We start from the raw sequence: 57671 nt of genomic DNA on the forward strand, positions 1-57671 counted from the left end.
TTTGACGGAGGCGGAAGTGGCAGATCAGCGAGTCGGCATCACGTCGCTCACATCGCCGATGAACCGCAGCGCAGATCGCTTGCTGGCCGGCCGCGCCAATGACCGGGCGATGTCGTCGCGCGAGGCGGTTTGGTCTTCCTCACATGAGGAGTTTGGCGTCAACAGCTATCTAGGAAATAACCGGCGGCAAATCGGCAGAATCCAATTGCATAATGGCTCCGATTGCCGCCGATGGCGCCCGCCCCATTGGACCAATCGGCTGAGCGAGTAAATCGAGAACATCTCGACACGCGTGGAATCGATGTCCGATCGGACGATTGGGGCGTTCCTCGCGCTTGCGGATCAGATCAGGATGTTGCGGTTTCCCAATCGAAGACACCTGAACCAGAGCGACGCAGGCGACGGTCGATGGGGCTATTCAAAGAGAATGAGGCTTGCCGGAGTTGGCGGCATCGCCGCCACCGTGACGCCGGCAAGCCCGGCCAGTCCTGCCATCTCAGTCAGCTCACTTTGCGTATAAGCCTGACCCGCCGGCGTGCTGGCGAGCATCTCCCAAGAGAACGACGCAGGAAAAGGCGGCGACACGCCATTTTCGTTCGGTACGAAATCCACCGCGACGATCCGACCATCCTTTGCAAGGCTCGCGACGATCTTTCGTAACAGTTTGGCGCACGTCGGCAGATCGAAATGGTGCAGAAAATTCGGAAGAAGGACAAGATCATAACCGGTGCCCCATTCAACATCGAAAGCACTGCCGGCAATTGTCTGGTACCGGTCAGACACGCCGGCATTTACCGCATTCTGCCTCGAAAGCTCCAACACGGCGGTCCAGTCGACGGCGACGATCTCCGCCGATGGAAGGCCCTTTGCAATTTCGATCCCGAAAAAGCCTGGACCTGCAGCAATGTCCAAAACTTTCTTGGGGTGCCTGGCCCAGCCGCAGATTTCGTCGGCCAGTATTTTGGCGCTGAGCCCCGTAAAGGAGCCCATGCCGCGTGCAAACTTCAACCAGACGGGGTTGTCCGCAGAAATGTTTGCAAGCCCAACCGAACCGCCGTTTCGCACGACCGCAGCCGGATCGCGCAGAAAATTATCGAGTATTTCGGGTGCAGCGACGAACTCGACGGCAGAGCCCATATAGGCTGGCGAATTGCGATCGAGGAACATTTTGGTCGAGGGCGTCACTCGGTACTGTCCGCTCTCCTTGGTCAGGAAACCGTGGACCACAAGGTAATCGCACAGGATGCGTATCCCACGCTCCGAGGCGCCTGTTATCGACGCCAGCAATGCTGCCGTTTTGCCCTCGCCGATATGAGTAAAGAGATCAAGCTCGATGGCCGCCCTGATCGCCGCCGTCTTGCGGCATGCAAACAGCGCATCGATCACGAGTTCGGGCGACACGACGCCAGCATGGGCGTCCTCGACGATTGTTTGCATGGGATCCCCCAGAGCCCTCGGTCGATCTTGCCTGGCAGCGCCAGCCGCAGAAATTATGCGTATATCCACATATTCTACAATACTTACCGCGCTAACCTTATCGGGTGCCACGCCCTCATGGGCGAGCTGTCCTGCGGCCGGCGCGCCGTTCATGCCGACCAAGATGGCTGCGTTGTCGTGCCTGCACCAGTTTCCCCATAGTTGCCGGACGATACGCTTTTCCCATCTCGATCGCTGTCAGCACCCGTCCGTCTCGGATGCATGCTCGAGACGATGTCGCGGAGCCAGAAAACAGATTTGATGCAACGTCGAGCTGCGGCGCGAGCAAGGTCAGGCCGATCGCTGGATTGAGTCGCCGCAAGATGCTCATGTGCGCGCGGCCGTGCACCGGGATGTTCAAGTCCCTCGGCGACAACAGCTTCGTTCGATCGAAGGGATACGGGGGTCGAGATCGACGAGCAATGAGGGGTCAATCTAACCCTCTCGCTCACAGTCAGTGTTCGGGCAACCCCGCTTGCCGCAGGCCCTCGGCCATTTGATCTGCCCATTGCGGTGAGGCTCGAAACACAGGCCGTGTCATATAGCGCTGGATCGTAAAGCCCGGCTCGGCTGCCAGCAGCTTTTTCGCCGCCCATCGAGCTGTGTCCTCGTCACCACTCATTGCCGACCAGGCAGACATCATCCGGTATGGCCACGTCACCTCCGGGTGTTTGTTAACTACCTCCCGGGCAATGGAGATCGCCTCGGAAAGTTTGCCTGCCAGGGCCAAGGAAAGGGCCAAGCCCATTCTCATATTGAAGGCGAGTGGATCCGCCGGACTAAGCGTCATCGCCCGCTCGAAACGCTCTCGCGCGCAATCAGGCTGGCCTCTGTAGCTCGCGACCCATCCATATCTCGCCCATCCCCAGGCATTGTTTGGATCGAGCGCCAGTGCTCTTTCGAGATAGGCCGACGCCCCCTCCTGATCGCCGCAGTGGCTCAACGCTCCCCCGGTAGCGGTCAAGGCAGTCGGATCATCGTCAATCGAGGCCGCTGCAACCTCGATGGCGCGTAATGCGCATTCGAGGTCCTTCTCTGGTTCGTCAGTCCAGATGTAGCCGAGGTTCTGGGCGTGGCACCAGGCTAGGAAAGCATGGGCTCGGCCGTACGCAGGATCGATCTCGATTGCGTCCTGAAGGAGCGGGATTGCCCGCTTGATAGCATCCTTATTCTGACCCCAGAGGTACGGGTAAGCCCGCATGACGAGGTCGTAGGCGCGCAGACTGCTGGGCGGTTTGCGCATCGCGAGCTCGATTTCCGCGCTGCGAATGGCTGGATGGACTGCGCCAGCGACCTGCGCCGCGATCCTGTCCTGGAACTCGAAGATGTCCTGGGTCGCGCCCTCATAGCGCTCGGACCAAAGCTGGGTCCGCATCTCGGCTTCAACAAGTTGGACCGAAATACGCAACCGGTCCCCTCCCCGTCGGACGGTACCTTCGACCACGTAGGTCACGCCAAGTTCCCTGCCGACACTACGCACGTCGACGAAGCGACCCTTGTACGTGAACGCTGACTGGCGCGCGATCACGAAGAAATTTCGTACTCGGGAGAGAGCGGCGGTGATTTCCTCCACGACGCCGTCCACGAAATATTCATCGCTCTGGCCGCTGAGATTGTCGAAGGGCATCACCACGATCGATGGTTGGTCCTTACCAAAGCGGGCCGAAAACGATCGCACCGACCCTGCCTCATTCCCTTCACCGTTCTCTTCGGGCCAATCCACTCGAAAGACAGAAACTGGCTTGGGGATATTTTTCAGGACGCGCTCTCCAAGGCTGGTGAGTGTGAACAGCACCTTGCCGTCGAGATGCTCCCGCACCGACCCGGAAATACATATGCCTGAGGGAGCGGCCATCTCCTGCAGGCGCGCCGCGATGTTCACGCCGTCGCCAAGAAGATCATCGCCAGACACGATCACGTCGCCAAGATTAATACCGATGCGAAATTCCAGGCGGCGATCCTGTGGAAAGTCGTTTGAGCGGCTGAGAAGGCTGCGCTGCATTTCGACCGAGCACCGGACGGCCTGAACCGCACTTGGAAACTCCGCGACAAGGCCGTCACCCGCGCTGCCGAAGATACGACCGCCATGCTCGAGCACCAGTGCCGCTATCTGATCGTGGCAAAGGGTGAGTTCACGAACGGTGGTCTCCTCATCAAGCGCCGTAAGGCGGCTGAAGCCCACGACGTCAGTGGAGAGAATGGCTGCAAGCTTTCGATTCACAGCGGTCACCGCTCCATCTGGTGGCTGTCTATCCGCACTGAGTGCACTGCCTCAACCTTACATCTGACAAAGGTCAAATTCCACCGCGAGACCTGAATGGCGCCAACAATTCCGGCCGCCGCCTTGACGAAGACGCTTGACGGCCGCATCGGGCTGTCGCTTATCACTAGTTGAGATTGACTCGACTTTGAGTAGTGCGCGTGCGCAAGTCAAGTGTTCAGATCCGAACGCAAGGCTTTCATGAAAGAGGTTCAGCCGGTTCTACAGAACCCCTTCGAAACCTTCAATCCGCTGATCCGGGTCGATCGTTATCTCTTCGAGACGGCCCGCAATTTAACATGGTCGGTCTTTTCACCTAGATCGAGACTGGTATTTGCGTTGCGTAATTCGCAGCCTTTAGCGGCTGCCTGCGAAATTATGGCGCCTAAAGCAACACTTCTTTGACGCTGCTTTGACGGTAGGGCGCTACGACCGGTTTGCGAAGTTACGCAGAGGGATTTCAGCCGGTTATGCTTCAGTTTGATTATCGCAAAAGCATCGATCTTCCTTTCGGAATCCCGATTTCCCTTCCCGGTTGCTTGCCAGGCGCCGCAGGTATGGCAGACTGGTCTCTGGATGCCAGGTCTTCGACCTGCCAAACGAGCGCATCGGAGGCAACGGGGGCGGGGCCGGTGGATCGCATGAACAAGGGGCACGATCCGTTTCGGATGTTCCTGCTCGGGCCTTTTGCCCTTGTGGATGCTGAAGGGCGGTCGGTTACTCCGAAATCCAAAAAAGCCCAGGCTCTTCTGGCGATGCTTGCACTGTCCGCCCGGGGCTCGCGCTCGAGAATCTGGCTTCGGGACAAGTTGTGGAGTGATCGCTCCGACGACCAGGCGGCAGCCAGTCTGCGCCAGGCCCTTTTGGACATTCATAAGACTCTCGGGCCTGCACGTGATCTCTTGATTGCGGATAAGAATACCGTTTGGCTGGATATGGACCGACTGGTGCTTGATACCGAACTGGTGGTTCGGACAAACCGGTCCGCGGATCAAATCACCGACGAGTTGCTCGAAGGTATAGACATCCGCGATCCGGAATTCGAGGACTGGTTAACGCTTGAACGGCAAAACTGGTATAGCCGGCTCAATGTCGGACAGGTCCACGACGTCTTCGAGCCGCGACAGCAGCCGAGCCGCGATATCGCCAAACATTCCGCCCTGCTACCTCTGACGGGTGCCCCGGATGTGCCAAGACAAGGCAAACCCGTGGAAATCGCCGGCAGCAACCCATATCGGCGGCCGGCAGACGGTGACTGGCAATGGGTCATGGTCCTTCAGTCCCCGATCGTGGTGGGTGTTGGAGAGGGCGGACAAATTGCTGCGACCCGGTTCCAGAATCTCATTGCAAAAGCCATCACCGATGGGCTGGCCATTGGCGTCAGCGACCTCTCCTTCGCTTTGCCGGATATTGAAGAGAGCGAACAGCGGATCAGCCTTCCGATATGCCTACAGCTTCGCCTCACCTTTGACGGTGACATGGTGATGATCGAACTGGTGATGAAGCACCTGATCAACAACCGTATTCATTGGCTGAGCAGTCAGGCAATCAACCGCACGCAGTTCGAGCGGGGCGAGTTCGGCACCGCCGCTGCGCTGATCAGCCAGGCCGTCGATCAACTGGCCTATTTCCTGGAGACCCAGGCAAACGACCGTCGATTGTCGCAAGACGGCCTCCTGATCGACGCCGTCAATGCGATCTTTCGGCTGTCGCGCAGCGATCTGGATAATGCAGAGCGGCGCCTGGAAGAACAGATCCAGTATCAGCCGCGGTCATCGACTTTTGCCTGGCTGTCATTCATCCGGACTTTCCAGGTTGGCCAACGTTTCAACGCGCTTGACGCGCATCTGATCGAGGAAGCTCAGGCATATGCGCGCAAAGCGCTGGAACTCGACCCGCAGAATTCCGTGTCGCTCGCGCTCGTCGGCCACGTCCATTCGTTCCTGTTCGGCGAATACGACTATGCGGCCAACCTGTTCGAAAAATCGATCCGCCTGAATCCGGCCCTGCCGCTCAGTTGGGACCTCTACGCGATGCTGCACTGCTATGCAGGCCAGCCCGACAAGGCGGTGGCCATGGCGCGTTGGGTACAAGAGCTCGGCGTCTACAGTCCGCATAAATATTATTTTGATACGACCAAATGCATTGCAGCAGCGCTTGCGGGCGATCATGCCGCAGCCATAGCTGCAGGCGAAGAAGCCCTGCGGGCCCGGCCGAACTTCAACAGTCTGCTGCGCTATCTTGCCTCCAGTCACGCCCATTCCAACAATCTCGGCGGCGCGCGGCATTACCTGCAGCGTCTTGAGGCGGTCGAGGGCGGCTTCTCCATCAACGCCTTCCGCGGCAGCGGCTATCCGCTGCTCGACACAGGCGGCGGCCAGATCTTGATCGACGGCCTGCTCAAGGCCGGCGCCAAGCTGCGCTGAACTCCGGACAAATCTTCACATCATCGCGCAAGGAGGCTCCAATGGAAGCGGATACTACTGAGGAATCGCAATCGAAAATTGTTTCATTTCTAAACAGTTATAAATTCAGGATTGAGCCGGATACGGTCCTTCCATGCGAACCCAGTGACAATGCAGGTGCTGATCCTCTCGCCGGTGCATCGCCGGCTGCACCTGATGAAGCCCCCGAAGCTGTGCTTTTCCTCGGCACGGATGACGATGGATCGCCCCTGCCCGGACCTATGATGGCGACGATGGCCGTGGCCTCGGTCCTCAACAAGAGCGTCGCAAACAAGTCGGTGCTCAACAAGGCGTCGCTGAACAAAAACAAGAACAAAAATAAGAATAAGAACAAGAACAAGTCGACGATGGACGGCGGCAGCCTCGGCGTGTCGCAGCTTATTCCCTCCTTCGAGCTGCGCAGGCTTCACCAGCAGCCGTCACGCAACGCCTATACCGCGGCGCGGCGCTTCACCTGGGAAATGCTGGATATACTTCCGCCGCCCGGCCCGGATTATACCCGCCTCGAAACGACGGTGCTGCTCTCTATGCAACGCCGCGACCGCGAACGCGTGCGACGCCTGCCCGACATCCAAATCGAGTCGACGATCTCCGTGGGCGAATTCACCCGCGCATTGCATATCGAGGATCTCGGGGGTTTCGAGCAGACGGAAGGCCTTTTCCAGGCGATCCTGACGGCCTGCGAATATGTCGGACTGATCTACAAGAGCCAGTTCAACCGGCTGCGGCCAAACCAGTTCGAGCCGATGCTGCGGCCGTTGCTGGCCGTGCCGGTCCACGAGTCCTATCCCAGCAACCATTCGTTCCAGTGCTTTTCGATCGCCTTTGCGTTCTCGACGATCCTGCCGGAACATCCGGCCACCGACGAGCTTGCCCGCATCGCCCAGAACGTCGCCGAAAATCGCGAATGGGCCGGCCTGCACTATCCGAGCGATACGCAGGCAGGGCGAGATCTCGCCCGGCGTTTCGCTCCCTACCTCCACGACGCGTTCGGTCCGCTGTTCCAGGCCGTACACGACGAATGGGTCTGAAATCGCCAGTTGCACAACAGGGATCATGAACATGACGGATCAAACACAAATGCCTGAGCCCGCACCGATCAACTATTATTATCTCTGGCACCTGACTGCCCTTGGCGTGGTCGACGCGGAATACGGATCGGCTCCGCCTGCTCCGCCAGCGCTCGATGCGAGCGCTGTACGCGCGCTCCCCGATCCCCTCATCACCGGCACGGTCTGGGATGCCATCGCTTCCGCCGGCCCGTTGCGACCCGCGCGGGTCGCGCTGATCGATGTCGGCGTATCTCCGGATCATCCCAATCTGGCAACCCGGCTTGACCGGGAGGCGTCAATCGATTTGACGACCCATCGTTACGGCGCGCGCGTGCTCGAAATACTCGATACGACGACGTCGTTTGACCGCGAAGAAAGACATGCCTTCTTTACCGGGCTCGACATCGCTCCGCTCGGCAATATCGGCCTTTCGAACGACGACCGAGACTATCTCAGTGACCTGGTTGCCGAATATGCCACGTCGGAGGGTGTTCTCCGGCGGCTCTACAATCCGGAATCGCTGTTTGCGTCGCATGGTACCTGCTGTGCAGGGCTGATCGTCGGCGAACCCGCCGTTGTTGCGGAAGAAGGTACGCCAAGCCTTCCGCCGGAAGGAGCCTTCTACGGTGATAGTGAAGAGCTGCGCACCAGCGGCAATCGCAATGTCATCCCCTATTTCGGCGTTGATCCTTTCTCAAGGCTCATCTCGATCAGAACGTCCTTCGAAGACGATGTCAGGCAGTTCATCGCGGCCTTCCTTTATGCCTATCTTCAGAAAGCAGATGTGATCGTCTTGCCGCGCGGTCTGCCTGACCCGAAACGCAGCATCGTCGATCCGAAGAACGAGCTGAAGGCCGACCTGGAATTATGGAAAAACCAGGATGCCGCCAATCTCTTCGCGCGCATTGCCCTTGCTGATCAAGGTGGACCTGAACTGGAGCCGAAGGCTGCGCAGAAAGGCTCCAATCCGGATCGTCCGTGGCATGTCCTCAGGCAACTCATCCTCGCCATCAGCCGGCACATCCCGATCGTCTGCGCCGCAGGAAACAGTGGCGAGAGCCAGCTGATCTATCCGGCAAGTCTTGCCGCCGACAACAACGGCGTCATTGCAGTTGGGGCCGTTACCGTCGAAGGTTTCCGTTCGGGCTACAGCAATTACGGCGAAGGATTGACGTTAGTCTCCCCCTCCGACGACGGGGAGGTCTTCAACAGGCATCAGTTGCGCCTCGACCGGCTTTCTCCATTTGCCGCGCAGCACGACTACAGCGCTTTTCGAACACGGGAATACTACTATTCGCACTTCTCGCTGCTGACGACGGACCTGTCGGGGATTTTCGGCTATAATCAGGGCTCCGATCCGTGGTCGGCCATCGTGCCGTTCGGAACCAATCCGGGCATTGGAGGCGGATACTACACTCCCTTCGGGGGCACATCAGGCGCGTCGGCGCAGGTGGGCGGGTTATGCGCGCTGATACAGCGGGCTTACAAAAGCCGCCACAATGCCGGTGACCGCCTCTCGGGGCCTCAAGTGAAATCCATTCTGAAAGCTGCGTCCCGCCTGGACACCATTGTCGCGCCCGGAACGAGGAAATTGACGGCGGATTGTATGAACGCCGAGAGCGAGGACGCCGTCGAGATGGCCTATTTCTTCGGGTCGGGCCTGCCGAATGCGCGGGCAGCGGTGCAGGCGGCTCTGGCGATCTGACCCCGCGGCTGCGTTATCCAGAATTCCAAGCCTCCTCGATCGAGGAGGCTTTTTCTTTGTTTACGTCATTTTTACGGATTTTTAACGCGGAACTGGCGGGCGAATGACGCCCTTGGGGAATAGTGCCTCTCAACAGACGACGCACAACGTTCCGATGACGGACGACGTCGTCTCGAACTCCGGCATTTTTGCCCGAGATGCAATCTTGATCTGCCCGAAGACAAACTCACGGAGGCTGCCGATGTCCGCGTCCCGCATACAACAATTGGCAGATGAGGCGCGCCTCCTGCTCAAGCGCAATCCCCTGATGGCAACTACCGTCTCCCTGCAGCGCGTAGCAACACGCAACCTTTTGAAGCGACGCTTCCAATATGGCCGCACGCTTGCGGCGGCTTCGAAGCTCGCCGGTTGTTCGGCTGGGGTAGAGGCATTGTCAGGTTATTTCCCCGACCTTGCAGATGGCGGATACACGCGCCTGCCGGAGCTTCCGCCAGCGGTTGCCGGACCGGTCGGCGCCGACCCTTACCGTTCATCCGTACTTGCAGCCTGGATGGGTGCACTTGCGCGCAGTCTGGAATGGCAGGCAGCCCGCCCCGATGTGCAGGTCGTCGGCCGCTATCTGCAGCCGGATCTGATCGCATCGGATCTTGAACTCGAACGTCAGCCAGCGTGCCGGCTCTCTTGCGGCATCGGCCTTGTGCACATCGAAAGTCCGGCGCGAAGCCGTATCATGCAAGCCCTCCTGCGCCAATGCATGCCGGACTATCCCCGGCCCGGCTACCCGATCACCGACGACGCGGAACTGGATCGCATCGCCGACCATCTGGAGAAGGCCTTCGCATTAATCGCGGACTTGGACGAGTACGGCCATCAGCGTCTGATCGCCGGCCTGCACACGCTTTACGTTGGCGTGCGGCGCGAACCGCAGTGCTCCTTTTCGAGCTCGAACGAATTGCCGGGCAGCGCGCTCATCGTCCTTTCCAGAGAGAGATTGCGCGCCGGCGATCATGCCGCGACAGCGGCCCAATTGCTTCATGAGGCGGGGAATATCCTGCTCGGGTTTTATACGACCTCGGCGGCAGCATCCCTGCCTGGCGAGTTCCAATATGTTTCCCCATACAAGAAGGACCTACAGACGCTCGAGAGCATCCTGCATACGGCCTACACCATTCCCTGGGAATGCGCCTTGCGCATGGCATGCCTATCCACCGAGACGGATCCTGAGCGCCGCGCCTGGAAGACGGCATTCATAATTGCCTATGCCGCGCGGCAAGTCCCGCTCATCGACATCGCTCGGAAAGGTATCGAACGTCTCGGCGGCGATGTCCTCCTCGACCTCCCAGACATCGCCGCCATTCCTTCCTGGAGCAGTCGGATCTTGTTCCTCGTGAGCCAGTTGCTTGCCGAAGAACCCATTGCGCACCGGCAGGCGCATCTGGCCGAGTGCCAGCGAGTTCTCGATCGCCAAGCCTGGGATATCGGACAGATGCTGCTGCGCGGCAAGGAGCCGATCGATCCTCGGATGGGCCGGCGGGAGATCGATGACAGCGGCGACAATGTCAGCCTCTGGTACGACGGCAAATTCCACGTGATTGCGAAGACCCCCGACCATGCGATGGGCGAGGATTACGGTCACTACGCCGCGACGATCCGCGGAGTTGCGCCCAGCGAGATGGAGGCGATCTGATGGTCAATTATCGGTCCCAACGACTACCGGCGGCTGCTAGCGCGCCCGTCGATTTCCCGAACTCCTTCGCCCACAGCCTGGGGTGGGGTGGCAGCGGGGCTCTGTTCACCGGCAATAGTGTCGATCTTGCCGAGGAACGGAGCCCCAATGTTACCAGGCCTGCGTTCGGCGTCTCGTTGGAGCGTTCCAATGTGCCGGATGAGGACGAATATGTCTCCGCCGCAATGGATCACGACGACGCCTTCCTGACGCCTCTTTGCCATCGGCAACGCGACTTCGCAGGTTTTCGCGAAATCGACTTCGTCATTATCGGATGCGGCGGCTTGGGCTCGCAGATTGCCATCCAGCTTGCGGCCCACGGCGCGCGCCATTTCTTTCTCGCGGATGCGGATCGTATCGACGAGAACAACTTGAACCATGTGCCATGGGCGAGCAAAGCTGATCTCGGCCGGCTGAAGACGGACAAGCTGGCGACCTGTCTGGCCGCGTGTTTCTCGGCCAATGCCTTCGCGCTGCCGGAATTTGCGGAAGGGGCCGCAGCGCTCCGACTAATCGCAGATTACGCCCACAATCCGTTCGTCGTTCTTGCCGGCGACGATTCTCATCCGGCCCAGGAGTTCCTGACGGCCTGCCACGCATCGAAAGCCGGCCTGCCGCCCTATCTGCATGTCGGCCGCTCCCAGGCTCATGGCATGGCAGGTCCCTCGGTCGCAGTGCATGAGGACGCATGTCCCGTCTCCCATTGCACCGCCCAGGTCGCAACCGACCACGGCTTTCTCGCTCCACCGGCCGCCGCCGAGAACGCATTTATCGCCGGCCTTGCCGTGTCGCGGATTGCCCAAAAATGCCTTTCGAGACACTCGGCCGCACGGGGACGCCGATGGATATTGGACCTCAAAGGCAATCAGGCCGAGCTGCGTTCTCTCTGCGAACACCCCGAATGCAAGGTATGTCCATGAGCACGCTATTTTCGTCGGGATATTGTTGCTCCGTTGGCGCAACTACCGGAAAGAACGATGAGCTGACGATATCCGAAGCTCTTTGCGATCCACTGATCGCCATGGTGATGCGCGCCGATGGCGTGACCATCGAAGAATTCAAGCGACTCCTTGAGGCGGCGGCCCGTGCGCTAAAAGCCAATCTGGCTAGCTGATGGTTGACGAGCACGTGTGGCCAATCTCGGTGCGATACCATCGCCCGGCATTGGTACTGGTCGCCAGGAGGAGTTTTCAGGCACAATGAGGTTCGATATGTCGAGAAACTTCCCAACGATAATTCTTGTTTTTGACGAAGGGAAAGATCGCAAGGTGATCGGCACCGCTCGCGAGGCTGCCCAGCTGTTGCTGAAGGAATGGCCCATTGACGATGGTGAAGAATTCTTCACGGCGGTGAGAACCTGTTTGGAGGTCCTTACCGGAGATACCGACCCCGAGAAATTGCATGAGGCGATCGTCCGCGCCGCATATGAAGCGGGTGTTGCTGCGATCACGACTGATAACAGCCTTGGTATTCTCAGGATCTATCCAGTCAGCCAGGTCAGATAATTGACAGCCGCTCACGCGCTCAGCCCAATCCCGCTCCCATCGAGCCGCTGCGGCTATCGCCGTCGGCTCTACGAAGCTCTTACTGCGGAGCGAGCCGAAGAAGCTCTTTGGATCCGACAGGCGATCGGTTCAGTAAAGTTTCAATTGACCGTTTCCGATGGCGAGGCGACACTCGCAGCCTGCAGCGAGGCAGGAGGAGAAACGATGGACGACCTAGACCGCTGGCGCGACATGGCAAGTGCACCGAGAGACGGCAGCCGGATCCTCGTCACGATTCGCCAGTCCGAACAGGGACCGGCAGAAGTTGACCTTGCCTATTGGTCGAATGGCGATCAGTTCGGTGCAGAAGGCTGGCGCGCCTCTGATTCCTCGCCCGGGCACATCATCGAATATGCCGAGCCGGAATTGAAGTGTTGGATGCCGATGCCCTCGGCCAACCTCAATCGCACCTCGATGCCCTCCCCTTGGGAAGGCGACGATGACCAGGAGCTCTACGGGTCAGGGATTTAAGAAACCCGGCCGAATAAAAATGGTTCCTGCCGCCGCGAGAGGTCCAGATTGCCGTCCGCCACGACTGCGGCGCGCCACGAAGCCCCTGCTCTGGAACGGCACGCCAAATTGAGGTTCAACCTTAGCCAAGGCGCCTACGCTGCGCGCACCCTGTCCCGGCCGCTTAACTTGGCAGCATAGAGTGCTTGATCAGCGCGTCGATAAAGGTCCGACGCGCTCTCAGACGGGACACAAGTGGCGATGCCAGCAGAACAGGTGTAGCTGAAGTCGGGTGATTCAGGCAGAGGCCGGGAGAAGCGGATCACCGTCAGCATGCACTCGACCATGGCAATGGCATCTTCCGGCCCGGTTGCCGGCATCACGAGAAGGAACTCTTCTCCGCCGACCCGCCCAAAACAATCGTTGCGGCGAACATTCTGATGAATGCGATGAGCAAAATCGCGCAGGACGACATCCCCAGCATGGTGACCAAGCCGATCATTGATGTGTTTGAAATTGTCGATGTCGAAGACGGCAAGACATCCGTTGTCTCCGTGCTGGGCGGTTGCCAGCATGTCGTCGACGCGGGCCATCACAAAGCGGCGGTTGGCGACACCGGTGAGTTCGTCAGTGTAAGACGCCTTGATCGCCTGATCGCGATCTTGCCTGACAGTTCTGCCATGCGCTCGCAAACTGGTGATGTCGCTCGCAATGCACAACATCCAACCGTTCTTCTGGACCGCCTCGGTCATCCAAAACCATCGGCCATCACACAGGTCCGTCTCGAAAGCTCGATAGCCGATCTTGCCACGGCGCGACTGTGTCGACCGTAGCCATTCGTCGAAATTGCTCGTTTGAATGACCGTGCCTCGCCGCAGCTCAAAATTGCGCCGCATGAGATCCGGCCAGAGTGGAGTTTCATCCGGCTCGATGAAATAAACCGAACGAAAGGCGCTGTTGGCGTATCGCAGCCGGTCATGACCATCGTAGACGGCAATCAGCGTTTCGGTGCGTGCGGAAAGGTGCAGAAGCTGTTCGAATATCTCGTCCATACCGAACCCTGTCTGGTTGCCTTGGTATGAGATGGCGCAGGAACCCTATGAGAAAAGAGCCCGTCAGCAAGCAGAAGGCGCCTCTAGTGATTACGGAAGCGTCAACGAGATGCCGTTTTCAATCGTGATTGGACATCTGCTGAGACCTGAGCGACGCTATTTTTGGGAGGCGGACCATCTATTTTTCCGGAGATAGGAGGCCGAGATGGAACAGTACGCACTCGATCAGTTGAAAACCATTGCAAAGGTCAGCACGACCTGCAAGCGCCTCGAAATGACGCGGCGCGAACGGCTTGAACGCTGGGCCGAAAGTCTCGAATGCAGCCCCAGACCGTTTCTTAAGACGCTTCACGAAACCGAATATCAGCCGATGGCCGATCGGCTTGCTCTCAGGGATGACGGCACCCCGATCTCCGTTGCATTCGCTGATCCCATTCTGCGGGCGGCAGGAATGGAAAATGACAGCTATGGAGAAGCCAAACGGTTCTTCGACCTCGGCGATGAACAATTGCATGATCTTGTCTGCTTCTGCCATTTCGGTGAACGCGTCAGCGCGGCAGTCGTCGCTCGCCGTTTGCGGAAGATGTCAGGCTCCAAACCAAGTGGGTTTTTCGCTCAGCTTCGTGCGTTGTTTGCCTGATTGAGGCGAAAGGTCACCATCTGACGTGCTGGTCGGGGACGCATCGATCCCCGTCGCGGGCGGCACGCGCGACGACCGAGGCCAGATCGGTCGGGTCGTGGCTCCTCGGCGTCGACTGCCGCGGACATTTTGAGGGGCAGATTTCTGAAGCAGTTGGTTCCTGCTGGTCAACTGGCGGGTCCAGGTCTTTTGCGCTGGCCGACCACCACGCCCCCGAGGGATTTGGGTCAAGGCGTTCACCAGCAGCACCCACTATGTCAGCGTGCTGGGGAAAGATGCCTCGCCGCGCGACTATCCAGTCAGGTAGACGCTTGAAGAGGCCGTATCGCTACTTACCGCCAGCTAACCACGCGCTTGCCATTGTAGGTGATTTAACGGAAAATCCTCGGCGTGGCCCTTGAGGCCTGGGCAGCCTGCCATGATCGGAGAACGCCGTGCCTCTGAAAAACATTTTGGCCGCAGCAGCAATCGTCTTCATGACACTCTCAGGATGCGCAACTAGTGGATCGTACAACACAACCTACGCACAGCCGCAGGGGATAGGCCCGGTTCGCGGGGAAATGGGCGGTTACTAGCCCATCCAAGGTGTTTCGACCGCTTTAGAAACACAGCCTGGCTGTTTACGACGAACCAACCTCGGTGCTCGATCCGATGACATGGTCGCTGTCCGCGGAAGAACGCATGACGGTGATGGTGGTGACCCACGAAATGGGCTTTGCCCGCAAGGGCGCGCAACGCGTGGTGTTCATGGATGCCGGCGCCATTGTCGAGAGCGGCGCGCCGGATGAATTCTTCGTCCACCCGAAAACGGACCGGTCGGGTCGTTGCTCCTGCGGCATCGACTATCGCTGACAGGCTGCTTCCTTGGGTCGAAGCCAACCGCGAGATCAATTGCCGGATCCTCCAGACGTGACCGGAGAAGGCCTCGTCTTTAGTCTCGAAGCCGTGCGACAGAAGGGCTTTAAGCCTCAATATTGTCGAGCATCGAATTCTTCAATCGTTTCGGGGTCCTGCTTATATTCCCATTGCACACCGTTCAGCCGGCGCCAGATTTGTCCCGATGGGTTTCGGGCGGCGCCGTCGACGAGTGGCACCGGAAAGAGTGTCTCGTGCTTGTGCCAGAGTGTGACGTCAGCGACGTTGGCCTGCTTGGGCTTCCGGAACAGGTTGAAAAGGAGTGCGAAGTCCATTGGCCGATTTTTCTCCAATGGACTCAACTATATGCACATTTTGGGTACTTTCAAGTACTATAATTTTGCGAACCCGACCCGCGGAAAATAAAGAACGAGGATCACCGATGGGTGAGCGGCATCAGGTCAAGACTGGTGAGAATTTCTGGCCAGCTTTCGGCAGGTAGGCCGTCGATGGCGACAACGCCGAAGAAACGTGACGAACCGGATGCGCGCCCGATTGCAGGGCTTCCCGGACGACTCAAAGTGAAACGCTCCTGATCGCTAGACCGCTCTTTCGGGCGATAGTAGATTGCACATATTAGAGATTGAAGATGAGCTGCGTGGGGACGCGTCATGGATCGGAAGCTTGCGGCGATATGTCCGCAGACGTTGTCGGTTACAGCCGGCTGACGGCTCTGGATGAAGAGGGAACGATACGCGCGCTCGACAGAAGCCGCGAGCGGATCGGCAAGCTCGTCGCGCAATACGGCGGCCGCATCTTCGGTCTTGCTGGAGACGGCGTCATGGCCGAGTTCTCAAGCGCGGTTCAGGCCGTTCGCTGCGCGGTTCAGATCCAGCGTGACCTCACGGCAGACGAGGGCGAATCCGATGGCAGCTTGAAGTTTCGCATCGGCATCAACCTGGGAGACGTTGTTATCGCGGGCGACGATCTGCTTGGCGACGGCGTCAATGTCGCTGCGCGGCTGCAGTCCATTGCTGGATCGTCTGCGATATGTATATCCGGTCCGGTTCGCGACCAGCTCGGCGCGAAAACGGAATTCAGGGTTCGCAGCATGGGCAAGCGGGTCCTGAAAAATATCCCGACCGCCATCCCCGTTTTCCAGGTCGATTGGTCGACAGGTCCTGGAGCGACGAAGAGCGCTCGTTCGCCCTCGCCCGCTCCATCGGAAGATCCTTCCGGTCCTCCGGTCATCGCCATCCTTCCCTTCGCAAATCTGGCGACGGACGAGCTCTGGGAAAGGTTCGCTGTCGGGCTTGCAGCAGACATCATCGCCGATCTTGCGCGCTATCCCGACCTGGCCGTGATCTCCCGTCAGACGATGATCGCCTACAAGGGTTGCGAGAACGACGTCGTGTCGATCGGCAGGGAGTTGAAGGCCGACTACGTGGTGGAAGGAAATTTGCAGGCGACCGGAGATCGGGTGAGGATTTCCGTCCAACTCGTGGATGCTTCCAGCGGAGCCAGCCTGTGGAGTGCCCGGTACGACGAAACGGCCGGCAACGTCTTCGAACTGCAGGACGCCGTCACCGCGAGCGTGGTCAACGTCCTCGGGAATTGCTGCGGAAAGCTTCTAAGCTTCCGGCGCGACGTCCTCCGGCGCAAGAAGCCTGCGAGCCTGCAGGCCTACGACTGCTACCTCCTCGGCGAGGAGCACCTCGACCTTTTCACGCGAACCTCCAATGCAGAAGCTATCCGGTTCCTTTCGCGCGCGGTCCAGCTTGATCCAAAGCTCGCAAGAGCATGGACCGGCCTCGGCCTTGCTTACTCCACCGACGTCTGCAACGGATTTTCTGAAGACCCTGTTTCCTCGGTTCGACGCTTCGAAGACTGTATCGAGAAAGCTCTGGAGCTCGATCCGCAGGATCTGGTTGCACGGCTTTGTATCGCTGGGTTCAGAGCTTTACGGGGTGACTTCGAGGGCGCTTCGCGCGATCATGAGATGGTCCTCAAAGCTGCTCCCCACGATGCCGATACCATCGCAATGCTGGCCGGCAACGTGGCGTTGGTCGCCGGCGAACCAGTGCATGGCTACGAGCTGGCCGCGCGGGCCATCCGACTCAACCCTAACATCCCTTGGTACTATGGCATGCTGGGCCGCTGCTGCTTCGTAGCCGGCCTTTATGAGGAGTGCATCGCGGCCCTCAATCAGGCTCCGCCCCGATCGCCGGCGACGCTCCTGTTCATGGCGATGGCGGCCGGGATGCTCAACCGGGAAGAAGAGGCGGCTCGGTTCGTCTCTCGTCTGGAGGAGCCGTTCCCCGGATTCTCGGCGGAAGCGTTCATACAGGGGTATCCGGTCACGAATCCGAAGGCGCTCGCGGCAATCCGTGCTGGTGCCGACCAACTACGCTCGTGGCCACGAGCGGGGATTTGACTTTCATCCGCTGAACGGCGCCTCGTCGCCCGGAATCGCGCCTTCCTCGACCGCGCCACGTCACCTTTCGCAGAGCCGTCGGCCGCCGGAATATGGCTGATAGGTACAATCGGACGGCCGGAAGGAGCGGTAACTGCGCGAGCAGGCGGTGATATTGCAGGACTGTGTTGCGCCTTGACCATCGCTTGCCGCTCCTGTCGATAGCATTCCATTCGGCGTAGGTTCGGCCGTCGCTTGGCGCATGAAGTCCCGCCAAATATGCGCTGGCAGCGCGCCGCCCGTCACCCCCTTCATCGGCGTGTCGTCATCATTGCCAACCCAGACTCCGACGACCAGCGATCCCGTGAAGCCGACGAACCAGGCATCGCGATTGTTCTGGCTGGTGCCGGTCTTGCCGGCTGCAAACGAGCCGGGGTCTGCTCCACGCCCAGTGCCGCGCTCGACAACCAACTGCAGGAGCCCGACGAGATCGGACTGGTAAGGCGAAAGATCGACATTCGGCTTTGATTGTGAGCCAACTCGAAACACGTTGGGCTGCCCTGCCGCTTGAAACTCGATGATGCCCCAGGGTTTAACAGGTGCCCTGCCGAGTTGGACAGACGCATAGGCGCTGGTGAGGTTGAGCAGATTTACTTCGGACGTCCCGAGCGCCAACGACGGCGTGCTGGCGAGGGGTGCATCGATGCCGAGTTCACGCGCTGCGGCAATCACATTGTCCAAGCCAACCTCTTCGGCAAGCGCCACCGAAGCGGCATTGAGTGATCGCGCGAACGCCTCGGCAAGCGTAACCCAACCGCGATAGTTGCCACCGGAGTTTTCTGGCGACCAACCGTCTATGTCAATTGGCGCGTCCAGAACCCGGTCGGACAAAGTGAGTCCAGCTTTCAATGCTGCGTAATAGACGAATAGCTTGAAGGTGGAACCCGGCTGGCGCATCGCAGTGACAGCGCGATTGAACTGGCTCGCCTTGTAGTCGCGCCCGCCAACCATGGCGACGACCGCGCCGTCCGGTGTCATCGCAACCAACGCGGCCTGCGATGCTCCGACAGTTGTTCCTTCTCCGTCCAAGGCTCCTTTCAGGATCCTTTCGGCGATTTGCTGCAATTGCGGCACCAGCGTGGTTCGCACCGTCGTCGAGCCTGGCGAGGAGCCGGCGACTTCGCTCGCTTGCGGCGAAATCCAGTCGGCAAACCAGCTTCCCGAGCGCGGCGTCGGCGTCGTTGGATGCAGCTTGGCAAAGCTCGCCTTGGCCTCCGCTGCCTCTGGCACGGTAATCTTGTCGTTCGTCGCCATCGCGTCGAGAACGACCATGGTACGCTGCCGGGCGCCTTCGAAATTGTCGATGGGATTCCATTGACTTGGCGCCCGCAGCAACCCCGCCAGCATCGCCGACTCGGGCAGGTTAAGGGCGTCGATATCCTTGTTGAAATAAATCCGCGCGGCGGCAGGCATGCCGGTAGCGCCCGCGCCAAGATAGACGCTGTTAAGATAGCGCGTCAGGATTTCCCGCTTGCCGAGCTTCCACTCCAGCCAGACTGCGATCACAACCTCCTGTATCTTTCGCTTTATCGTTCGATCGCTGTCTAGGTATTGGAGCTTGATGAGTTGCTGGGTGATCGTGCTGCCCCCCTCCACCACCGAGCCAGCCTCCAAATTCCGGAGAAACGCCCTCCCGATCCCTCTTGGATCGACGCCGAAATGATCCATGAACCGGCGGTCCTCAATTGAAAGGACGGCATCGATCAGACGCGGTGGGAACTGGTGGTATTGCGCATATGGCCCTTGATAAGGTCCCTGCCTTACGAGCGGCGCACCGTCGGCGGTTTCCAGCACAACGACAGGCTTTAACGTCCCGTCACGGATCTCGCTCCAGGGCACGTCTTTTAGTGCCCACAGCAGCACGCTGCATACGAGGAGGCAGACAAGCAAGGCCGACCCCATAGCGAATTTCCACCAGTTCGCCGGAAGCCATCGGCGCCGGCGACTTTCGCGCGGCTCGGAATCCCGATCGCGAATGCCGCGCCCGGCCCTGGCCAGAGCAGTCGTCATCCATTTGGCGGGAGCTGATATGGTTACCAGCCGCATCGACCTCCTTAGCTTCGTTCTCAAAAACGAAGCCATCGTCTTGGTCTTCGCCAAAGCAGAACTTGCCTTCAAATCGTGGTGCAGCGCACGTAATAGATTGCGCGCAGCCTGTCGAGTTTGCACGAAGGCTCCGTGGGGGAGTTGCGGGTTGTCGCCTTGGGTGATTCCTGGAGAATCCGAGACGCCCGCTTGCGTCGCTGAATCTGCTGGCTGATTGCGACCCGTGCTCGAGTTGCCAACGCTTTCGCCTGAGGATTCGGGAGGATTAGGCATCGGTTACCGCTAAAAGGCCAACGTGGCATGAACTTTATAGCCGGGCGCTGCCGAGTGTTCTACCGTAAAAGGTCCCATAGGCTTCTGTATGAAACGAAGCCGGCTCTCATTCGCGCGATCATCGCCACGGCCGACGTAACGCGTGCTCCGGTGAAGACTGTGGTCACTGAGAAGTTCGGCCTATCTGAATGTGTTTGATTTCCTCGGCAGCGCCAAGGACGGCCATCAACCCCGCCCCGATCCAACATACGACGCTAAACGAACCTGCCTCTTGCGCTCCAGTTCCCGTTCTGTCGCCGTCTGTGCGAGATCGAACACTTGTGAGACAACTGGGACGATTTTCGCCGATCCGCTGATCACTTCTCGCAAAGTTTGGCCAAGTTCTTCTCCAAACTTCGCCGCAGGGCGCCAGAGATTTCAGTCTCCAGTCCTTTGACGATGTCGCCGAACCGGCCACCGGTCTTCACGATCTCGATGGAGGTGTCAGTCATCTTGCAGGTCGCCAGGTCGACCTTCAGACGAACCGCGGCGGTCGCTGAAAACCCTCCTTCGACCAGCGCTTCGGCTGAGGTCTTGCAAGCAAGAGTGCCCCGGGCGCTCGCCTCCGCGGTGTCGCCATTCACCGACAATTCCAGGTTCTCGATCTTCACGGCATCGAGCTTGTCGATGCCGACCTCCACACTGATGCCGAATTTCGACACCTTGGCCTTCAAAGACCTGCATGGCTGCGCGTCTCCGATGGCCCTCTCCAAGGCATTCGGTGCCTGGGCGTTGGCGAAGGAGCATGGCTGGAGGAGAAAGACTCCTGGCGCCAGCAGGCCCAAACAGTTCCACATCGCTTTCTCCGATTTCACCGCGTTTTCCATGGATGCATCGTAACCGTATCCCGCTCCCGCGTTGTCTCGTCGCCGTGAACTGTGATCGACAATGCGTAGATGAGCAACGGGAGTTTCAGCGCTACCTCCCATGGCGCCATCTGATTGCTGCTTCGGTCCGATTGCTGGCGCAAAGTGGCAACTTTTGCTTGGCAAAAGGCCGAACGGCCAGGTCATCCGGAAGACTGGCGTTATGACGATCGTGCTCATCGGTGACATCGTCGTTCCCGGCGACGGCATCGCTATCCGGTTTCCCGTTCAACTGTTGGTCCTGCTCGAAGTCGTCTAGGGTCGGGCATCCCGAAAGTAATGCGCATCGACGTTCTAAAGGTGAGCGCCAGTTACTACAGATGATATGCCGGCCTTGTCACGCGGGCGGTAAACTTGCACGCGGAAGGCCGCACAAGACAACAGGTCATCGATGCTGATGATCGAAAACTATCGACCGGTTTGCCCTGGAACATCATGCGTCGACGCAATCCCCTGGTGATCGGATTACGTCGCGTCCGATTTTCAGGAGGGTGGCTCTAGATTCGATGCGCCCCGACCCCTATCCTAGCGTGCCCGCGCCCGCCTAGTGGGTACAGTCCCTCACCTGACGTCCCTTCAACTGCTGCGGCGGATCGAAGCCCAGAGGTCGTGGTATCGTCGAAGCCGTCAACTGCGAGAATCCGTTGAGGGCGGCATTGAGGCTTTGACGACGGTGGCGACCGGCCGCGAGCCCCTTATACATCACGGCACGACGCATGTGAGGCTGTCCAGGACCCGGTGTGCGACCTCATGAACCGCTTCCCTCCCCGCTATTGAGAGCCAGCGCGGAACCGATGCAATCAAGCAAAACCTGTTCGCCAAACGGTTTTGTCAGGCAGCCCACGATGTCCGCGCCCAACGCCGACGCGCGCACGTTCTTTTCCGGAAAGGCGGTGATCAGAACAGTCGGAATGCTCTTGCCCAGCGCGACGAGCCGGCGATGCAGATCGAGCCCGCTCATTCCGGGCATATTGATGTCCGTCACGAGGCAGGCCGTGCGGCGGATATAAGGGAATCTCAAGAAATCATCCGCGGATGAAAAGGTTTCGGCATCAAATCCCATCGACCTCAAGAGCCCCTTGATAGCCTCCCGCATCGACTCGTCGTCGTCGACGATCGCAATCAGAGGTCTCTTGGTTGGCACTGCCGCCTCCCAACTTCGCCGATCAGCATCATGCCGAATTAGCGTTGTGGCGCGCTCGACTGGAAGATTTTAGTATTGAACGGCGACAAAGGCAGCGCAAGCTATACGATCGTATAGAGTATCTAAGACTTGCGGAACGAGCTGGGTATCTGCCCAAAAAGCGCCCGTGCTCCGATTGGAATATTCCGGCGAAGGATTTCTTATCGATTTTACGCAATGCATGCTCGATCACTCGACACAGCATCGAAAGTGCTTGAGGTTTTCTTGTCCAGCGCCGCCCGATACTTGCGGCACGCGTCCCTTGTGACGGTAGGCGCCGACCTTGTGGCATAGGCACGCCATGGCAGACTCCAGGACGTGCAAGCGCTTTTGGAGACCGCCCGCATCTAGCCTTGTGGCCGAGGTAATTATCGCGCATTCTGGTGTGCGAAGAAAAGCCGCTTCGGCACTAGCGAAGGAGAGAGGAGGAGTGTTCTCATCGCGTGACTGGCGCTGCGCTGGTTGGGCTTTGCCCGATGCTGCTGCGGTGGGGGTGGACAGAATAAATCCCAAGACGTCGATTCACTTTGAGGGCCCTGACGATTGACCGAGGCGCCAGCAACCATCATTGTCATCGATGATGACCCGGAAATCCGCGAGGCGCTTGGCAGTCTGCTGCGTTCCGTCGGCTTTGCCGTCAATCTCCTTGCTTCGGTGGGCGACTTCCTCAGGTCTGAGCGACCCGACGGACCGACCTGTCTCGTGCTCGATGTCCGGCTTCCGGGGCAAAGCGGTCTTGATTTTCAGCTCGAGCTGTCGCGAGAAAATATTCAGCTGCCGATCGTCTTCATCACCGGGCACGGCGACATTCCCATGTCCGTCCAGGCGATGAAAGGGGGCGCGGTCGAGTTCCTGACGAAACCGTTCCGAGACCAGGACTTGCTCGACGCCGTTAACGTCGGCTTGGCGCGCGACCGCGTGTGGCTTGAAAATGAAAAGGCATTGGCGACGGTGCGCGCGCGTTTCGATAGCCTGACCCCGCGGGAGCGCGAGGTGATGGCTTTGGTGGTGACCGGAAGGCCAAACAAGCAGATTGCCGGCGATCTAGGCGTGAGCGAGATTACAGTGAAGGTTCACCGCAGCCAGGTCATGCAGAAGATGGGCACCAGATCCCTGCCCGAACTCGCGCGTATGGCTGATAAGCTGATGCTCGCTCCGGGAAAGCCGCAAACGCACTCATAAAGGCCCTGGCCGCGCGTATAGGTCACCCCCACCTCATTGGTTATCGATCCTTCCTGATGGCCAATAGCCCAGGCGGGAGCCCTGCTCTATTGTGCGCGTTCCTTTCCTCCCATCCTCCCAGGCCGGATCGCCACCGATCGGCCCGCCTTGGCCTCCCACCCCCGCGGGAGGCTTCTTTTTGGCCTCAGCCCGGCAAGACACTTTCGACTCCACCGGATCGCAACCGACGGCACGACTGGGGCCCAGGACGACTTCGCCGACATGACTCGCTGAGCAGAAGCTCGCTGATGGGTATCGGTGCCGGTATTCCAAAGTATCGCGAAGGCGAAACCACAGTATAATTTCCCGTCGTCCCTTCCGTCGCTAGACTCTATCCGTTGCCTCCGGAGACAGATAGCGAATCCCCCCGTTGCTACCCACCAAGCTTCGGCGCTCCTTCATCCGAAGCTCTGCGGGTCCATGACCCGCCCGACCGCCCAGCAGCCGCTGGGCGGTCTTTCGTAGAGGCGCACCACGCATCGAACGGGCGGGTGGCCGCTCGTTGTTGGGACGAACAGGCGAGATGTGGTAAGAAGATGGCGAAGTGGTCGCGGTCGTCATATGTGCTCGCGTTGGCCAATTTGACGGGACGGATCTCCGAAACGAAAATGGCAGTGCCAGATCCGACAGGCGAGATGCCGAAGTCGGCAAGCAGGCACATCCTCTTGCTTCGGCATTGGTGGAGATGAGTTTGGAGGTTCTTTGGGAGGACGGTGATCGCGTGTTCCGGCGGGAACGGCGCCTAGGTGCCGACGGCAAGTGGAACCCGGTACTGGTCGTGCTTTCGGCCCTCGAGTACCCGACACCTTCGAGCCTCGACCATGAATATGGCTTGAAGGACGAGCTTGATTCTGCATGGGCGGTGCGACCGCTTGAGTTGGTGCGCGAAGGCGGCCAGACGATGCTGGTACTTGAAGATCCGGGCGGCGAGCCGCTCGCCCGGCGGCTCGGAACGGCGATGGAACCGGAGCTTTTCTTGCGCCTCGCGATCGGCATTGCCGCCGCGCTGGGCAAGGTCCACCAGCGCGGTCTCGTCCACAAGGACATCAAACCGGCCAATATCCTGGTAACGGGCACGGGCGCCGAGGTGCGGCTAACCGGCTTCGGGATCGCCTCGCGCCTCTCCCGCGAGCGCCAGGCCCTCGAGCCGCCCGAAGTGGTCGCCGGAACGCTTGCCTACATGGCCCCCGAACAGACCGGGCGCATGAACCGCTCGATCGATTCCCGCAGCGACCTTTATGCGCTCGGCGTGACCCTTTACGAAATGCTTACCGGGAGCCTGCCCTTTTCCGCCTCCGACCCAATGGAATGGGTGCATTGCCACATCGCACGGCAACCGACGCCGCCCAACGAGCGGGTGGCGGATGTTTCACCGGCGGTATCGGGCATCGTCATGAAGCTGCTCGCCAAGACGGCCGAGGAACGATACCAGACGGCAGCCGGCGTCGAGCACGATCTGAGGCGCTGTCTCAGCCAATGGGAAATGCGGTGCCCGACCGACGCATTCCCGCTCGGCGAACGCGATATCCCGGACCGCCTGCGGATTCCCGAGAAGCTGTACGGGCGGGACCACGAGGTCGAGACCCTGCTCACTGCCTTCGACCGCGTGGTGTTGAGCGGGGCGCCGGAGTTGGTCTTGATCTCTGGCTATTCCGGCATCGGCAAGTCGGCGGTGGTCAATGAACTACACAAAGTTCTGGTGCCGCCGCGCGGCCTGTTTGCGTCCGGCAAGTTCGATCAGTACAAGCGCGACATTCCGTATGCGACCCTGGCACAGGCTTTTCAGAGCCTTATCCGGGGGCTTCTCGCGAAGAGCGACGCTGATTTGGCACTCTGGCGCGAGACCCTGAGAGAGACGCTGGGGCCGAACGGACGGCTGATGGTCGATCTCGTCCCCGAACTGAAGCTCATCATCGGCGAGCAGCCGCCGGTGGCTGAACTTCCGGCACCGGACGCGCAACGGCGGTTCGAGCTGGTATTCCGCCGTTTCATTGGTGTCTTCGCCCAGCCCGAGCATCCGCTGGCACTGTTCCTGGATGACCTGCAGTGGCTTGACACGGCGACACTCGATCTGCTGGAAGACCTCCTGACGCGGTCGGATCTGCGACACCTGATGCTGGTTGGTGCCTATCGCGACAACGAAGTAAGCGCCGCCCATCCGCTGATGCGGACACTTCGCGCGATCAAAAGCGCCGGCGGCAATGTCGCGGAGATCACGCTTGCGCCGCTTACAAAAGGCCATCTCCGGCAGTTGATCGCGGATGCGCTCCACTGTCAGCCCGATCGTGCGGCCCCGCTCGCACAAATGATGCACGACAAGACTGGCGGCAATCCGTTCTTCGTCCGTCAGTTTCTATTTTCGCTCGCCGAGGAGGGAATGCTCACCTTCGATCATGACGCGGCATGCTGGTCCTGGGATCTCGGTCGCATTCACGCCAAGGGATACACCGACAACGTCGTGCACCTCATGGTCGGCAAGCTCGCGCGCCAGTCGCTCGAAACGCGGGAGGCGTTGCAGCAGTTCGCCTGTCTTGGAAACATCGCTGATACCACGATGCTTTCACTCGTCCTCGAGATCCCGGAGGAGCAAGTCGCCGGGGCCTTATGGCCCGCCGTCGCTCATGAGCTGCTCGAGCGGCTGCCAGACGCGTACCGGTTCGTCCACGATCGCGTTCAGGAAGCGGCCTATTCGCTGATACCGGAGGAGCGACGCGGCGAGTTGCACCTTCGCATAGGGAGACTGCTTGCGGCGAACACCGCGCCGGAGTTGATTGACGATTATGTCTTCGAGATTGTCAGCCAGCTCAATCGGGGAGCCGCGCTGATCACGTCGACCGACGAGCGCGAGCAACTGGCCGAGTTCAATCTGCTGGCTGGCAAGCGCGCCGAGGCGTCGACGGCATACGCCTCGGCGCTCAACTACTTTGTCGCCGGCACGACGCTGCTGCCGGAAGACGCGTGGGAGCGCCAGCGCCAGCTGATCTTCGCGCTTGAGCTGAACCGAGCCGAATGCGAGTTCCACCTGGGCGCGCTGCCGGACGCGGAGGAGCGGTTGGCACGGCTTTCCACTCGTGCTGTCTGCTCCGACGACCAGGCTGCCGTCGCCTGCCTGCGCATCGATCTCTATGCCGCGCTCGGTCAGACCAGTCGCTCCGCCGCGGTCGGTCTCGACTACCTGAGGCAGCATCTCGGCGTTGACTGGTCGCCGCATCCGGCCGACGAGGAGGTGCAACGAGAATACGACCGGATATGGTCGGGGCTCGGGAGCCACGCGATCGAGGAGCTCATTGACCTGCCGCTGATGAGCGACCCAGCGTCCTCCGCGACACTGGATATTCTCACGCGGCTCGTTGGGGCGGTATGGCACACGGACGCGAATCTGGCATGCATGGCAATCTGCCTAGCTGTGAACGTGAGCCTCGAGCGAGGCAACAGTGACGGCTCCTGCTACCATTATGTGTCGCTTGGCTATATTGCCGGGCCGCGCTTCGGCGACTATGAGGCCGGATTCCGGTTTGGTCAGCTAGGCTGCCGTCTGGTCGAAACGCACGACCTGAATCGCTTTCAGGCCAGGACTTACAAAGACTTCGGGGCCCACGTCATACCGTGGACGAGACATGTCCGAATCGGCCGCGACATCTTGCTGCGAGCGCTTGACATCGCCAACCAGAGCGGCGACCTCACGTTTGCCGGATACAGCCATGTCAGCTTGAACTCGAATCTGCTGGCGGCTGGCGATCCGCTTATCGAAGTGCAACGCCAAGCGGAGGTTGGCCTCGCGTTCGCGCGGGAGGTGCGGTTCCAGTTCGTTGTGGACCTCGCCAGCGCGCAGCTCGGACTCGTCCGGACACTGCGGGGGTTGACCCGGAAATTCGGCTCCTTTGATGACGACGGATTTGACGAAGTTGAGATCGAGCGCCGGTTTTCCGAAAATCCGAATCTCGCGGAAATCTGCTACTTTGTCAGAAAACTGCAAGCGCGGTTCTTTGCGGGCGACCACGAGGCGGCCGTGGATGCGTCATTGCGGGCGCAGAGACTGCCGTGGACATCGGTGGCGCATTTTGAGGAAACGCCGGAGCATCATTTCTACGGCGCCTTGGCCCGCGCCGCATGCTGCGACTCCGCCGCGGCCGAGCAGCGGGCGCGGCATACGGAGGCTCTGGTCGCCCACCACCGACAGCTTGAAATCTATGCGAAGAATTGCCCGGAGAACTTCGAGAACCGAGCAGCGCTCGTCGGCGCCGAGATAGCGCGCCTTGAAGGCCGCGAAATCGACGCGGCGCGCCTTTACGAACAAGCGATCCGCTCGGCGCGCGCAAACGGCTTCGTTCATCATGAAGCCCTCGCATATGAACTCGCCGCCCGCTTTTATGCGCGGGGAGGTTTCGAGGACTTCGCTCGTCTTTATCTCCGCAACGCGCGTGGCTGCTATCTGCGCTGGGGTGCCGACGGCAAGGTGCGACAACTCGACCAACTCTATCCCGACCTGAGAGGGGAAGAACGTGCTCCCGCTCCAACGAGCACCATTGGTGCACCGGTCGAACAACTCGATCTCGCTACCGTTATCAAAATCTCGCAAGCCGTGTCGGGAGAGATTGTTCTTCAAAAGCTGATCGACACGGTCTTGCGGACCGCCGTTGAGCAGGCGGGCGCCGAGCGCGGCCTGTTGATCCTGCCGCGTGGGGGTGAGTCACGGATCACGGCGGAGGCCACGACGGGCGGCGAAACGGTCGTGGTGCGGATGCGTGACGAGATCGTGACAGGGACAACCCTGCCGCAATCGCTCCTTCATTATGTCTTGCGCACAAACGAAAGCGTTGTTCTCGACGACGCCATGGCTCAGAGTCCATTTTCCACGGACCCCTACATTTGTCGGCACCGGGCTCGTTCCATTCTCTGTGTTCCGTTGCTCAATCAGGGCCAACCTGCCGGGGTACTCTATCTTGAGAACAACCTCGCCCCCCGGGTCTTCGCGCCGGCCCGGATCGTGGTGCTGAAGCTGCTCGCATCTCAGGCAGCGATCTCACTAGAGAATACCCGGTTGTACCGCGATCTCGCTGAACGCGAAGCCAAGATCCGTCGCCTCGTCAAGGCCAACATCATCGGGATCGTCATCTGGAATATCGAAGGTCGCATTCTGGAGGCCAACGACGCGTTCCTCCGCATGGTGGGATACGACCGAGAGGATATTGCCTCGGGTCGGCTTTGCTGGACGGACCTGACACCGGCCGAATGGCGCGACCGCGATGAACGGACCGTCGCGGAGTTGAAGATGATCGGGTCGGTCCAACCCTTCGAGAAGGAGTACTTTCGGAAAGATGGCAGCCGTCTGCCCGTGCTGATGGGCGGTGCTCTCCTAGAAGAAAGCAGGAACGAAGGTGTTTCTTTCGTCCTCGATTTGACGGAGCGCCGTCAGGCCGAAGAGGCGTTACGGGAGAGCGAGGAGGCCTTGCGCGAAGCGCTGGGGCAACTTGCCCACGCAAACCGCGTCGCCACGATGGGGCAGCTCACAGCCTCCATCGCCCATGAAGTCAATCAGCCGCTCGCCGCGTCGCTCACCAACGCCCAGGCGGCCTTGCGCTGGCTCGGTAACCGTCCGCCGAATCTCGAGGAGGTGACTCAGGCGCTCGGCCGGATTGTCGAGAATGCCAATCGAGCCGGCGATGTCATTGGCCGGATCCGTGCCTTGATCAAGAAGGAACCCCCTCGCAAGGGGCAATTCGACCTCAACGAGGCCATTCGTCACGTGATTGCCTTGACCAGCGGTGAAGTGCTCCGGCAAGGCGTCACGCTGCGGACCCAATTCGCGAGGAGCCTCCCGCCGGTGGAAGGGGATCGTGTCCAGTTGCAACAGGTGATCCTAAACCTCATCATGAACGCCATCGAGGCGATGAACGGCGTTAATGAGGAAGAGAGCGAGTTGCTGATCAGCACCGGGACAGGCTCGGGAGGCGTGGTCGTCAGGGTGCGCGACTCGGGTCCAGGCCTGGACCCGCAAAGCATGGACCGCATTTTCGAGGCTTTCTACACGACCAAATCCAGCGGCATGGGTATGGGCCTGGCGATCTCCCGTTCGATCATCGAGGCTCACGGGGGCCAGATGTGGGCCACCGCTAATGACCCTCGTGGGGCAGTGTTTCTGTTCACCCTGCCTCTAGAACGAGACGAAATCCACGCAACGCATGCCGACCAAATCACAATGCTGGGAAAATAGGACCAACAACTGGCTGAAGCTATCGCAGCCAGTGCTGCTCTCGGCGAAGTGTGAAGGCGTCGGCGGGCCTCTCTTCTCCATCGCGAGACGACCGAGGTGCCGCTGAAACTGAATTCACCTTCATGACGCGGTCAGCGGGCGAATGGAGGCAGCAGTGGAGAAGGCAACAAGCGCATCGCAAGGGGCGAAATCGTGCCACGGGAAGCTGGACGCGATGAGCAGCACTACCATGTCCGCACCAGCTAAAAGGTGCTTCGCCCCAAGCTCGATGATCCAGGTGCGGACCAAGAAACCCTATCGAAGACGCAGATCGTTTGGCTTAATGCATGGTCAAGGAACTCACTGAAGGGCAAAGATCCTCCACAAGACGGAAAAGCCCGAAGGAGTAGCACAAGAGACCGAACCGCGTCCCGGTCACAAACAGGGTAAATGCAGATCTTCCGGCGCGCAAAGCTTGTCCCCAGGGAGGCGTGATTGTTTCGCATGGCATGACGGAAAACATCATCAAATGAGCCCCAAAGGCCGTATTCGGCCATGATGAACCATCTGGCGGCACCTGGAGGGAAGAGCCCGGAGCCCAGGGCCAAGCTTTCCCATATGCGCTGGGAAACAAGGTCAACGGGACCAGATCGATTTCGATTCGGTTGAGTTCATGTGTCATGGCGTCAATCCTTGGAAGGAACGCGAAAGAACGAAGAGGAAACGGTGCGACCCGTAGGCTCCCCGGCCACCTTGTCTGGTGAAACCGCCGTCCCGACTGATCTTGATGCAGGTACTACCCCCGCTGCGTGATGAACTCCCGAGTGATTCTGATCACATAGCCGCGCGGAAGAAATGTACCCTGACCATAGCAGGACGCTGCCCGACCCGCCATTGATCTGGAGGAAGGATCGGGGTAGCGAACAGGAGGGGATAACTTATACGGAGGTTTACGAGTCCTTGATCGAAGTCGGCAAGCCGCGTGATGTCTCCGCTGGAAAGTCGACCATCACCCGCGTCGCGATGAGATGCCCTCGGCTGGAATGGGCGACCATGACGCCGATATCGCGCTCGTTTTCCGAGGGCTTCATGCTCGAAAACGAGTGGCCGAGCCTGGCATGGCTCCCTAGCGCCCGTCTGTTTGCTGCGGTCGTATAATTTCCGCATACACAAGTATGATGGTGGACCTGTACACTTTGTTTTAACGTTTGCTCATAAGTGCCGGCTTCGCCAAGCTGCTCATCCTCGCACCGGCTTCGCTGGCCATTCACTGTAAGTTGGAGCCTTGGGGGTTTTCAGGTTCCAAAACCGTTAGGGAAGGACGCAGAATGCCGACGGTATCTCCGACTCCGATCACGCCCCCGGACGAGCACGTTGTTACAGCCCGCGAGGCGCTTGAGCCCCTCTACGAAAGACTGGAGCTTCACACCGAATCCACCTTGCTTTTGGCGGCAATGGCCGCCGGATGGCCAGCCGAGGAAGCAACGAGGGCGCTGGCTGCCCTTAGATTGCAAGACGCCCTCAATATTCTTTGCCGAGCGAATTCAAGTCCAAGCATATCGATGCACGGCCCAAGGGCCGAATGAAATGGCGGTCTTCGCGAGGCCAGCAGCACGATCAAAAATGGCCGCCTCAATGGAAACGTCCTCAAGCAATTGAATTTTGGAAGAAGATGTCGCCATGGCTGCCCGGCGCGCTCTTTGACGATCGCCGAGACGATGTCTAGTTCCTGAGATCAAGGAATTCGTGGAATTCAACGGGCTGTGCGACACAGGCGTTCAAGCGGAGCTTCTAGCTTCCGCGGCGGCTCGGTCACGGGGTGATCGAAACAACGCAGGCCCGCCAGCACGTCCGATTTGACCTCAAGGAAGTGGTACAACAAGTCTCAGTCTGGTCAATCTGGCAATCCAATCCGTTTCCCGACGACGACCACCTGCTTGCGTTCCCAGGGGCGTGTAAGACAAGAGACCATTCCAAAATGGCCCAAAGCCAATAGCCTCCGATGGCCGGTTGCTTTTAAAACCGTTCGACAAAACACCAGAGGCTCACTTGGTTGCCACGATTTAGTAGATCGACCAAGTTGTCGGCCTCCTCGGCGGTGAGCATGTCCATGACAAACCCATCGATGATGGCCGCCTGTCCGCTGACTTTATCGAACACCGTCCAGTAAATATTGAGGTTCTTGCAACGGCTATATCTTTGCGATGCCATCGTGAACGGCCTCCGTGTGGTAACGACTTTGGTCAATTGTGAGCGATCTATCAGACATGACTGCCTGGCGCTCTTGGACACCCGCGAGGCTCGTGACGTCAGTCGGCAGCTCGGCAGAGGGCTCGCATTCAGCGGGTGGTAAGGGAACTCTTGCACCACAGAGAGTCGGGCCGCTCGTTGCCTTTAAGAAGGCGCTCACAGTAGAGCATTTTTGTGCGCGCTAATGAAGAGATGCGTTGGAATCAGGCATGCTATCTGTTCGTATAGCCTTCCAAAAGCTCGCATCATCCACCATTGACAACGAGCAGCACCTGGTGCTGGGGCGGGCACATAGGGGCGCTCGTAGGTCTGGATAACCACGTCGAAGCGGCTTCTGCCAGCCAAGAGCCTCGCACGTCCCGACTTCGGGTATTGTGCGTGGAATTTGGCCTTGGTGGTGACTCCCTGACAATTGCATGGTTGGTAGGTGGTAAAGTCCGGATGCCTGGTGCGACGTCCGCCCCGAACTGATTCGGCTGCGGAACTTCGCTCGTGCACGTGATGTTTCCCTGGATCTTATGGACGATCCGTAGATTGGCGGCCCTTCCGATGACCACGCCCCACCCTCCGGCGGCAGGCTTCGAACAGGCCGGGAATCAGCGTATTGACAGACTGGGACCTGGCATTGCCGCCGGTCTGGTTCGATCCGCACGGGCTGTTTGGGGGTGTGGCGATTCCTACCACACGACAAGCTCGACAGCATGGACGGTATTCCGAAATAACCTCTTTCAAACCTCCCCGCTTGCCGGAATTACAAACAACTCTCAGCGGTGCTTCAGTTGGTACAAGTGCTGTTGCCGACCGGGGCGAGGCCCGTTCCATCTGTCAGATGATCGATGCGGCGTGTCGACGGCCAGATAGATCGATGCGCCTGTGGGACTTGGAGAAAGCAGCTTGAAGAAAATCATCCTCATGCCACCAGTGTCCTCTTATTCTCCACGATGGACACGGTGTCGACGAGCAGCTCCAGCAGTTCCACACACACCTCAGTCCGGACATGATGCGGCAAATGGCCCACGCCCCTGAGCGTTTTGAAGACCGCCTGGTCGTGGTTCCGTTGGATCCACGCCGAGTGCCACCGATAGTCGATGACCCCGTCCCGGTCGCCGAAGACAACGGTTATAGGCAGGTCGGACGAGAGGCGCCCGAATGCGGCCATGTCGGCGTTGAAGGCGGACAGTTCCGCGGCCATGGTCCCGATTGTGGGCGAGGACACGATGTGGCGCGCGGGCAAGGCTGCCAAGTATTCCGGTACGGGATTTGGGGCGGCCGAGGTTCGCAGCGCGGAGCGGAAAATCACCTCCGGCCAGCGAGTGGTCATCTGGCGGCGGACGGCGGATCCGATCAGCGGCATCATCGCCGTACGCAACAGCACGAAAGGCTTGAAAGGAACTGGCCTGCAGCAAGGTGCGATCAGCAACATAGCCCTAACGAGGTCCGGCCTGCGCTGCGCGAGAAGAAGTGGCGGTGCGCAACCGATAGAATGGGCGACCAGCACGCGCGGCCCGCCCCCTATATGCTCAAGGAAGGTTTCGAGCCAGAAGGACTGCCCGAGAGGTCCCTGACTTCCGGAAGGTAGTGGAGAACTGAAGCCGTAGCCTGGGCGATCAGGTGCAATGATCCCGATGTTCTCGTGGACTTCGAAAGGAGCGACGACCTCCTCGGCAAGGCTTCCGCAGCCGTGTAAGAAAACGACCTCTGGGTGGTTCGCCCGACTTCTTCTCAACATATGGATTTTATGATCGTCGACTTGCAGAAGCTCGCCGACGCGGGGGACGTTTCCACAAGGATGCTTCATACGCGCCCAACGTACTTTTCAGTCGATTGTTCCAACTGGTAAGCGGTGGGATCCACGCCTTTTTGCGGTTGACCGGATTTAGGAAGGCACGATCGCACTTGGTAGCTCTGCAAAGAGGATCTCCTTCGTTTCGCGTTCCTCCTGCGATCCCGAACTACCGTGACCCGCCCCGGCTCGGCGCCGCTGTTTTTCGGACCCTATGCCCTAAAGCCCGTCGAGGGAGGTACGTCTCAACCATTGCCGAGGCCAATCTGCGCCCTAATTTCAAAAGACTTGGTGAGAACGACCGACACATCGATGTCTTCGAGCGACGCCAAGATCACGGAGGCGGAATTGGAAAATGACCTCGGCCCCCGCCGCGTCTATTCGACCTCGCCATCCTCCCCTTCACGCATGCCTGCCTTCGCGAGTGTACTCGCTGTTATTGCCATTCTGTATTTTGGCAAGGAAGTCCTTCTTCCTCTAGCAATCGCAGTGCTGTTGACGTTCGCGTTGGCTCCCATCTCCTCTCGCCTTCGAAAGCTTGGCATGCCTCGTATTGCGGCGGTCATAGTCACTGTCGTGATCGCTTTTCTTGTCCTCGTCCTGTTCGGGCTTGTCGTAGCGGGACACGTAGCCGAAGTCGCCCAGAACCTTCCGGCCTACCAAGGCAACATCATAGCAAAAATTCGGTCTCTCCAGGAAAGTGGAACGGATAGCGGTATTGTGCGGCGCCTGACATCAGTCGTTGAGAGCGTCGGTCGTGAGCTCAGCAACGCCGAGGAGCGCCCAGTTGCTCCCGGTACCGCATCAAGACCAAGGGAGCCTGTGCTCGTTGAGATATTCGCGCCGAGTAGACCAATTGAAACGCTGACTAGCCTGATTGGTCCGCTGCTTGGCCCCATCGCCTCATTGGGCTTGATCATCGTCGTCGTAATATTCATGCTTTTAGAGCGGGAAGAGCTTCGCGATCGCTTTATCAGGCTCGTTGGCTATGGCGATCTGCATCGCACAACAGAAGCCATTCAGGAGGCAGGTAGCCGCGTCGCGCGGTATCTTCTTATGCAGCTGGTGGTGAACTGCGCCTACGGCGTCCCATTGGCGCTCGGACTATGGGCGGTTGGCATTCCAAATCCAGCGCTCTGGGGGATGCTAGCCATCGTCCTTCGATTTGTCCCTTATATCGGGCCTGTAATCGCGACGGTTCTGCCGCTGTTCCTGGCCTTTGCAGTTGACCCTGGCTGGAGCCTTGTTCTGTGGGTGGGGGCCATCTTCCTCGTGCTGGAATTGACCAGCAACAACGTCATCGAGCCCTGGCTCTATGGTTCTCGTACCGGCCTCTCTCCGCTGGCAATCATCGTCGCGGCGATTTTTTGGGCATGGCTGTGGGGACCAGTCGGTCTTGTGCTGTCCACGCCGCTGACCGTGTGTCTTGCAGTGTTGGGCCGGTATGTCCCGCAGTTCGAATTCCTTGAGGTCGTTTTTGGTAGTGACCCGGTGCTCGATCCCAAGGAGCGGCTGTACCAGCGGCTTCTTGCCGGCGATCCCGATGAGGCGACCGACTACGCTGAGGAATTCCTCGAGGAGGATTATCTGGAGGATTACTATGGCAAGGTTGCCATTCCCGCCCTTCTACTCGCGGAGAAGGACAGGCGTCGAGGCGTCTTGACCGCGGAGCAGATGGAACAGGTGTTTGGGACCGCCATCACACTGGTCTCGAACCTCGCGGAAATCGCGGAGGAAGAAGAGCAGGAAGAGGAAGAGGAAGAGGAACAGAAGGAGACGGAAGCGGCAGGTCGGCCCAGCACCCCTCCCAAGGAAGGGAATGGGGATGAAAGCGAACTACCTGACGGACGGGGCAAGACCGTCTTTTGCGTCGGAGGTAGGGGCCCGCTCGACGATGCGTCGGCTGCGATGCTTGCCCAGATTCTTCAGGTACAGGGAGCCGAGGTGGTCGCAGCGAGGCATTCTGACATCCCCAATCGCCGCGCCATGAGCCTCGTTCCGAAACAATCGAACGCCATCGTAGTTTGCTTCCTCAACGAGGACTCGGCAAGGCACGCCACCATACTTGTTCGTCGGTTCAAGCGCATATACCCAGCCATTCGCGTCGGCGCGGTTCTTTGGGTGGAAAACCAGGAGGAAAGGCAGCCGCCCGCGCTTGGGGAGGCGGATTTCGTTGCCACAACCTTGACCTCGGCTGCCCGCGAGGCACTCGCCGATGCACCACCATCATTGGTGACGCCCGCGCGCAAGATCCGTACCAGGCGGCCCTCGAACAAGACGGGCATAGCCGCCGCGCGCGCTGAGATTTAGGTGTCCAGTGGCCGATCAGGCGGCCATAAGATGCGCCCTGTCAGTCGGCAAGACCAAGCTAACAATAGTGAGCAAATCGTGGGCGGTTCCCGAAGCAGGAAAGCCTACCACCGTACGTCAAGCACATGCGCCAGTGGTCAGAGCATATGGTCCATCTGCGGCACAGCCACCGGCCATTCGCCAGGATGACGCTTGATGAACGCGGATGCAGGCGGATCACCGCCAATACGTGACGTAAGCGCCGGCGGCAAACGGCGGCGCTTACCGCAGGTGCGTAGTGTGGAACCGGATTTCTGTTCAAGTGTTCCTCTCGATCAGCAGGGAGCTTCCAATGACATACGTCGCATCACCAAGCTACGACCGTAACGACCCCAGTCGCGTTTCGAACCTCCGTCAGTGCCTGGAGACCGCCAGACGCCGCCTGGATGAGACTTCGCATGCGTCGGAAACCGAGAAAATCGCGACGCTTGTGGCTTCCGCCATCGAGGCGGGTTGGGAAGACGATGAAGTGCGCGAGGCACTTAGCCCCGGTGACGAGCAACAAAACAAAATGTTTGAACAGGAACCACCTGTGCGAACTATCGGAGTGGTTCCCTCCTCATCTTTCTAATGACAGTCGTTGGTATGGTAGTCCGGTTTTGATCAGAGGACGAAGGATAGCGCGCCATCGGGAGGAGGCTGACGACGCGCTGCATATGACCATCGGGTTCGACCGGTGAACTTAGGCCGCGATGCATTTTGAAATTTGCCTATATCGCTTGGTCACCATTCCGCTTTATTGAAGCAGACAGGAACTCAGCGGTTGATGGGAGCGACGAGTGATCACCGTGGAATCCAGACTGAACCCGCCATTGTACCGCCACACAATTCCGCCCAATCAGGCTGTATAACAGACGGATTGCGTAAAATGAGATTGATGGCTCTCCTTGTTGCGGCCCTTTTGCTGACGCCCATACTTGCCCAGGCCCAAGTTTATGACCCGTATGACGGATACGACGAATATGGGGGCTACGACTATGATGATCCCTACAGTCCGTATCCCCCTCCTCCCTACTACGAGCCAGAGCCTGGCTATCGGGAACCTTTGCAAGAACGTCGGGAGCCATCGCCGCGAATTAGAAGGGGAACCGTCGTCATCGCCACGCGTGAGCACACTCTGATTTACACGACCGCACAGGGCGAACAGTTCGCCTACCCCATCGCAGTCGGCCGCGAAGGCAAGCAATGGTACGGCACGACGCGGGTGGTGTCGAAACGATTGCATCCCGAATGGCGACCCACGGCCAGCATGCGGCAGAAGAACCCACGGCTTCCGGCCGTCGTGAAACCCGGCCCCGCAAATCCGCTCGGAACTCGCGCGATCTACCTTGCCGACGGACTGCTGCGCATCCACGGCACCAACGACCCCTCCTCCATCGGCACCAATGCATCGAGCGGATGCTTTCGGATGTACCGCGAGGACGTCGAGGAGCTTTACGATATGGTTCAGCCGGGGACCCGGGTGATCGTCCAGCGGTGATCGAATATCACTTGACCGAACTGTCCCGTCATTTCCATTTCGCTGACCACTGACGAAGTTCCGCCTTCGCCTTTTCAGGCCATGTCTTCACGGGCGGGTTCACCTTGATTTTCTGGCCGGACGGTTTCCAGGCAGAAAGGTCCGCAACGCCGGAGTGCAAGGTATGAGCTTGTCTCCGAAAGGGCCGAGCGGACCATCAATTCGTGGATTTTGTGCTTTCGGGAAGGAAACCACTAACGGCGATCCCTCCCACGCATATCCGCTTCCGACGAGGTTCCGACAGCTACCCCGACCCCATCGACAACATGCGTCTCATCGACGTCGACATAGTAATTCTTCAGGACCTCTCGGTCGTCGATTTTCGGGCTATCGTGGCCATCGCTCCCTTTGGTGATGACGACGTGGTGGTCGAAGCGCATGTCTAAACTGCCTGCCACAGCATGGCTGTATGGTGAAAGTGCAATAGACGGCGCTAACACCAAGACGAAGGCATTTCACCAGATCACGTTCCCGCCCCAAATGCATCTTGTTGTGACTTATCAGATTGACAATCCGAGACCAAATGAGGCCCGGCATAGGGGCGCCCTTGCGCATCAGTCGGAATGCGGCCTCTTCGAAACTGCGGCACGCCAAGGAACCGCTGGTGATCGCCAAAGTTTAACTTTTGAGAACATCATCGCAGATGAGTTCAATGGAAACGCTGCATAAGAGTTGGGGGGACAACGTCGACGGCTTGATGGCCGTCGGCTGGCGGCAATTGACAACTCGCCTGGGAATTTCAACATGAACATCGAGACGATATTTTTCAAGCCGGGCGACTGGGTCCCGAACAATCCGCATCTTCCTGTATTGCTTTACAGAGGGCTCTTTGCTGACGCGGAACCTACTGATTTCGGCCGTCGTTTCGCTGCAAACGGTTGGATAGGCATCTGGATAAACGGTGTCTTGGCAGCGCCAAGCTGTTGATCGGCGGTCCCGACGGTCAAGAGCTTGATGTGGTAGCGGGAGACTGCCTTGTACTTCCAGCCGGAACAGGGCACCGAAATCTCGGCTGCACGTCGGACTTCCAGGTGGTAGGCGCTTATCCTAAGGGACAGTATGCCGACATTCAGACGTCGGCTCCCTCAAGGCAAATGCTGGCGAAAATCTCGTCAGTCCCCCTACCCCACACCGACCCCGTCCAAGGATCGTCAGGATTTCTCACGGAGAAATGGCGGTAGTCATCGGGCACAGTGCCCGATTTCGCAGTCTGCCGCAGGATTAAGAACAAGCGCCCGACAAGCGGATACGCGGCCCCTCGCTTTTTCCAGCGCTGAACGATATTCACGATCTAGCCTGACTAACATGAGGAGCATCCGATGATCCACGAATTGCGCATCTATACATGTCTGCCGGGGAGGCTGCCGGCACTGCAGCAGCGTTTTGAGACCGCGACGCTGGCGATCTGGGACCGACTCGCCATCCGCTCACTCGGTTTCTGGACGACGATGATCGGTTCTTCCAGCAACGATCTGACCTACCTGCTCGAATGGCGGTCGCTGGCGGAGCGCGAGCAGAAGTGGGCCGAGTTCGTGGCCGATCGCGAGTGGCAGGAAGCGAGGGCAAAGAGCGAGGCGGATGGGCAGATCGTTGCCAACATCGCCAGTTCGCTGCTGCAGCCGACGAGCTTTTACCGCGGCTTCTCCAAGCCGTCGGAATAACGGGCGGAAACGCAGCACGCAATTGATTGGGAAGTCTTTTCGGCGTGATTCGGCGTCGAATATTGGGGTTTTGATGCAGTTGTAACGATGCTGCTTTGCTGGTTTCCACCAAGGAGTCAGCCTGACGAGCACTAAGTTTCGCCTTTCTGATTTGGTACATGCTGGTTTCATCGCCGAACGCATTCCACACATTGACGACGAGACCTGCATCTTGCTTTCTCGAGCCGGCGCTAACCGCGTCATGTCCGGCATGCGGACAAATGTCGCGAACGGGTTCGAAGCTGCGATTGCCGCCAGGTCGCGGACCTCCCCCTGTCGGGACGGCGCTGTCAGGCTTCTCATGCGCACGCGGAGGTTCACCTGTGACGCGGTGCTCTGCGGCAGGCAGAGATTCGCCGAGCGGTTCGGCGATGTGCTACCTCCCTACGCCAGACGAACCCGACGTCTCGAGCATCTCGTCCGCCATCTGGCCCTCGCGCTTGGAGGACGCCCGGCGGCGCGTTTTGCTTCAGCTGCTCATGCTTCCCGTCAGCAACGACACCTTGCTCAAAAAAAGCCCCGCGGTTGTTGCGACCGCGGGGCTTCTTGACGCCTCACCTGGGAGAGGGGGTCAGGCGGCCTGTACCTTGCGAGCCGTGCGTGCCCATTCGGGCAGCCAGTCGCCGTGGGTGGCGAGCAGATCGTCGACCAGCGACCAGATCTGGTCGAGGTCGAGTTCGGCCGCCGTATGCGGGTCCATCATCGCGGCGTGATAGATATGCTCGCGATTTTCCGTCATCAGCGCCTGCACCGTCAGTTCCTGGACGTTGATATTGGTGCGGATCAGCGCCGTTAGCTGCGGCGGCAGGTCGCCGATGAACGTCGGCTGGATGCCGGAGGCATCGACAAGGCAGGGCACCTCGGCGGCGCAATTGGCGGGCAGCGAGGTGATGCAGCCATTGTTGCGGACATTGCCGTAGATGACCGAGGGCTCGCCGGTCCAGACCGAATTGATGATCGAGGAGGCATATTCCTTCGACGGCGCGACCTCGATCTTGTCGGCTGAACGATAGGCCTCCGCCTGCCCTTTCCAGCGCTCGATCTGCTCGATGCAGCGTTTCGGATATTCATCGAGCGGAATGCCGAATTTCTCGATCAGGTCCTCGCGACCCTCCTTGATGAAATAGGGCGTATATTCGGCGAAATGCTCCGAGCTTTCGGTGACGAAATAGCCGAGCCGCGTCAGCATCTCGTAGCGCACCTTGTTCGGGCAGCGCGGGTTCCAGCCGGGCTTCGGCGCCCTGCCCTCGCGATAGGCGCGCAGCAGGTCGGGATAGAGGTTGCGGTAGGAACCGTCCGGCTGGTGATGCTCGAATTTGAGATAGAAGGCCATGTGGTTGATGCCGGCCGCCCGGTAGCGGATTTCCTCGTAGGGAATGTCGAGGTCATGGGCCAGTTCCATCGCCGTGCCCTGCACCGAGTGGCAGAGGCCGACCTGGCGAATGGTCGGATATTTCTCTGATATCGCCCAGGTGTTGATCGCCATCGGGTTGACATATTGCAGCATGATCGCCTCGGGGCAGACGGCGAGCATGTCTTCGCAGACCTTCCAGAGATGCGGCACGGTGCGCAAGCCGCGCATGATGCCGCCGACGCCGAGCGTATCGGCGATCGTCTGCCGCAGCCCGTATTTCTTCGGCACTTCGAAATCGGTGACCGTGCAGGGTTCGTAACCGCCGATCTGGAAAGCGACGACGACGAAATCGGCGCCGGCAAGCGCCTTGCGCTGGTCGGAATAGGTCTCGGCCTTCGCCTTCACGCCGAGCGTCGAGATCAGCTTGTTGACGACGACGGCGCTTTCCTCAAGCCGCTGCGGATTGAGATCCATCAAGGCGATCGTCGCGCCCGACAGAGCCGGACGCTGCAGCACATCGCCAACGATGTTCTTCATGAAGACGGTGGAGCCAGCTCCGATGAAAGTGATTTTGGGATTTCTTGCCATTATAACCTCCGGCATTCGGCAATCATGCTACCTCGAAAGCGGCCTTGACGAGCCGTTCGGTGTAGGCGGTCTTGGGATGGGATAGAACTTCGTTGACGGGTCCTTCTTCGACGATCTTGCCATGCTGCATGACGATGACGCGATGGCAAAGCGCCCTGACGACCTTGAGATCGTGAGAGATGAAGAGGTAACTCAGGCCGCGCTCGTCCTGCAGCTTGCGCAGGAGTTCGATGATCTGCGCTTGGACGGAAAGGTCGAGTGCCGATGTCGGCTCGTCGAGCAGGATAAATTCCGGCTCCAGCGCGATGGCGCGGGCAATGGCTATGCGCTGGCGCTGGCCGCCGGAAAATTCGTGCGGGAAACGCGACAGGATATTGCCCGGCATGCCGGCGGCGACAAGCGCCTCGCGCACCCGGTCCTGCCGTTCGGCCTTGGTCGCGCCCAGCCTGTTGACGACGAGCCCTTCCTCGATGATCTGGCCGATCGTCATCCGCGGGTTGAGCGATGAGAACGGGTCCTGGAACACCACCTGCATGCGGGCGCGCAAGGGCCGCATCTCGGCTCTGGAAAGGCCGTGGATCGGCTGATGGTCGAAATGGATCTGGCCGCTATCGGGCGTGTTCAGGCGTAGGATCGCTTGGCCGAATGTCGTCTTGCCGGAGCCGGATTCGCCGACGAGGCCGAGCGTCTCGTGACGGCGCAGCGTCAGATCGAGGCTGTCCACGGCGACAAGCTCACGCATCGCCGGCTTGAGAAAGGTTCCGTGACGCATCATGAAGGAGACACGCACGCCCTTGGCATCGAGGATGACATCCGATCCCTCCGGCAGCGGATTGGCCTGGCCACGCGGCTCGGAGGCAAGCAGATGCTTGGTATAGGTGTCCTGCGGATTGGCAAACAGCGCTTCGGTGGTGTTGTGCTCGCGCACTTCACCGTACTGCATCACATAGACGTAATCCGAGAACTGCCGCACCACGGTCAGGTCATGGGTGATGAGGATGACGGCCATCCCCAGTTCCTTCTGCAGGTTGCGGATCAGGTTCAGGATCTGCGCCTGCACGGTCACGTCGAGCGCCGTCGTCGGCTCGTCGGCGATCAGCACATCAGGATCGTTGGCAAGCGCCATGGCGATCATCACGCGCTGGCGCTGGCCGCCGGAAAGCTGATGCGGATATTGCATGAGCCGCGCGGCGGGATCGGGGATCTGCACATGTTCGAGCAGTTCGAGCGCCCGCTTTTGCGCATCCCTCTTGCTGATCCGGCGATGCACGCGGATCGCTTCGACGATCTGGCTGCCGATCGTATAGATCGGGTTCAGCGAGCTCATCGGCTCCTGGAAGATCATCGAGATGCGGTCGCCGCGCAGCTTGCGGCGCGCCCGCTCGGAAAATTTCAGGATGTTGCTGCCGTCATAGGCGACCGTCGATTTCTCGGAGACGACGGCGCGCTTCGACAAGAGCCCCATGACCGTTCGCGCCGTTACCGATTTGCCCGAACCGGATTCGCCGACGATCGCGATGGTCTCGCCGCGATAGAGCTGGAAGGAGACGTCCTTGACGGCTTCGACCATACCGTCTTCGACCTTGAAATTCACCGCCACATTGCGGGCGTCGATAATAGGCGTGTCCGAACGGCCATCATGGTCGTGGCGGACGGGCGGGGCGAAGGAATTGACCAGTGCAAGAGCCATATCAATCACCTCAATAAGGATCGACCGCGTCGCGCAATCCGTCGCCGAGCGCATTGAATGCGAAGACGGTGACGAGCACGAAGCCGACGGGGGAGAGAATCCAGGGATAGGAGCCGATGACCGAATAGGTCGCCGTATCCTGCAGCATCAGCCCCCAGGAAATCAGCGGCGGCTTGACGGCAAAGCCGAGGAATCCCAGGAAGGATTCCAGCAGCACGACGCTCGGTATATGCAGCGTCACCGCGACGATGACGTGGCTCATCACGTTCGGGAAGATGTGCTGCATGATGATGCGCGTGTCGGTGGCGCCGACGGCCATTGCCGCCCGGACATAGTCGATGCGGGCAAGTGCTAAGGTCTTGCCGCGCACCTCGCGCGACATCTGCGCCCAGCCGAGCGCCGACATCACGGCGATGACAAAGGCAAGGAAGACGTTGGTCGGCGCCGTCACCGGGATCAGCGAGGTCAGCGCCAGATAGAGCGGCAGTTGTGGGAAGGCGAGCACCAATTCGACGAAACGCTGCAACCAGATATCGAATGTGCCGCCGAAATAACCGGACACCATTCCGACGGTCGTGCCGATGATGGTGACGATGAAGACCACCGTCAGGGCAATCGTCAGCGAGATGCGCGAGCCGATGATGGCGCGTGACAGCACATCGCGGCCGAACTTGTCGGTGCCGAGGAAATGCACCGGCTGGCCATCGGTCGAGCCGAAGAAGTGCCGGCTGGCCGGGATCAGGCCGAAAAGCCGGTATTCAGCGCCCTTGACGAAGAAGCCGAGCAGCCGCGGATTGTCGTAGTCGATGCCGACGATCGGCTGGAAGGTGACGGGGTCGAGCTCTTCGGAATCGGAGAGCGCATAGACACGCGGCTGGAAGACGAAATTGCCGTCCTTGTCGTGGAAGCTCATTACCTGCGGCGGCGCAAAGCCGACATCGGTCGCCTTGGGGTCCATCGGCGCAAAGAAATCGGCAAAGATCGCCATGACGATCAGGAGCACAACGAGCACGAGCCCTGCCATGCCGGTCCAGGAGCGCCTCAGCCGGCGCCAGACAAGGGCGATATAGCTTTCATGGCCACGCGATGGCTTGTTGATGGAAAGGTCTGTGGTCGGCGGAGGGGGCGCGGAGTCGAAAGCCAGCATCTCAGGCTCCTCCATATTGGCGGACACGGGGATCGAGCAGGGCGAGCAGCATGTCGGCGATGATGTTGCCGACGATCAGCGTCGCCGATAGCACCATCATGAAGGTGGCGGTGACATAGACGTCGCCGACCGCCATCGAGCCGACGATCGCCGGGCCGACGGTCGGCAAAGCGAAGATGATCGCGGTTTCGATCTCGCCGGTCAGCATGTAGGGCAACACGACGCCCTGATACATCACCAGCGGGTGCAGCGCGTTCGGCACCGCATGGCGCATCACCACGGCTGCGCCGGAAAGCCCCTTGGCCTTGGCCGTCTCGACATATTGGGCATTCAGCGTATCGAGCAGATTGCCGCGCATGACGCGCATATTATAGGCGAGCCCACCGAAGGTGGCGATCGCCACGACCGGCCAGACATGGTGAACCAGATCGACAAATTTCGCCCACGACCAGGGCGCCCCGCCATATTGCGGCGAGAAGAAGCTGCCGATTTCGGAGACGTTAAGCTGGAAAACCAGGAGATAGACGATAATCAGCGCCATCAGGAAGCGCGGCACCGTCATGCCGAGGAAGGAAATCCCCGAAAGCAGGCTGTCGATCCAGCTGTATTGGCGCGTCGCCGCCCAGATGCCGAAGCCGATGCCGAGCACCGAGGCGAAGAGGTGGCAGACGAGCGCCAGAAGCAATGTCCGCGGCAGGCGTTCACCGACGACATCGGCGACCGGCTTGTTGTAAAACATGCTGTAGCCGAAATCACCGCGGGTCACGATCCCGCCGATCCAGTTGACGTATTGGACGACCAGCGGCTTATCGAGTCCGTGTTCGACCCGGTAGAGCTGCGCCTGCGCTTCGGCCTGGGCATAGGATGCGCCGCCCTGGTTGATCAGCTGGGATCTTATATAATCGGCGTAGTCGCCGGGTGGTGCCTGGATGATCGCGAAGGTCACCACACTCAGGATGAAGAGAATGGGGATCGCAGAGGCTATGCGCACGAGCAGGAATCGTAACATCGAACGGTTCGCTTCTCCTTGCCGCCAGTCGCTCCTTGTCAGCGCGGCCGGCTTGTTGGTCATATCAGGCCGCGCGCCACGCGCGGCCTGAATCTCACTTCAGCTGGGAGGGAACTCTCCAGCGTCGCATCACATGCGACGCGCTTTAGCTTTGTGTCCTGATGACAGGCATCAGTTAATCGGGCCCTTTTCGCCGGGCTTGCCGGGCAGCTGTTCGGGGAACAGCTCGTATTTGCCCTGCTTGTCCGCAGCCACCCACAGGCGTTCGCGGATCACCGAATCTTCAGCCCAGTTGAACATCATGATCGGCGTACCCTGGGGCACGTTGGAGAACCGCTTGTTGACGATCAGCGCGCCGGGATATTCCGTCAGGCCGACGGTGTTGACGTGTTCCGTCGAGATCTTCTGATACTGCTTCATCAGATCGACGCGCTCGTCGTTGTTCTGGCTCGTCCTGAACTTGTTGACGACGTCGACAAGCTCCTTTTCGAAGGGCATCAGATCGAGCTGGTCATCCTTGCCGGCGCGATGGTGCCAGCTAGTGCGCGGGCCGACCGGGGCAAGCTGTTCGGTGTTCTGCACCACCGACGACAGTTCCGTCGTGTTGCGCTGAATCAGCCAATCAAAGCGGCCGGCATAATGGGCGTCGTCACGCTTGGCCCCATCGAGCGCGTTGATGACGATCTTCAGCCCGAGTTTCTCCATCTGGCCGACGACACCTTCGGCAAGGCTCTTGTCGGTCGTGTACTGATTGTTGATCAGCATGACGATTTCGACATCCTTGCCACCGAGCGTCCCGGCCGGAAAGTTCACGATGCCGTTGCCGTCGGTGTCCTTGAGACCGGCTTTGGCGAGTTCCGCCTTGGCGCCCTTAAGATCATAAGGGTAGTAAACGGTCGAGTTGCGGTCGTAGAAGCTGGTGCCGGAGGAGAGCCCACCGGGATAGATCGCGGTGAACGGTCCCTTGACCAGCGAGTCGCCGATTGCCTTGCGGTCGAGCGCCATGGTGACGGCCTTGCGGAAGTCCTCGTTGCGGTTCAGCTCGCGGATCGCCTCACCGCGCTCGTCCGGGTTGCCCCAGCCGTTGGCGGAGAAGTTCATGCGGAGATTGTAGCCGATGAGACGCGGGCCGAAGGCAAGGCGGGCGGGCGCCGTCTTCTCCGCGGCACGCTTCAGCGAGGCGACGAAGTTTTCCGGCTGCTCGAGGTTCGAGAAGTCGGCGGATCCTGCCACGGCCTGGACGTCACGGTCGGCCCAGGTCGAGAGCTTGTAGTGCAGCTCATTCAGATAGGGCAGCTGATCGCCCTTCTCGTCGACCTTCCAGTAATAGGGGTTGCGGCGCATGACGATGATGTCGTCCGGGCGATATTCGACCGGTACCCAGGCGCCCATGACCGGCATGTTCATGAACTCGGGCGGGAAGGCGTTCTTGAACTGGTCGTAGGTGTTCTTCGAATATTTCGGATGCTTCGACTTCAGGATGTGCGAGGGACCCGGGCAGAAATTCGGGTAGGACATCGTGTAGAGATATTGCTTCGGGAAGGCCTCCTTGAAGGTCCATTCGACGGTGTAATCGTCGACCTTCTTCAGCGTCGTCCCGGCGCCGAAGGCTTCCGGCGATGCGCCGCCGCCGAGCGGCGAGACGTTCGGGTCGATGACTTCGTCGTCCCAGTAGAACATGATGTCGTCGGCATTGAACGGCGCGCCGTCTGACCATTTGGCGCCTTCGATCAGGTGCATGGTCAGCTTATGGCCGTCTTCGGACCAGTCCCAGCTCTTGGCGAGGTTCGGCAGCGGCTCGGTGTCTGAGGCCTGCACCTGGAACAGCGGCGCGGTGCGTGTCAGGCATTCGGAAAGGCCGATATCGATGCCGCCCCAGCCCTGCGTCTGGCCGGCGCCGTAGTTCCAGCCTTCCGGCCGGCCGCCGATGACGTGGCGCATCGTATCGCCGTAGACACCGATGCCGTCGGGCATATTGCCTGTCTTGAAGACCAGCGGCTCCTTCGGCAACCGATCCTTGACCGGCGGCAGCTTGCCGGTGGCGACGAAATTCTTCGTGACCCAGTCCGGCTCGTGATATTCGGGCAGCGCCTTGAACTCCAGGATGGAGTCGCGCGCGACATAGTTGATCTTGCCTTCGGCCGGAAAGTCCGCCGGCGCCGGTGGAACGGTTGGCTCGGAGGCATAAGCACTCAGCGCCGCGGCTGAGACGCTGAGCGCCAGTCCGGCCATAATGCCTGCGTTGCGGAAATTCATCATCGTTTCTCCCTCTTGTTCCGGAGCGCAGTCACGCGGCTCCTTTTCCTCGAACGACATGAAAGCGGGCCAGACGCCATGGCCTTCCCTCCCGGAAACCCATGGCAACCCATCCTTCATAAAACTTAGACGGCCTGTTTCAGTGCCGCCTTTTCCGCGCGCAGCTCCTCGATCGAGCGAACGTTGCGGCGTGCGGCCCCCGCCCAGTCGCGGGTCTGCACCTTCGATTTCGACAACCGTTCCTTGGCGGCCGGCACGGCGTCGGCATATTGCGGCAGCCAGCGGGCCTGGGCAACGACCATTTCGTCGACCATCTGCCAGACCTCTTCCGGCGTCGAGACGGCGCCGACCAGCGGATCGTGCAAAACGGCAAGCTTCAGAAGGTCGATGTCGCCTGATATGGCGGCATGCACCGACATGCGCTGGACGTTGATGGAGGAAATGCAGGTGGCGGCGCAGGCTTCCGGCAAGGTGACGCCGGAGACCATATTGATGCCGAAGCGGTCGACGAAGCCGGGGGATTCGATGATCGCATCGGACGGCAGGTTGGTGATGACGCCGTTATTCTTGACGTTGAAATGGCCGCGATAGACCCGGTTCGTTTCCAGCGCCTCAAGGATATGGCTGGCATGCTCGTTCGAGCGCTTGGCAGGATTGATCGGCTTCGAGCCCGATTCGAGGAATTGCGGATACTCCGTCTCGAACCAGTTGCGCGTTTCAGTGGAATGGCGGAGATAACCGCCGGTCTCGCCGTGGATCCAGTCGGACATGTCGATCCAGCGGGTGATCTCATCCGGCCGCTTGCGGTACCAGGGCAGGTATTCCGAGAGATGGCCGTTGCTTTCGGTGGAATAGACGCCGAAACGCTTCAGCACGTCGATGCGCAGTTTCTCCTGCTGCGAAAAAACGGGATGCGCCTCGAAGGCGGCAATCAGCTCGTCCTTACCAATCTTGCGGCCGTTGAGGCGAAGATCGATGAACCAGGTCTGGTGGTTGATGCCGGAGCAGATGTAGTCGAGCTCGCTCACTGACTTCGCGCCGAGCACTTCGGCGATCTGTTCGGCGCCATGCTGGACGCCGTGGCAGAGACCGACTGTATCGACCTTGCCGTATTCGATCGCCGCCCAGGTGTTCATCGCCATCGGGTTGGCATAGTTCAGGAATTTGGCGCCGGGCTCGGCCACCTCGCGGATATCCTTGCAGAAGTCGAGGATGACGGGGATGTTGCGCTGGCCGTAGAGAATGCCGCCGGCGCAGATCGTATCGCCGACGCACTGGTCGATGCCGTATTTCAGCGGAATACGGATATCATCCGCATAGGCCTCGAGACCGCCGACCCGAACGCAGCTGATGATGTAGCGCGCGCCTTCCAGTGCCTTGCGCCGGTCGGTCGTCGCCGTCACTTTCGTCGGCAGCCCGTTCGCCTCGACGACGCGGTCTAGGATCGCCTTGATCATCTCGAGATTATGTTCGCTGAGATCCGTCAGCGCGAATTCGATGTCGCGAAACTCCGGAACGCACAATATATCGGTGAACAGCTTCTTGGTGAACCCGACGCTGCCCGCACCGATGATAGCGATTTTGAAACTCATGATCTTCACCTCGATCCAATCGAATGCTAAGGAAAAGAAGGCCATGGAGGATCGGGCCGCATGCGGACGCATGTGGCTGAAAACGCCGTAAAATCTGCCCTTTTTCCTCCCGGCCGCTCTGTCGGCCGTGGTCTCTTCCTCTTGTCGAGCGGGATTATGCCCGAAATCGGCAGGGCGACCAGAGAAGGATTATGCTTTCAGGGGTAATTTTGTGCTGCAGGATTTGATCGCCAACGGACAGTCGATGAGGACGGTTTCGCTGCCCCGGGGCCGCCAGCGGCTACACGCCATGCCGACCAGCGCCGGATACGAAGTGCGCGAGAACGAGACCTATGACTGGGATGGCCGCCGGCGCGGCCAGACCCCCTTCACCGTGCTGCAGCACACGATCAGCGGCAGCGGCAAGCTGCGCTATCAAAACCGCAACTATCGCCTTCAGGGCGGCGACACGCTGCTCGTTCTGGTGCCGCATAATCATCGCTACTGGCTGGAGAAAGGCGACCGCTGGGAATATTTCTGGATTTCGATGAATGGCGAGGAAACGCTGCGCATCCACCAGATGGTGCTTTCGACCGCCGGCCCGGTGCTGAAACTGCAGCCTTCGACCATCGATCATCTCGCCGACTGCAGCCTGCGCCTCGTCAAGGGCGCAACATCGCCGGGTGCTGCCTCGGCGATTGCCTATGAAGCGGCGATGGCGCTCTACGACGACGTCTTCGGCTCGCCGGCCTTTGCCGCCGAGCTCAGTGTCATGCAGCCGGTGATCGACCATATCAATGCCAATCTCGAAAAACCGCTACCGGTGAGCGAGCTTGCCGGCATTGTCGGCCTCAGCCGCGCGCATTTCTCGCGCAGCTTTGCCGAGAGCGAGGGCATGCCGCCGGCCGAATTCGTCCTGCAGCAACGCCTGCAGCGCGCCGTCAAGCTTCTGACCAAGGCAGACTTCCTGCCGGTCAAGGAAGTCGCCATCATGTGCGGCTTCGAAGACCCCAACTATTTCTCCAAGGTCTTCCGCCGCGTCTATGGCACCAATCCCACCGAATTCCGCACGACGGGCATGTATGCCAGCATCGGCAAGCTGAGATAGCTTGCCGCCTGGCAACCCAGTTGCGTCAGGCGCGCACCTCAAACACCATGTTGAACGGGGTTTCCGTGGCGCGACGGAAATGCGTGAAGCCGGCGTCGAGCGCGACCTTTCGAAGTTTCATTTCTCCCGCCTGCGCGCCGAGCCCGAGCCCCACCTCCTGGGAGAGCGATGCCGGCGTGCAGATCATCGTCGACGCGCCATAATAAACGCGGCCGACCGGGTTGAGATTGTCCTTGAGATGGTCATTGGCAAAGGGCTCGACGATCAGCCACGTCCCGTTCGGCCCAAGCGTTTCCTTGACATGCCGGCCGGCGCCGACCGGATCGCCCATGTCGTGAAGGCAGTCGAACATGGCAACCATATCATAGCCGCGCCCCGGAAATTCCGCAGCCGACCCCTGCTGGAAGGTCACGCGGTCGGCGACGCCGGCATCCTGGGCAGCAGCCTTTGCTCTTTCGATCGACGGGCCGTGATAGTCGAAGCCGGTAAAATGGGAAGCGGGATAGGCCTGCGCCATCAGAATGGTCGAGGCCCCATGACCGCAGCCAACGTCGGCGACACTGGCGCCGGCCTTGAGCTTTGCCTCGACCCCGGCAAGAGCCGGTATCCATTCGTTGACGAGATGGCTGTTATAGCCCGGGCGAAAGAACCGCTCGGTGCCCCGAAAGAGGCAGGTGCTGTGCTCATGCCAGCCGAGACCCTTGCCGGTGCGGAAGGCATCGGCGATCTTGGGTTCGTCCATCCACATGGATTGGACGACCTCGAAGGCGCCGACGAAAAAGGCGGGGCTGTTTTCCTCGGCGAATACCATCGCCTGCTCCGGTGTCAGGCTGAAACGATCCGTCTTTTCATCGTAAGCGACATAGTCGGCGGCCGCCTGGGCGCTCAGCCATTCCCTGAGATAGCGCTCCTTTATCCCGGTTTTCGTGGCCAGATCCTGGACGCTCATCGGCGTTCCGTCGGCCATCGCCTTGAAGATTCCGACCTGGTCGCCAAGCACGACCAAGGCACCTGACATGGCGGCGCCGACGTCACCAACAAGACGACCGACGAGTGCATCGAGTTTTTGCATATCTGGCTCACGCATTGTTACCTCCCGGGTGCGTGATAAGGAAAATCTAAATTAGACTGTAATAATATTCAGTCAATCAATCTTCCCCTTCGCCAGATGAGCGTCGAGTATTAGTGGTCGGCAGACTATTCCAGGGAGATCGCAATTCTCGGAAAGGCGAATGTAAAATGATTCAAAACGCCCTATTCCGTCATGCGCCTTCTCGTCATCTCTTGTCTCGAGATTACATTTTTTATATAATCTGTCCGAGGCAGAATCACACTTTTGATGCAAGGTTATTGTTTTGTGCCTATCTTCCGCTCAATGCCGCGCTGCTCGCGCCCTTTTGGCATGGTCTCAGGACGATCTCTCGTCAGCTTCAAAAGTCGCCAAAGCGACGATTGCGAATTTCGAGGCCGGAAAGCGCTCCCCCTACGAACGAACGCTTCAGGATGTGAAGCACGCCCTGGAAGGCGGCGGGGTTGTGTTCATCCCTGAAAATGGTGGAGGTGCGGGCGTTCGCCTGGCAAAACGCGCGGATGCGTCGATCGACACGAATGAAACCGAGACGGTTCAATATGAAGAATATCTCAAAAACGAGGCACCGCCCGGTGCAGGTGGCTGAATGATGGCAAAGAAAGAGAAGCTCGAACACTCCGAACTGGCGGGAGAATTCACCGACGACGGGATCACCGTGCTCGTCGATATCTTCCGCACATCCGGCAGCAATGAAGACTGGACAATGGAGGTGGTCACGCAGGCGGAGGATCTGATCCGCTGGGACGAGCCATTTGCCACTGACCGGGATGCCTTCGACGAATTCCTGGCCGTCGTTGCCCGCGACGGCATTCGATCGTTTCTCGAAGATGAAGAGCCATCCGTGCATTGAGGGTATCCCGTGAAAAGCATCAATGATCTCGTCGCATCCGCGAAAACCGTCTGCGATCGATACCGGGCCGGGCGGATGGAACGCGAAACCGTGCGGGAATGGGTTCTCGGGCTCGGCGCCTATCCGCCGCCCCATGGTGACCGCGTGCGGGAGGCCGCAGAATGGTTCCGCTTGCACAATCGCGAGCCTGTTTCCGAAGACATCATGCTCGTGGACATCGACCGGCTTGCGGCGATTTCAGCGCCGTGATCCCCGGGCGTGCGAGCGGAGGGGCCAGTTGCGAGGGCTCGCCCATATCCGATCTTAGCCACGCATTGCCTGACCATTCGATGCGGGATGGATCGCAGCAGTGCCGGCGCGGTTTTGCGGTTGCCTCGCCGCCTCGATCCGGACTGGCGCAATTACGCCGGTACTAGGCGGCGTAGGACCAATGACGATCAGGAGCCTTATGCATAATACCCTCATCGCAGCTTCCATGCGGAGCGGTCTGGGGGTTCCGCAGCTTCGGCAAATGTGACACTCCTTACGCGGCTGACATGGCTCCTGCATCGCGCGCGCGAAGCGTACGTCACGCGCGGCTAGGTAATTTTTATTCGTGCGATAAGTAGAAGGAACAGCACGTGGCAGCATTTCCGGAAAAGGCAAAGGTCGTCATCATCGGGCTCGGCGGTATCGTCGGCGCCTCCATCGCGCATCATCTCGTCGAGCGGGGATGGGACGATATCGTCGGCATCGATAAGTCGGGCATACCGACCGATATCGGTTCGACAGCCCATGCCTCGGACTTCTGTTACACCACGAGCCATGACTATCTGTCGGTCTGGACCACGCAATATTCGATCGATTTCTACGAGAAGATGGGCCATTACGCCCGCATCGGCGGCCTAGAAGTGGCGCGTACCGGCGATGATGCCTGGATGGAGGAAATCAAGCGCAAGCTATCCTCGGCACGCGCTTTCGGCACGCGCGCCCACTATGTCAGCCCTTCCGAGATCAAGGAGAAGTTCCCGCTGATCGAGGAAGATCAGGTGATGGGCGGCCTTTACGATCCGGATGCCGGCCTCGTGATCCCGCGCTCGCAGACCGTTGCCGGCAAGCTGGTCGATGCCGCCGAAAAGGCTGGCAAGCTACAGGTGTTCGGCAATACCCCGGCGAAGTCGCTGATCGTCGAAGGCGGCCGCATCAAGGGCGTCGTCACCCATCGCGGCACGATCATGGCCGACCACGTCATCGTCTGTGCCGGCCTCTGGGGGCGCCTGATCGCGGAGATGGTCGGCGAAGACCTGCCGGTGATGCCGGTTGACCACCCGCTCACCTTCTTCGGTCCTTATAACGAGTTTGAAGGCACCGGAAAGGAAATTGGCTTCCCGCTGCTGCGCGACCAGGGCAACTCCGCCTATATGCGCGATACCGGCGACCCGGCGACCACGGAGGGCGGCCAGATCGAGTGGGGCTACTACGAAGCCACCAATCCACGCATGTGCCATCCGCGCGATCTTCTCGAAAAACACGAGGCGCGCCTGTCGCCCTCGCAGCGCGACCTCGAGATGGAACAGATCATCGAGCCGCTCGAGCGAGCCATGGAATTGACGCCGATCCTCGGCGAACTCGGCTATAACGAAGGTCACTCCTTCAATGGCCTTCTGCAGGTTTCCGCCGCCGGCGGCGCTTCCTGCGGCGAGAGCCAGAAGGTGCGCGGTCTGTGGTATTGCGTCGCCATCTGGGTCAAGGACGGCCCAGGCTATGGCAAGCTGATCGCCGACTGGATGACCGACGGACGTACTGAAATCGATCACAACAGCATCGACTACGCCCGCTTCTATCCGCATCAGTTGACGGAAGAGTTCATTGAGGGCCGCTGCTACGAAGCCGCGCAGAAGATTTATTTCCCGGCTGTTCACACCCGCGAACCCTATGCATCCGGCCGCAACGCCAAGCGCTCGCCCTTCTACGAGCGCGAAAAGGAGCTTGGTGGCTACTTCATGGAACTTGGCGGCTGGGAGCGTGCGCACGGCTACGCCGCCAACGAGCACCTTCTGGAGAAATACGCCGACCGCGTCCCGGTTCGCGAGAACGAATGGGACAACCGCCATTTCTGGCGCGTGTCGAATGCCGAGCATCTGGCGATGAGCGAGGATTGCGGCATCGTCAATCTCAGCCACTTCCACATGGTCGACATCGAGGGTCCCGACCATGTCGAACTGATGGAATGGCTGTGCGCTGCCAAGGTCGGCGGCGATGCCAACATCGGCAAGGGCATTTATACCCACTTCCTCGACGACGAAGGCATGGTGCGCGCTGACTTCACTGTCTTTCGCATGGCCGACCGCTGCCGTCTGGTCAACGGCGCCGATGCCGGCCCGCGTGACCTGCATTATATGAAGCGGGTCGCCCAAGACCGTGGCCTCGACGTGATCATCACCGACGTCTCGGAGAAATTCGTCACGATCGGTATCTGGGGTCCGAACGCGCGCGACACGCTGAAGAAGGTTGTCGCCGATCCGGCCGGGCTCGATCAGGAAAACTTCGCTTTTGCGGCAATCAAACCGATCGAAATTGCAGGCAAGCCTGTCACCGCCTTCCGCATCTCCTATGTCGGCGAGCAGGGCTGGGAACTGCACATGAAGTACGAAGACGGCCTCGCCGTCTGGGATGCGCTGCGCTCGACCGGCGTGATGGCCTTCGGCGTAGAGACCTATGCAAACTCCCGCCGCATGGAAAAGAGCCTGCGCCTGCAGAACGCCGACCTCCTGACCCAGTACAACCTGATCGAAAGCGATCTCGCCCGTCCGAAAGTCAAGGAAGCCGATTTCCGCGGCAAGGCGAAGCATCTGGAATACAAGGCGCGCGAGCACCAGCCGGCCATGCTCTGCACGCTTGTGATGACCGAGAATACCGACAAATCGGGCGTGAAGCGTTATCCCCTCGGCAACCTGCCGGTTGTCGATCCCGCCACGGGAGAAGTTCTGGTCGACGAGCTTGGCCGTCGGTCCTACACGACTTCGATCGCCTACGGCCCAACGGTCGGAAAGAACATTGCCTTGGCCTATCTGCCTTGGTCGCATTGCCAGGTCGGACGCAGGCTGAATGTCGAGTATTTTTCCGAGAGCTATCCGGTGGAGGTAGTCAGCGTCGGGTACAAGCCGATCTATGACCCAGAAAATCTGAAGCCGCGCACCTAAGCGCATCGGCCCCGCAAATCGGAATCGGTTTTCGGAAAGCACGATGCGAGGGTTGAAAGTGTTGCAGCGTCCTTTGCGCGTCTTAAACCACGCGCGGCGCTGTAAGCACCTAAGCGCTTGTGGCGCCGCAAGCACGGGGACGCCACAAACATCAGGTTGAGCCGCTTGCCCAGAAACAACGAGAAATCTCGCAGTTCGTGCCACTCCGTTGTGTGGGGAGTGTGCACGTCACCCGAGATTTCGAACAAGACAAAGACGTACGGGCGAGGCCCACGCTCTCCCGCGGGTAAAGGTTGCAAGACTGTTACCCAACAGACCGGTTGTCACATAGAAACAGTCATTTGACATCTCTCCAGCGACCGGCAATGTTGACCTACCAGTCTTCCAAATGCATCCGGGCGACGTCATTCGGCAAGGGAAAGTGGGTCATGACAGCTTCCAGAATTCTTCGGCCGGTGATCGCCTTGGCGGCTCTGGCAGCACTCGGCATTCTGCTCTGGTTTGCAACACGCCCGCCACCACTGATCGTCCAAGGCGAGGTCTCAGCCAATCGGGTCGATATCAGCCCGCGTGTTTCCGGCCGCATCGCCAAGCTGAATGTCGATGTCGGGGATAACGTCGAGACCGGCGCTGTCATCGCCGAGCTTGAAAGTCCTGAGCTGACGGCCGCCCTTCATATGTCGCAAGCCGCCCTTTCCGTTTCGCAAGCCGATCTTGCCCGCGTCAATAGCACGCGTCCCGAGACGATCGATGCTGCCAACGCCGAACTTGCTGCGGCTGCGGCGGATGTGACCCTCTACCAGGAAGAGTCTGCGCGTCAGGCCAGGCTGATCACCACCGGCGCCTCGACCCAGGCTCAGGCGGACCAGGCGGCCCGCAATCTTGAAGCAGCGATCCGCAAGCGTGAATCCGCCGAGGCCAATGTGCGGCTGGCGGTCGCCGGCTCCAGCAAGGAAGAGAAGGCGCTTGCCGCCGCGCAGGTGGAACAGACGCGCGCCTCGCTGGATCAGCAGCAGGTCAACGTTTCCGAGCTGACGATCCATGCGCCGATCTCCGGGCAAGTCACGACGAGGGTTGCCGAACTCGGTGAGAATTTCAGCGCCGGTGCGCCGCTCTTTTCGATTATCGATCTCCAGAACCCCTGGTTCACGTTCAACCTGCGCGAGGATCTGCTGAAGGGCCTGAAGGTCGGGGACAATTTCGATGTCGTGGTGCCGGCAATCGGCCCCGATAAGATCCCGGTCAAGGTGACCATGATCAATGCACAGGGACAGTACGCGACCTGGCGGGCGACGCGGGCGACCGGCGATTTCGATCTCAGGACATTCGAGGTGCGCGCCGTTCCGGTAAAAGCCGTGGACGGCTTGCGGCCCGGCATGAGCGTCATTGCCGCCTGGTCGGAGCGTTGAAATGACGCCGCGCGGGCGCATGCACCCGGGTTTTATTCTCGTCTTCACACGGGAGTTCCACTGGTTTCGCCGCCGGCCCTTCCTCTTGTTCCTGACGACGGTCCTGCCGCTGCTACTGATGGGGCTCCTGGCCGCGGTTTTCAGCGCGGGTCTGGCAACCCGCCTGCCGATCGCCGTGCTCGATCAGGACGGCACCGATCTGTCGCGCCAGATCATCCGCATGGTCGATGCCAGCCAGGATACGTCGGTCGAGCTTGCCGTCAGCGACCTCGCCGAAGGCCGGCAGCTCATCCTCTCCGGCGAGGTTCACGGCCTGCTGATGCTGCCGCGCAATCTCGAGCGCGACGTGTTGTCCGGCCGCCGGCCGGAGGTGGTGTTCTTCTACAACACCCAGACGATGACGACCGGCAATCTGGTGGTGCGTGGCGTCAACGCCGCCGTACCGACAGTGGCTGCAGGCATCAGATTGTCGTTGCGCACGGCTCAGGGAGAGCCGGTCGACGCCGCACAGGCCGCTCTCGCTCCCGTTCCGGTACAGGTGAACCCGCTCTTCAATCCCACCCTCAACTATGCGCATTTCCTTCTTGCCGCTCTGATGCCCAGCGTCCTGCAGGTGGTGATCATCACGACGATGGCCTATTCGCTCGGCCTCGACGTCGAGAGCCGCCACCGGCTGCGTATCCTCCGACGGCTGGGCGGCGGGTTGGGGCCGGCGCTGGCGGGCAAGATCCTGCCTTATACGCTAATCTTTCTCGCCGTGCTCGGCATCGCCGATCTGGTCCTCTTCGACTTCCTCGACATGCCGCTGCGCGGCAATCGCTGGCTGCTGCTGATGGCCGGCACCCTGTTCATCCTGGCAAGCCAGTTCATCGGCGTGCTGCTGGCGCTGTTCCTGCGGCCGATGGCAAGCGCCATCAGCATCGGCTCGCTGCTCGCCGCGCCCGCCTTCGGCTTCATGGGCATCGGTTTCCCGAGGATAGGCATGAACGACTTCGCCTATTATTACGGCCAGATGATCCCCGGCACATGGTACCTGATGGCAAGGATCGACCAGACGATCCGCGGCACACCGCTCGATCTATCGTGGAAGCCGATCCTGGTGCTGCTCTTCCTCGTCGTCCTGCTTGCATCCGTCACCGTGCTCCGGCTGGAGGCGATAAGATCGAGGAACAGACGCGAGCCATTGGCATTGCGGGAGGCCACCCGATGAACGGCGTGCTGACGACCTGCCGCATCGAATTGCAGCGCATCCTGTCGTTGCGGCCGGCATTCTCCGTGCTCATTCTGGCAGCCTGCA

46 protein-coding genes and 3 pseudogenes (1 of these 49 running past the window's edge) are annotated in these 57671 nt (G+C 59.8%); 30 read left to right on the plus strand and 19 right to left on the minus strand.

All coding sequences use genetic code 11. The annotated features are described in order from the left end of the window. The coding region (locus MOV76_RS11825; protein ID WP_247264575.1) for a hypothetical protein at positions 1-271 on the plus strand (271 nt) is incomplete at its 5' end. Positions 272-414: 143 nt separating this feature from the next. Here MOV76_RS11825 and MOV76_RS11830 read toward each other — a convergent pair. Both MOV76_RS11830 and MOV76_RS11835 read right to left on the minus strand, forming a co-directional pair. Continuing rightward, on the minus strand, positions 415-1437 hold the full coding sequence (locus MOV76_RS11830; protein WP_131704664.1) for a class I SAM-dependent methyltransferase: 1023 nt from the start codon (positions 1435-1437) through the stop codon (positions 415-417). A 493-nt stretch (positions 1438-1930) separates the two neighbouring features. Next, positions 1931-3706, minus strand: a complete 1776-nt coding sequence (locus MOV76_RS11835; protein ID WP_193443566.1) for an adenylate/guanylate cyclase domain-containing protein — start codon at positions 3704-3706, stop codon at positions 1931-1933. A gap of 210 nt (positions 3707-3916) precedes the next feature. Between MOV76_RS11835 and MOV76_RS11840 the strand changes: the two are divergent. The 9 genes and pseudogenes from MOV76_RS11840 to MOV76_RS11880 form a co-directional block, all read left to right on the plus strand. Further along, positions 3917-4042 (plus strand): annotated as a pseudogene (locus MOV76_RS11840) (ABC transporter ATP-binding protein); the annotation flags it as partial. Between the two features lie 164 nt (positions 4043-4206). Continuing rightward, entirely contained in the window at positions 4207-6162 is a 1956-nt protein-coding gene (locus MOV76_RS11845) for an SARP family transcriptional regulator (RefSeq protein ID WP_247264576.1), read from the plus strand. A gap of 41 nt (positions 6163-6203) precedes the next feature. Further along, complete coding sequence (locus MOV76_RS11850) at positions 6204-7232, plus strand: phosphatase PAP2 family protein (protein ID WP_168277785.1); 1029 nt, start codon at positions 6204-6206, stop codon at positions 7230-7232. 31 nt (positions 7233-7263) lie between these two features. Continuing rightward, a complete protein-coding gene (locus tag MOV76_RS11855; protein WP_247264577.1) occupies positions 7264-8958 on the plus strand; it encodes a S8 family serine peptidase in 1695 nt (564 codons plus the stop codon). 103 nt (positions 8959-9061) lie between these two features. Beyond that, complete coding sequence (locus MOV76_RS11860; protein ID WP_309506172.1) at positions 9062-10645, plus strand: aKG-HExxH-type peptide beta-hydroxylase; 1584 nt, start codon at positions 9062-9064, stop codon at positions 10643-10645. Beyond that, positions 10645-11604, plus strand: a complete 960-nt coding sequence (locus MOV76_RS11865; RefSeq protein ID WP_247264579.1) for a ThiF family adenylyltransferase — start codon at positions 10645-10647, stop codon at positions 11602-11604. The genes MOV76_RS11860 and MOV76_RS11865 overlap by 1 nt, the downstream gene beginning before the upstream one ends. Beyond that, on the plus strand, positions 11595-11798 hold the full coding sequence (locus MOV76_RS11870) for a hypothetical protein (RefSeq protein ID WP_408987991.1): 204 nt from the start codon (positions 11595-11597) through the stop codon (positions 11796-11798). Before MOV76_RS11865 ends, MOV76_RS11870 begins: the two co-directional genes overlap by 10 nt. Before the next feature lie 85 nt (positions 11799-11883). Then, a complete protein-coding gene (locus MOV76_RS11875; protein WP_018246404.1) occupies positions 11884-12189 on the plus strand; it encodes a DUF982 domain-containing protein in 306 nt (101 codons plus the stop codon). 204 nt (positions 12190-12393) lie between these two features. Next, a complete protein-coding gene (locus MOV76_RS11880) occupies positions 12394-12699 on the plus strand; it encodes a hypothetical protein (RefSeq protein WP_018246403.1) in 306 nt (101 codons plus the stop codon). Between the two features lie 134 nt (positions 12700-12833). Here MOV76_RS11880 and MOV76_RS11885 read toward each other — a convergent pair whose 3' ends face one another. Next, complete coding sequence (locus tag MOV76_RS11885; RefSeq protein WP_018246402.1) at positions 12834-13730, minus strand: GGDEF domain-containing protein; 897 nt, start codon at positions 13728-13730, stop codon at positions 12834-12836. A 205-nt stretch (positions 13731-13935) separates the two neighbouring features. Here MOV76_RS11885 and MOV76_RS11890 point away from each other — a divergent pair, with 205 nt between their 5' ends. Together MOV76_RS11890 and MOV76_RS11895 are read left to right on the plus strand one after the other, a co-directional pair. Continuing rightward, a complete protein-coding gene (locus MOV76_RS11890) occupies positions 13936-14370 on the plus strand; it encodes a hypothetical protein (RefSeq protein ID WP_018246401.1) in 435 nt (144 codons plus the stop codon). A gap of 612 nt (positions 14371-14982) precedes the next feature. Continuing rightward, positions 14983-15222: pseudogene (locus MOV76_RS11895) on the plus strand (amino acid ABC transporter ATP-binding protein); the annotation flags it as partial. Between the two features lie 116 nt (positions 15223-15338). Here MOV76_RS11895 and MOV76_RS11900 read toward each other — a convergent pair. After that, positions 15339-15560, minus strand: a complete 222-nt coding sequence (locus MOV76_RS11900; RefSeq protein WP_113543747.1) for a hypothetical protein — start codon at positions 15558-15560, stop codon at positions 15339-15341. A 101-nt stretch (positions 15561-15661) separates the two neighbouring features. Further along, a complete protein-coding gene (locus tag MOV76_RS11905; protein WP_247264610.1) occupies positions 15662-16027 on the minus strand; it encodes a hypothetical protein in 366 nt (121 codons plus the stop codon). Here MOV76_RS11905 and MOV76_RS11910 point away from each other — a divergent pair. Beyond that, on the plus strand, positions 15920-17659 hold the full coding sequence (locus MOV76_RS11910; RefSeq protein ID WP_247264581.1) for an adenylate/guanylate cyclase domain-containing protein: 1740 nt from the start codon (positions 15920-15922) through the stop codon (positions 17657-17659). The two genes, MOV76_RS11905 and MOV76_RS11910, sit on opposite strands and share 108 nt — an antisense overlap. Positions 17660-17719: 60 nt before the next feature. Here MOV76_RS11910 and MOV76_RS11915 read toward each other — a convergent pair whose 3' ends face one another. The 3 genes from MOV76_RS11915 to MOV76_RS11925 all read right to left on the minus strand — a co-directional run bounded on the left by MOV76_RS11915 (position 17720) and on the right by MOV76_RS11925 (position 22066). Continuing rightward, positions 17720-20017 carry a PBP1A family penicillin-binding protein gene (locus tag MOV76_RS11915; RefSeq protein WP_247264582.1) on the minus strand — a complete coding sequence of 766 codons (2298 nt, stop codon included), beginning with the start codon at positions 20015-20017 and terminating at the stop codon, positions 17720-17722. A gap of 356 nt (positions 20018-20373) precedes the next feature. After that, on the minus strand, positions 20374-20853 hold the full coding sequence (locus MOV76_RS11920; RefSeq protein ID WP_247264607.1) for a hypothetical protein: 480 nt from the start codon (positions 20851-20853) through the stop codon (positions 20374-20376). Between the two features lie 817 nt (positions 20854-21670). Continuing rightward, positions 21671-22066: a response regulator transcription factor gene (locus tag MOV76_RS11925; protein ID WP_247264583.1), complete on the minus strand. Its 396-nt coding sequence runs from the start codon at positions 22064-22066 to the stop codon at positions 21671-21673. A gap of 582 nt (positions 22067-22648) precedes the next feature. Between MOV76_RS11925 and MOV76_RS11930 the strand changes: the two genes are divergently transcribed. Both MOV76_RS11930 and MOV76_RS11935 read left to right on the plus strand, forming a co-directional pair. Further along, positions 22649-23287: a response regulator transcription factor gene (locus MOV76_RS11930; protein WP_018246394.1), complete on the plus strand. Its 639-nt coding sequence runs from the start codon at positions 22649-22651 to the stop codon at positions 23285-23287. A gap of 730 nt (positions 23288-24017) precedes the next feature. Beyond that, positions 24018-29540, plus strand: a complete 5523-nt coding sequence (locus MOV76_RS11935) for an AAA family ATPase (RefSeq protein ID WP_247264608.1) — start codon at positions 24018-24020, stop codon at positions 29538-29540. Positions 29541-30469: 929 nt separating this feature from the next. On the opposite strand, the gene MOV76_RS11940 is transcribed toward MOV76_RS11935, so the two are convergent. Next, complete coding sequence (locus MOV76_RS11940; protein ID WP_247264584.1) at positions 30470-30610, minus strand: hypothetical protein; 141 nt, start codon at positions 30608-30610, stop codon at positions 30470-30472. A gap of 237 nt (positions 30611-30847) precedes the next feature. Here MOV76_RS11940 and MOV76_RS11945 point away from each other — a divergent pair, with 237 nt between their 5' ends. Next, on the plus strand, positions 30848-31105 hold the full coding sequence (locus MOV76_RS11945; protein ID WP_247264585.1) for a hypothetical protein: 258 nt from the start codon (positions 30848-30850) through the stop codon (positions 31103-31105). 430 nt (positions 31106-31535) lie between these two features. Here the strand turns inward: MOV76_RS11945 and MOV76_RS11950 are convergent, their stop codons facing one another. Next, positions 31536-31730 carry a hypothetical protein gene (locus MOV76_RS11950; RefSeq protein ID WP_018448450.1) on the minus strand — a complete coding sequence of 65 codons (195 nt, stop codon included), beginning with the start codon at positions 31728-31730 and terminating at the stop codon, positions 31536-31538. A gap of 949 nt (positions 31731-32679) precedes the next feature. Continuing rightward, positions 32680-33567: an alpha/beta hydrolase gene (locus MOV76_RS11955; RefSeq protein WP_309506174.1), complete on the minus strand. Its 888-nt coding sequence runs from the start codon at positions 33565-33567 to the stop codon at positions 32680-32682. 297 nt (positions 33568-33864) lie between these two features. Between MOV76_RS11955 and MOV76_RS11960 the strand changes: the two genes are divergently transcribed. The 3 genes from MOV76_RS11960 to MOV76_RS11970 all read left to right on the plus strand — a co-directional run bounded on the left by MOV76_RS11960 (position 33865) and on the right by MOV76_RS11970 (position 37381). Continuing rightward, positions 33865-35862, plus strand: a complete 1998-nt coding sequence (locus tag MOV76_RS11960; RefSeq protein WP_247264586.1) for an AI-2E family transporter — start codon at positions 33865-33867, stop codon at positions 35860-35862. Positions 35863-36193: 331 nt separating this feature from the next. Continuing rightward, the gene (locus tag MOV76_RS11965; RefSeq protein WP_247264587.1) at positions 36194-36472 is read left to right on the plus strand and encodes a hypothetical protein; all 279 of its coding nucleotides are present in this window, start codon (positions 36194-36196) and stop codon (positions 36470-36472) included. Positions 36473-36769: 297 nt separating this feature from the next. Further along, a complete protein-coding gene (locus tag MOV76_RS11970) occupies positions 36770-37381 on the plus strand; it encodes a L,D-transpeptidase (protein ID WP_247264588.1) in 612 nt (203 codons plus the stop codon). Between the two features lie 233 nt (positions 37382-37614). On the opposite strand, the gene MOV76_RS11975 is transcribed toward MOV76_RS11970, so the two are convergent. Next, complete coding sequence (locus MOV76_RS11975; protein WP_247264589.1) at positions 37615-37800, minus strand: hypothetical protein; 186 nt, start codon at positions 37798-37800, stop codon at positions 37615-37617. 364 nt (positions 37801-38164) lie between these two features. Between MOV76_RS11975 and MOV76_RS11980 the strand changes: the two are divergent. Both MOV76_RS11980 and MOV76_RS11985 read left to right on the plus strand, forming a co-directional pair. After that, positions 38165-38601 (plus strand): annotated as a pseudogene (locus MOV76_RS11980) (cupin). A gap of 138 nt (positions 38602-38739) precedes the next feature. Next, positions 38740-39081 (plus strand): NIPSNAP family protein, encoded by a 342-nt coding sequence (locus MOV76_RS11985; RefSeq protein ID WP_247264590.1) that lies wholly within the window; start codon positions 38740-38742, stop codon positions 39079-39081. 610 nt (positions 39082-39691) lie between these two features. Here MOV76_RS11985 and MOV76_RS11990 read toward each other — a convergent pair. The 6 genes from MOV76_RS11990 to MOV76_RS12015 form a co-directional block, all read right to left on the minus strand. Beyond that, complete coding sequence (locus tag MOV76_RS11990) at positions 39692-41062, minus strand: alpha-glucosidase/alpha-galactosidase (RefSeq protein ID WP_182565547.1); 1371 nt, start codon at positions 41060-41062, stop codon at positions 39692-39694. Positions 41063-41084: 22 nt separating this feature from the next. Continuing rightward, a complete protein-coding gene (locus MOV76_RS11995; RefSeq protein WP_247264591.1) occupies positions 41085-42752 on the minus strand; it encodes an ABC transporter ATP-binding protein in 1668 nt (555 codons plus the stop codon). Between the two features lie 10 nt (positions 42753-42762). Further along, positions 42763-43899: an ABC transporter permease gene (locus MOV76_RS12000; RefSeq protein ID WP_182565546.1), complete on the minus strand. Its 1137-nt coding sequence runs from the start codon at positions 43897-43899 to the stop codon at positions 42763-42765. A 1-nt stretch (position 43900) separates the two neighbouring features. Beyond that, positions 43901-44908 (minus strand): ABC transporter permease, encoded by a 1008-nt coding sequence (locus MOV76_RS12005; protein WP_026188757.1) that lies wholly within the window; start codon positions 44906-44908, stop codon positions 43901-43903. Between the two features lie 171 nt (positions 44909-45079). Continuing rightward, positions 45080-47167 (minus strand): ABC transporter substrate-binding protein, encoded by a 2088-nt coding sequence (locus tag MOV76_RS12010; RefSeq protein WP_247264592.1) that lies wholly within the window; start codon positions 47165-47167, stop codon positions 45080-45082. Between the two features lie 122 nt (positions 47168-47289). Next, positions 47290-48756 carry an alpha-glucosidase/alpha-galactosidase gene (locus MOV76_RS12015; RefSeq protein ID WP_247264593.1) on the minus strand — a complete coding sequence of 489 codons (1467 nt, stop codon included), beginning with the start codon at positions 48754-48756 and terminating at the stop codon, positions 47290-47292. 244 nt (positions 48757-49000) lie between these two features. Between MOV76_RS12015 and MOV76_RS12020 the strand changes: the two genes are divergently transcribed. Beyond that, on the plus strand, positions 49001-49843 hold the full coding sequence (locus MOV76_RS12020; RefSeq protein WP_080763963.1) for an AraC family transcriptional regulator: 843 nt from the start codon (positions 49001-49003) through the stop codon (positions 49841-49843). A 25-nt stretch (positions 49844-49868) separates the two neighbouring features. Here MOV76_RS12020 and MOV76_RS12025 read toward each other — a convergent pair whose 3' ends face one another. After that, complete coding sequence (locus MOV76_RS12025) at positions 49869-50930, minus strand: class I SAM-dependent methyltransferase (protein WP_018448856.1); 1062 nt, start codon at positions 50928-50930, stop codon at positions 49869-49871. A gap of 268 nt (positions 50931-51198) precedes the next feature. Between MOV76_RS12025 and MOV76_RS12030 the strand changes: the two genes are divergently transcribed. The 8 genes from MOV76_RS12030 to MOV76_RS12065 form a co-directional block, all read left to right on the plus strand. After that, entirely contained in the window at positions 51199-51519 is a 321-nt protein-coding gene (locus MOV76_RS12030; RefSeq protein ID WP_130719139.1) for a helix-turn-helix domain-containing protein, read from the plus strand. 3 nt (positions 51520-51522) lie between these two features. Further along, a complete protein-coding gene (locus MOV76_RS12035) occupies positions 51523-51783 on the plus strand; it encodes a hypothetical protein (RefSeq protein WP_025397793.1) in 261 nt (86 codons plus the stop codon). Between the two features lie 9 nt (positions 51784-51792). Further along, a complete protein-coding gene (locus MOV76_RS12040) occupies positions 51793-52032 on the plus strand; it encodes a hypothetical protein (RefSeq protein ID WP_112908555.1) in 240 nt (79 codons plus the stop codon). A 100-nt stretch (positions 52033-52132) separates the two neighbouring features. Continuing rightward, positions 52133-52300: a hypothetical protein gene (locus MOV76_RS12045; protein ID WP_373689368.1), complete on the plus strand. Its 168-nt coding sequence runs from the start codon at positions 52133-52135 to the stop codon at positions 52298-52300. Between the two features lie 103 nt (positions 52301-52403). Continuing rightward, on the plus strand, positions 52404-54965 hold the full coding sequence (locus MOV76_RS12050; RefSeq protein WP_247264594.1) for an FAD-dependent oxidoreductase: 2562 nt from the start codon (positions 52404-52406) through the stop codon (positions 54963-54965). A 428-nt stretch (positions 54966-55393) separates the two neighbouring features. Next, positions 55394-56374 (plus strand): HlyD family secretion protein, encoded by a 981-nt coding sequence (locus tag MOV76_RS12055; protein WP_247264595.1) that lies wholly within the window; start codon positions 55394-55396, stop codon positions 56372-56374. A 1-nt stretch (position 56375) separates the two neighbouring features. After that, entirely contained in the window at positions 56376-57584 is a 1209-nt protein-coding gene (locus MOV76_RS12060; RefSeq protein WP_130719142.1) for an ABC transporter permease, read from the plus strand. Further along, positions 57581-57671, plus strand: the start of a protein-coding gene (locus tag MOV76_RS12065; RefSeq protein WP_182565540.1) for an ABC transporter permease. The gene runs 1046 nt beyond the window's last position; the window shows 91 of its 1137 coding nt (coding positions 1-91); it begins with the start codon at positions 57581-57583; its stop codon lies off the right edge, out of view. Before MOV76_RS12060 ends, MOV76_RS12065 begins: the two co-directional genes overlap by 4 nt.

The organism is Rhizobium sp. PRIMUS64 (genome assembly GCF_023006465.1).
Classification (GTDB): Bacteria; Pseudomonadota; Alphaproteobacteria; order Rhizobiales; family Rhizobiaceae; genus Rhizobium; species Rhizobium leguminosarum.

Bases quoted from the DNA above. Each gene is read 5' to 3' on its own strand.
- MOV76_RS11955 (WP_309506174.1), bottom strand. From the start codon at position 33,567: ATGAAGCATCCTTGTGGAAACGTCCCCCGCGTCGGCGAGCTTCTGCAA.
- MOV76_RS11850 (WP_168277785.1), top strand. From the start codon at position 6,204: ATGGAAGCGGATACTACTGAGGAATCGCAATCGAAAATTGTTTCATTT.
- MOV76_RS11975 (WP_247264589.1), bottom strand. From the start codon at position 37,800: ATGCGCTTCGACCACCACGTCGTCATCACCAAAGGGAGCGATGGCCAC.
- MOV76_RS12035 (WP_025397793.1), top strand. From the start codon at position 51,523: ATGGCAAAGAAAGAGAAGCTCGAACACTCCGAACTGGCGGGAGAATTC.
- MOV76_RS11900 (WP_113543747.1), bottom strand. From the start codon at position 15,560: ATGGACTTCGCACTCCTTTTCAACCTGTTCCGGAAGCCCAAGCAGGCC.
- MOV76_RS12055 (WP_247264595.1), top strand. From the start codon at position 55,394: ATGACAGCTTCCAGAATTCTTCGGCCGGTGATCGCCTTGGCGGCTCTG.
- MOV76_RS11885 (WP_018246402.1), bottom strand. From the start codon at position 13,730: ATGGACGAGATATTCGAACAGCTTCTGCACCTTTCCGCACGCACCGAA.
- MOV76_RS11855 (WP_247264577.1), top strand. From the start codon at position 7,264: ATGACGGATCAAACACAAATGCCTGAGCCCGCACCGATCAACTATTAT.
- MOV76_RS11960 (WP_247264586.1), top strand. From the start codon at position 33,865: ATGTCTTCGAGCGACGCCAAGATCACGGAGGCGGAATTGGAAAATGAC.
- MOV76_RS11910 (WP_247264581.1), top strand. From the start codon at position 15,920: ATGTCCGCAGACGTTGTCGGTTACAGCCGGCTGACGGCTCTGGATGAA.
- MOV76_RS11920 (WP_247264607.1), bottom strand. From the start codon at position 20,853: ATGTGGAACTGTTTGGGCCTGCTGGCGCCAGGAGTCTTTCTCCTCCAG.
- MOV76_RS12005 (WP_026188757.1), bottom strand. From the start codon at position 44,908: ATGTTACGATTCCTGCTCGTGCGCATAGCCTCTGCGATCCCCATTCTC.
- MOV76_RS12015 (WP_247264593.1), bottom strand. From the start codon at position 48,756: ATGAGTTTCAAAATCGCTATCATCGGTGCGGGCAGCGTCGGGTTCACC.
- MOV76_RS11865 (WP_247264579.1), top strand. From the start codon at position 10,645: ATGGTCAATTATCGGTCCCAACGACTACCGGCGGCTGCTAGCGCGCCC.
- MOV76_RS12025 (WP_018448856.1), bottom strand. From the start codon at position 50,930: ATGCGTGAGCCAGATATGCAAAAACTCGATGCACTCGTCGGTCGTCTT.
- MOV76_RS11915 (WP_247264582.1), bottom strand. From the start codon at position 20,017: ATGCCTAATCCTCCCGAATCCTCAGGCGAAAGCGTTGGCAACTCGAGC.
- MOV76_RS12060 (WP_130719142.1), top strand. From the start codon at position 56,376: ATGACGCCGCGCGGGCGCATGCACCCGGGTTTTATTCTCGTCTTCACA.
- MOV76_RS11940 (WP_247264584.1), bottom strand. From the start codon at position 30,610: ATGAAGCCCTCGGAAAACGAGCGCGATATCGGCGTCATGGTCGCCCAT.
- MOV76_RS11995 (WP_247264591.1), bottom strand. From the start codon at position 42,752: ATGGCTCTTGCACTGGTCAATTCCTTCGCCCCGCCCGTCCGCCACGAC.
- MOV76_RS11860 (WP_309506172.1), top strand. From the start codon at position 9,062: ATGACGCCCTTGGGGAATAGTGCCTCTCAACAGACGACGCACAACGTT.
- MOV76_RS12010 (WP_247264592.1), bottom strand. From the start codon at position 47,167: ATGATGAATTTCCGCAACGCAGGCATTATGGCCGGACTGGCGCTCAGC.
- MOV76_RS11890 (WP_018246401.1), top strand. From the start codon at position 13,936: ATGGAACAGTACGCACTCGATCAGTTGAAAACCATTGCAAAGGTCAGC.
- MOV76_RS11880 (WP_018246403.1), top strand. From the start codon at position 12,394: ATGGACGACCTAGACCGCTGGCGCGACATGGCAAGTGCACCGAGAGAC.
- MOV76_RS11970 (WP_247264588.1), top strand. From the start codon at position 36,770: ATGAGATTGATGGCTCTCCTTGTTGCGGCCCTTTTGCTGACGCCCATA.
- MOV76_RS11870 (WP_408987991.1), top strand. From the start codon at position 11,595: ATGTCCATGAGCACGCTATTTTCGTCGGGATATTGTTGCTCCGTTGGC.
- MOV76_RS11950 (WP_018448450.1), bottom strand. From the start codon at position 31,730: ATGGCATCGCAAAGATATAGCCGTTGCAAGAACCTCAATATTTACTGG.
- MOV76_RS11845 (WP_247264576.1), top strand. From the start codon at position 4,207: ATGCTTCAGTTTGATTATCGCAAAAGCATCGATCTTCCTTTCGGAATC.
- MOV76_RS12000 (WP_182565546.1), bottom strand. From the start codon at position 43,899: ATGCTGGCTTTCGACTCCGCGCCCCCTCCGCCGACCACAGACCTTTCC.
- MOV76_RS11875 (WP_018246404.1), top strand. From the start codon at position 11,884: ATGAGGTTCGATATGTCGAGAAACTTCCCAACGATAATTCTTGTTTTT.
- MOV76_RS11830 (WP_131704664.1), bottom strand. From the start codon at position 1,437: ATGCAAACAATCGTCGAGGACGCCCATGCTGGCGTCGTGTCGCCCGAA.
- MOV76_RS11945 (WP_247264585.1), top strand. From the start codon at position 30,848: ATGCCGACGGTATCTCCGACTCCGATCACGCCCCCGGACGAGCACGTT.
- MOV76_RS11965 (WP_247264587.1), top strand. From the start codon at position 36,194: ATGACATACGTCGCATCACCAAGCTACGACCGTAACGACCCCAGTCGC.
- MOV76_RS11985 (WP_247264590.1), top strand. From the start codon at position 38,740: ATGATCCACGAATTGCGCATCTATACATGTCTGCCGGGGAGGCTGCCG.
- MOV76_RS11990 (WP_182565547.1), bottom strand. From the start codon at position 41,062: ATGGCAAGAAATCCCAAAATCACTTTCATCGGAGCTGGCTCCACCGTC.
- MOV76_RS12020 (WP_080763963.1), top strand. From the start codon at position 49,001: ATGAGGACGGTTTCGCTGCCCCGGGGCCGCCAGCGGCTACACGCCATG.